We start from the raw sequence: 57,671 nt of genomic DNA on the forward strand, positions 1-57,671 counted from the left end.
ATAAAAAACCTCTTTTGCCCTGTTCTTTATGTTTTCGGATAGTTCACTTTTATCTACAATCTCCAAAAGATCCTCAAGATGCCTATGAGAATGATGATCTTCTATAATTATTTCCACATCTGTTCCCCATATATGATTTTTTTGTTTCTTAGATATCTCAATTTTATATCCCTCAACAGGAATCTTATTAAGTTCATTTTTCCATTCTTCCAAATTGACTCCAAGATCTAATAGAGCCCCAAGAATCATATCTCCACTTATACCTGAGAAACAATCAAAATATAATACTTTCATTTTCTATTTTCCTCCACCATTAAATTTATCATATTTGCTAAATAACCTGCGGAGAATCCGTTGTCTATATTGACCACTGCAATCCCAGGAACACAGCTATTTAACATACTCAGCAAAGCAGAAAGCCCATTAAAATTAGCTCCGTATCCTACACTTGTGGGAACAGCAATTATAGGTTTTGCTATAAGTCCTCCTACCACTGAAGGTAAAGCCCCTTCCATACCAGCAACTACTATTACCACATTAGAAGAATAAAATTTATCAAGTTGATCTATTAACCTGTGCAAACCTGCAACTCCCACATCATATATCCTTTCCACATTGCTTCCCATAATTTCTGCGGTTATAGCTGCCTCTTCAGCAACAGGCAGATCCGCAGTCCCTGCACAAGCAACCACAACTTTACCCTTTTTCTTTATGTCTTCCCTTAAAACAGCTATTATCCTGGCTTTATCAAAATAGATTGCATCAGGAATATATTCTTTTAGCTTTTCATAAAGCTCAAAACTTGCCCTTGTTGCTATAACCCTTTTATTAATCTTTAACAAATTTAGCATTATATTTATTACCTGGTCTGTAGTCTTTCCTTGAGAAAAAATTACTTCTGGGAAACCCTTTATTACTCCCCTCAAATGATCAACTTTGGCATATCCAAGGTCTTCATAAGGTAAAATTCTGAGTTCGTCGATTGCCTTCTCTATAGAGACTTCCCCCGTTTTTACTTTTTCAAGTATTTCTCTTAGTTTTTCTCTCATTCTTGATGCTCCTTTCAACTAAATTTAACTTAACTATTTATTATACAAAACAAAATTTTTCAAGAGTAAATTTAAAGTGGTAAAATATTATTGTCAAAGAGAAATGAAGCTAAAGGGGGTGTGTCCATTATGACGGAAGAAAGAAAATGTAAAAATTGCAAATTCTTTCAGCCCAACCCTAGTGACCCTTCTCGTGGTACTTGCTTCGGACTCCCTGTAAAAGCTGAGAATAGTTGTCCTCAGTTCGTTGCTAAATCTTAAAAACTACTTTCTCCATATATACTTCGGAGTTTTTTATCAATTCTTTTATGAAATTTGGTGAAAGTAAATATAAAATAATTGTATAAGGTCGATAATTTAAATATTTAAGAGATTTTTCAAACTGAAGGAGGCTCCTTAAAAGAACGGCAAAAAGAAATAGAAGCTTATATTCCAAAAGCTTTCTCTCCTCAAAAAGATAGCTGGGAGCCTCCTCCTTTTTAGATTTTATCTCATCTATTATCTTTCTGCGCCTTTCAACTAAATCTTTTAAAACCTTCAGAAAACTCTCGGGAAAGTATAAATTCTTAAACTCTCCATTGTATCCCTTATTTCTCAATTTATTAAGCAACTTATAATCCCTTTCTGAAAGCTCTATAAACCCTTTTTCCCAAAGAATTACCTTTGCAAGACGAAAATACTCTCCTGCTTCAAGCCCCTTTATGATCTCAATTATCTTCTCTATCTCTTCAACTTTTCTTCTCCAAACTTGAGAAAACTCTTCTGGGGTAATTTCTGTCTTCTCAAAATATAGCCTTAAAAATTTAGGTAATCTAAATACAAAATCCCCAAGAAGTTTTAAATTATCAAGCAAGTTTAAACTCACCCTTAAAAGATGACTCTCAGGCACCACTTTAATCTCCTTCTTTAGCTCTCCCAAGAAATAATCCACCATAGGAGCATATTTAGAACCTTCCTCGGGCACAGCAAGAACCCTTGGTACCCTCCTCATCTCAGCCATAAAAGGCCCTGCTTTTCCAATAAGAGCAAAACCATTGGGAAATTTTTTGGATAATATAAGAGAAGCCAAAAATTCTCTTGCACTTTGGATGTTTTTTGTATTTGTAATAGTCTCTGAAGAGCAATGAGGAGAAAATAGTTTAATAGAAGCTTCATGATCCATATTCCTAATTTCTATATTACATCTAGTCAAAATATTTCTTCCATGTTGATTTATGAAAACCTCCAAAAAATATGGGGGTTGAAAGACGTTGTTTTTTATATGAAATCTTTTTAGAGGTAATTTTGCTTTGTTTAATGCTGTATTATACGCCCTTGCAAAAGCTTCTGTATTTTTTAAGAGTAGATCAAAAAAGTAGTAAAAATCCTTATTCTCATAATCACAAAAATTCTTGATCTTGAGCATTTCTGAAGTCTTATTAAAGGATATATTAACGCCATCAAAAAGATCTTTTATAATGAAACTTGCCATTTTTATCTGAAAATCCGCTATGGTAACTTCTTCTTTTAATATTTTAATGGCATATGTTTTTATTTTCTTAGCCCTCTCAATTACTTCTTTTCTTTTCTCCCTATCTTTTATCTGTCTCAAAATTCCTCTAACTCCAGTTATGAATAATTTCTCCATATGTCTTTTCAATTCTTCATTTATATATATGCTGGAAAGACTTATCTCTTCAGAATACTTAGGCACAACCCCATACCACCCTAAGGATTTGGAAAAAAGATAATAAATCTCTGCTTTTGGATTTCTCAAAAAATACCTCTTCAAAGGCTCCTTATTGGCAACAAAGCCAGTTCCGCTTATCCTTGAATAATTATCGTAATCCCAGGAAAAACCTAAATCCTCTAATGCCTTAACAAAATCCTTATCTTTTTCCAAGCTTTCTTTATAATCTTTCCATGAATTCGCAATCCATGTAAGTTTAAAATTTAAATCCTTATACTCAGAAGGCTCTATGGGAACACCATAAAAAAGTCCATAAGTTATATCCTGATTTATATAAACTGCCCCTGTAAGCTTTCCTGCGTAATCTTCAGTTATTACATACCTATTGCCATCATCATAAAAGGAGGTAAGACGATGATCACTAGTGCCAAGTTTTTCATCATGTAAAAAAGGCTTAAAAGGAAATTCCTTTAATTTGAAATAAAGGACCAAATCCGTGAGAATTGCGTCCCAGAGTAGATTTTGGTCTCCTTTATATACCTCATCTATATTTTCCCTTTTTAATGTAGAAATTAAATCATCACATTTATACTTTAAGGTATAAAAATTCTCGTCTTCACGAATTACTTTACCACAAGATATCATAAGCTAAATATCTAAATTTCTCACAAATTTCGCTTTTTGCTCTATAAAACTTCTTCTTTCCTCTACATTATTTCCCATTAAAATAGAAAATAATCTCTCCGCCTCTAAGGCATCTTCTATAGTAACCTGAAGTAAAATTCTCTTTTGGGGATCCATAGTGGTTTCTCTAAGTTGCTCTGGATCCATTTCTCCAAGTCCTTTATATCGTTGTATATAAACATTATCTGGGTACCCCCACTCCCTAAGAATCTCCTCTTTTTCCTCCTCAGAATAAGCATATCTTTCTTCTTTACCCTTTTTTAGGAGATACAGCGGTGGTTGAGCTATATAAATATAGCCACCTTCAATAAGAGGTCTAAAATGTCTATAAAAGAAGGTCAAAAGTAGAGTTCTTATATGAGCTCCATCCACATCAGCATCGGTCATAATTATGATTTTATGATATCTTAACTTTGATAAATCAAAATCCTGACCTATTCCTGTTCCTAAGGATGCAATTATTGCCTTAATTTCCTCGCTTGAAAGTATTTTAGTGAGATGTTGAGCCTTCTCTACATTTAATATTTTACCCCTTAAAGGCAAAATAGCCTGGTATCTCCTGTCTCTTGCCTGCTTTGCAGAACCGCCTGCAGACTCTCCCTCAACAATAAAAAGCTCACATTTTTCTGGATCTCTTTCAGAACAATCCGCAAGCTTTCCTGGAAGCAAGCTTGATTCTAAGAGACTCTTTCTTCTTACAAGCTCTCTTGCCTTTCTTGCTGCTTGTCTTGCCCTATAAGCCTCAATAATCTTACTTATTATAAGTTTTCCTACCTCGGGATTCTCAGAAAAATACTCTGTTAGTTCTTCCTCCACAACCTTTTCTACAAATTTCCTTACTTCTGTATTTCCAAGTTTTGTTTTGGTTTGTCCTTCAAATTGAGGGTCGGGAACTTTTACGCTAACTATAGCGGTAAGCCCCTCACGTACATCATCCCCTGAAAGACTTTCGTTTTCTTTCCATAAACCCCAATTTCTTGCAAAGTTATTAACCACTCTTGTCAGGGCAGTTCTAAAACCTGTAACATGGGTTCCACCCTCAATAGTATGAATATTATTTGCATAGGATAAAATTAGCTCATCATATCCTGAGTTATATTGCATTACAATTTCTACAATTAAATTTTCTTCTTCCCTTCTCATATAAATAGGTTCATGAAGAATCTCTTTACCTTTGGAGAGATACTCAATAAATTCAAGAAGTCCCCCCTCATACTTGAAAACGTTAGATTTTCCAGTTCGTTCATCTCTCAGCTCAATGGTTACATTGGGATTTAAAAAAGCAAGCTCCCTTAATCTATTTGCCACAATATCATAATCAAATTTTGTAGTTTCAAAAATCTCCGAATCAGGATAAAACCTTATCTTTGTACCAGTTTCATCTGTTTCCCCTCTAACCGTAAGAGGCATTACTGGTTTTCCTTTCTCATAGCCCTGATAAAAAATTTTTCCATCCCTCATAACCTCAACTTCAAGTTTTGATGACAAGGCATTAACCACTGAAAGTCCAACTCCATGAAGTCCACCACTTATTTTATATATGGAGTTAGAAAATTTTCCTCCTGCATGAAGAGTAGTAAGAACAACCTCAAGAGCTGGTTTTTTGGCTTGAGGATGTATATCCACAGGAATTCCTCTCCCATTATCTGCGACTACTACTGACCCATCTTTCTTGAGTTCCACTAGTATATAATTACAATATCCTGCCATAACCTCGTCGATACTATTATCTACTAATTCAAAGATGAGGTGGTGTAATCCTCTTATCCCTGTATCTCCTATATACATGCCAGGTCTTCTTCTAACAGCTTCTGTTCCTTCCAATATCTGAATACTGTCTGCTGTGTATTTATCTTTCTTTGTTACCGCCATTCTTAATACCTCCCTTTCGAATTAAAGCTATACTTCTATAATAATTTCTCAATATTTCTCTTAATTCTTCATCTTTTATATCCTCAACTATTTTAGCAATTCTTTGCTCCTCCTGCAAAGAAAGCTTAATCTCCCTTTTTATTTCCTTCTTTTTGAACTTTTTAAAAGCCCTTCCTTTATCTATAAATACAATGTCTTTAATTACGTGAGGAATAATCATACTGCTGTTTAATTTTTCTATAAGCTTATCTTTGAAAAGAGAAAGCTCCTGTACCCATACACTGCTGTCCACATACACATACAAAACCCCCTCCCTAACATAAGCAGGTTTCGTATGTTGAGAAAGAGTCTCTCCTACTACCTCTTCCCACTTATCCATAGCAAGATACTCACAAAGTTTCTTCTCAAGGTTTAACTTTATAAAAACTTCCCAAAGCTTTGAATATAAAGAATCAGGCATTTAAAATAACCTCACCATTTTTTACTAAAAAATGAGGAAAATCTTTAAGAAACTCTATTCTAATAGGAGTAGTTAAGAATATCTGAAAATTCTTTATTCCCTCCCATACTTTTCTTTGCTTATCCTCATCCAAATCCCCAAAAAGGTCATCAATAAGAAGAATAGGCTTTTCTTTTCTATTTTCAGAAAGAATCTCAACTTGAGCCAATTTCCAAATTATATATCCTAACTTCTTTTCTCCAGCAGAACCAAATTTTCTCAAATCATATTTAACATTGTCTCTTATAACCCTTAAAATTACATCATCTCTGTGGGGACCTACTAAAGTATATTTTTTCCTTTTTTCTTCCCATTCTTTCTCTTTTAACATTGTCTCAAAATTTTTTAGCATCTCTTCTTCTGAATCTCCTAAAGGCACTGAAGAAAGATACTCTACTTCAAGGAAATCTCTACCAAGGAGATTATTAGAAACTTCTTTAACCTTACGCTTTATCTCTTCCATCACATTCCTTCTCTCAAAAAGAATATATCCCCCTAATCTAATTAGTGTGGAATTCCAAAGGCTAACATCTCTCTCATTTTTAAGAGTTAAGTTTCTTTGATATAAAGCCTTATAATATTCTGAAAGAGCTTTGTGATATTTATAAGATAAGGTAGAGATAAACCTATTTAGTAAATACCTTCTCTGAGACGGACCCTTTTTAAAATTTTCTATCTCTTCTTGAGAAAAAAGTATTATGGGAAAAAGGAAGACCATATCTCTATATCTTTTCAAATTTTTTTGATTAATCTTTATTCTTTTTTCCTCCCCTGAGAGGGCTGTCTCCAGTATAAGATTTTGGCTTTGCCAATCCACATTTCCTTTAAGATAAAAACTTTCTTCTCCCCACCTTATAATTTCCTTTTCATTTTTAGTTCTAAAGGATTTTCCAGAAAAAAGAAAATATATACCCTCAAGGATATTAGTTTTTCCTTGAGCATTTTCCCCATAAAATATATTCACGTCGAAAAAATTTAAACTTAAATTTTTCAAATTCCTAAAATTTATGACCTTTAAATCTATAAGACGCAATTACTCTCCCACCATCACAACATATTTTTCTCCATCAATCTCTACCACATCTCCATGTTTTAACTTTCTACTTCTATGAAGTTCTATTTCTCCATTAACTTTTACCTTTCCCGCTAAAATAAGATTTTTAGCTTGCCCTCCTGTTTCCACAATTCTACACCATTTCAAAAATTGTCCTAATGTAATATACTCTGTATAGATTTTTACTTCCTTCATAATCTTACAGGCATTAAGATATATGTATAATTCTCATCTTCAGGAGATGTGATCAAAGCAGGTCCAAGATCAGAAGTAAATCTCATGACTACTTCATCCCAGTCAGCATTGTCCAAAGGATCCATAAGGTATTCCACATTGAAACCTATCTCTAAATTACCATCTATTTCAACCTCAGCAGGCAATACTTCCTTAGCAAAACCTCTTTCCGATGGCAAAGTAGAAATTACAACCTCCTCTGAAGAAAGACTAATTTTTACCGTATTTGTTTGATCTATTTCGGCAAAGACCTCCATTCTTCCTAAAACATCCAGAAAGTCTTTCCTGTTAGCTTTAAAAGAGGCTGTAAAATCCGTTGGTATTATCTTATCATAAGCTGGAAACTGTCCCTGAAGAAGCCTTGATATAAAATAAATCTCTCCACAATTAAATACTACTTGGTTATCTAAAGCAGCCATATTTACCCTATCATCCATAGCTTTTGTAATTATTTTTTGCCACTCCTTTAAGCTCTTAGAAGGAACAATTATAGGAGCAAAATCTTTTTCTATTTCCAAGGTCTTAAGAGCAAGCCTATGCCCATCCACTGCTACCATATTTAATTTTCCTTCTTTTCCTTCAAAAAGAACCCCAGTAAGTACTTGTTTTATTTCATCTTCGGCTGCAGCAAAAATAGTCTGCTTTATAGCTTTTGCGAACAGAATTCTATCAAAACTTGCGTGATATTCACCTATATTACCAATTTCCACTTTTGGAAACTCTTCTGTACTTTCCCCTTGAATCTCTATATCCGAGTATCCAGCATGGATTACTGCTCTATTTCTCTCATTCACATGGATCTCTAAAGTTACTTCAGGAAGTTTTCCAATAACATCTATAAATAGACTTGCCGGAAGACAAACTTCTCCTGGCTCTTCAACAATAACAGGCATACTTAAAGCAAGTCCAATTTCTAAATTATTCCCTTGAAGATATAAAGTATCATTCTCAGCCTTCATATAGACATAAGTTAGAATAGGTATAGTGGTTTTTGTAGCAACAGCGCTCTTAACAAACTGCAATGACTTATATAAATCTTCTTGCTGAGTGATAAACTTCATTATTTCCTCCTCCTTCTTTGGAATTTAATTTACACTTCTCAATTATACCCTGACATGGAAAAAATAAAAAGTTTCACTATTGACAAACTCAAAATTCCGACTTAAAATGTAAATGTTGAGTAAAAAACTAAACTTTTAGGAGGCAGGATGTTTAGAGTATCCGCAAAATTAGAGTATGGCTTAAGAGCCATGATCTTCTTGGGGAAAAATTATCCCCATGAAAAGTTGACCCTTTCTCAGATATCACAGGAAGAAAACATATCAAGAGAATTTCTTGCTCAGCTTATGTCAGAACTAAGAAGAGCAAATCTTGTGGAAAGCTATAAAGGCATAACGGGAGGCTATACTTTAACTAAACCACCCCATGAAATAACTTTAAAAGAGATTTTCGAAGCCTTAGAGGGACCTATTCAGATTATTGATTGTATCCATATAGATAACAAATGTAATAAAGAAAGAAGCTGTTATTCAAAAAATATTTGGATATTTATCGAAAAGAAAATCATAGATCTTTTGGGGAGTTTAACCTTAGAAGACCTTATTAATGGAACAATTAGAAAGGAGGAAATTTTAACATTATGAAAGAAGTATTGAAGAAAGAGATGTTAAGATTGGAAAATTTAAAAGTCAAAGTCAAAGACGAGGTAATTCTTGAAAACATAAATCTCTCTCTAAATGAGGGAGTACATGTACTCCTTGGGCCCAATGGAACAGGAAAATCTACTCTCTTAGGAGCAATTATGGGACTTTCCAAATATAAAGTGTCAGGAAAAATATGGTTCTATAATGAGGATATTACTGAATTATCTCCAGATCAAAGGTTTAAAAAAGGAATATTTCTTGCATATCAATTACCACCAGCTGTAAGAGGTGTAAGATTAAAAGATATTTTAAAGAAAATCTTAAATATTGATCCTAAAAAAAGTTTACCCGATGAGGTATATACATATTTAAGAGAATTAGACCTTGATGAAAGTTTCCTTGAAAGAGAAATTAATTATGGGTTTTCAGGAGGAGAAAGAAAGAAAAGTGAAATTCTTCAACTCCTATTGGCAAAACCAAAGCTCGCTATGCTTGACGAGCCAGATTCGGGTGTAGATATAGATTCTCTAAAACTTATTGGCGAAAACTTAAGAAAGATCTCCAAAGAAAGTAATCTGTTAATTGTTACCCATAATCTGAAGATTCTTGATTATGTAAATACTGATTCTGTGGTTGTGCTTTTAGATGGAAAATATATTTATAAAGACGGTATTGAAATAATACATCAGATTGAAGAAAGAGGATATGAGTATGTAAGGAGGTTAGCATATGCTCAAAACTTATCTTAAAGAGTTAAGAGAAAGAGCTCTAAAAGCGAAAAATAAACCAGCATTATTGGGCCCAGATATAGATTTAGAACCTTACATGAGGACTATAAGGGATGTTCAGGTTGAGGATTTAGATGATCTTCCCGACGAAATAAAAGAGAATATTCTTTATTCTGGAATAACCCCATCTGAGGAAGAAAGAGCAGGAACTTATTTCCAAATAAACCATAGTGTGGTCTATGAAAAATTGAAAGAAACCTATAAAGGTAAATTAGAGATAATGTCTATCCAAGAAGCCCTTGAAAAATATGACTGGTTAGAAAACTATTACGGAAGACTCGTTTCACCAGATACTGATAAATATACAGCATGGGCTGAAATTCTTCCTACTGGAGGTTACTTTATAAGGGTATTCGCTAATCAGAAAGTTGAATATCCTGTACAATCCTGCTTATACATAAAAGAAGGAAATATAAGTCAAAATGTACACAATATAATAATAGTAGAAGAAAACGCTGAAGTTTTTGTAACTACAGGATGTCTAACTCACTTAAAAAATCAGCCTGGAATCCACATAGGGATATCAGAGTTCTTTGTTAAAAAGGGTGGTAAGCTCTATTTTACTATGATTCACAACTGGTCAGAAGAATTTCATGTAAGACCAAGAACCGTAGTGCTTGTGGAAGAAGGTGGATTGTTTATTAATAATTACATAAGCTTAAAACCGGTAAAATCCATTCAAAGCTATCCCATAATATATGTAAAGGAGAATGCTATAGCAAGACTCTACAGCATCATATATGGTAGAAAAGATTCTTATATTGATCTTGGTGGAAGAATAGTATTTGAAGGTGAAAATTCAAAAGGAGAAATAGTCTCAAGGATAATCGCCGATGATTCATCACAGGTATATAGTAGAAGTGAACTCATAGGAAAAGCAAAAGGCTCAAAAGGTTTCTTAGACTGCAGAGGTATAATCTTAAATAAAAATGCTAAAATAGTTGCAATACCCATTCTTGATGCCCAACATCCAGAAAGCGAACTCTCTCACGAAGCAGCTATAGGTCCAATAAATGAAGAAGAGATAGAATATTTAACCACTCGTGGTTTTGACAAAGATGAAGCAATGTCCACCATAACACGTGGTTTCTTAAATCTTGAAATACCTGGTCTTCCTAAGGTTGCAAAGGAACAAATCAGCAATACAGTAGCACAATTAGAGAAAGCTGGGCTATAATATGAATAAATGGAAGAAAGCTTTAAAGAGATTCTTAAAGAAAAAGTTAACGAGTTGAATCTAAAACTTGATCCCCTTCAAGAGGAGAAATTCTATTTATATTACAAAGCCTTAAAGGAATGGAATAGGAAAATAAATCTTACTTCTCTTGAAGGGGAAGAGGAAATTATTTTAAAACATTTTGTTGATTCCCTTGCTTGTATTATCCCTATAAAAGATGAAAATATAGAAAAAATAATAGATATTGGAACAGGAGCAGGATTTCCTGGTATACCACTAAAAATCTATAATGAGAAATACAAGCTAACCCTTTTAGAATCTCAAAAGAAAAAAGTCTTATTCTTAGAAGAGATAACAAAAATACTAAAACTCTCTAATGTAGAAATTATTTGGGATAGAGCTGAAAACCTAGGGAAAAATCCTAAATACAGAGAAAATTTTGATTTAGCCCTTGCAAGAGGAGTTGCCAAGCCCCATATAGTTTTAGAATATGCTATACCCTTTGTAAAGATTGGTGGGATATTCCTAGGACAAGCAACACCAAACAATATTACAGAATGGGAAAATACAAAAAGGACTATTGAAATATTAGGGGGAGAAATTGAAGAAAAACTTGAGGTAAATTTTGATAATATCACAAGAATTTTTCTCAAAATAAGGAAGAAAAACAATACCCCAGAAAAATACCCTCGAAGACCAGGCATTCCTGAAAAAAGACCCCTTATTATGTAGAATCTTTATTGATATTGATGAATTAATTAACTAAAATATTTAAGTTAAGAATTTCTTATCTGAAGGAGGAAAAGTATTTTATGACAAGAGAGATAAGAGAAGTAAAAACAGAAAAAGAAAAAAAAGACTTCATAATGCTTCCTTTTGAGCTTTATAAAAATGACCCCCACTGGGTTCCCCCTTTAATCTCAGAGATGAAAAGAATAATAAATGGATCTGGGAGTTTACTTTTTCAAAGCGGACCCTATGCCCTTTTCAATGCTTATGAAAATGGAAAAGTAGTAGGAAGAATAGCAGTAGGGATAGATGAAAAAATGAATAGACTAAGAAATAAAACTGAAGGCTATATTACCCTTTTTGAAAGTATAAACAGTAAAGAAGTAGCTTTCTCTCTTTTAGATACAGCTCAAAATTGGCTCAAAGAGAGAAACATGACAAAAATGGTAGGACCTGTTTCTCCTACCAATGGAGATGATTATAGAGGAATGTTAGTAGAAAATTTTGAAGATCCACCTGTTATATATACCACCTATAATCCTCCTTATTATGTTGACTTTTTTAAAGAATATGGATTTGAGCCGGAACATACCTTTGTTGCCTTTAAATACGACTTAAAAAGACTTCCTCTTGATGAATCCATAAGAGTAATTGAGTATGCAAAGAAAAGATATAATTTCTACACCAGAAAGGCAGATTACTCCAAAATCCCAGACGAGGCAAGAATATTGCAGAAAATATTAGAAAGATCCCTTATACCCCTTGAATATGATTATCTTATTCCCCCTACAGAAGAGGAAATGCTCACTTTAGCAAAAGACTTAGTTAAATTTATACCTGCTGAATTTGTACAACTGGCTTTTTCGGGAGAAAGTCCAGTTGGTTTCGCAGTGGCAATGCCAGACTATAATCAAGTACTTAAAAGATTAAATGGAAGATTGTTTCCCTTAGGATGGCTGAAGTTTTTATGGTATAAAAACAAAATAAACAAAGCAAGGGTATTTTTACTCTTTGTGATCCCTGAATTCCAATCTAAAGGTGTTCCTGCAGCATTATTTATTGAACTATTAAGATATGCCAGAGAAAAGGGATACGTGTTTGCAGAAGGGTCCACTATAAATATAAACAATACAAAGATGTGTCGTGAGGCTGAAGGAGTAGGTGGAGTACTTTATAAAAAATTTGTAATATTTAAAAAAGAAATAGTATAGAGGAAAGGGGGTGTTAAAACAAAATTTTTCTTGACTTTATTCCTTCTTCTCGTATACTTATATAGAACTTATATTAATTAAATAAAAAAACAAAAAGAAAGGGAGTAATAGGACCTATGAGTATGGAGAATAAAAAGAAACTCTCAATGGAAGAGTGTGAGGCCTTATCAGATATCTTTAAGTCACTCTCAAGTTATGTAAGAATCCACATTCTTTGTGCTCTTTCCGACGGTGAGAAAAGTGCAGGAGAAATAGCAAAAATAATTAATGCATCCTTTGCAAATACATCTCAAAACTTAAAAGATCTTTATAATTTAGGACTTCTCAAGAAAAGACGCGTAGGACAATTTGTCTACTATTCCTTAGCCGATGATTCCGTCTTAGAACTATTAGAGTTAGTAAGAAAAATTAGGTTCAAAGCTACAAAGAGTTAAAAAAATAAAGGGGGGATCAAAATCCCCCCTAAAAATTTTTACCTTAGAATCTTATAGAACCTGAAATCGATCCTGCAACAGGAGCCATAACTTGAGGATCTATTGCAATTGCTGCGTCAGCTTGAATAAGAAGAACATTTAATCCTAAACCAAGGGTGTAAAGTTGAGGTTGGAAATTAGTATCAAGTACTGCTCCGCCCCTTGCTGTTAATACAAAGAATAGAGGTTGTTCTATACCAAACCTATAGGAAAGAGGAGTAAAGGTCTTATCAAGATCGGCATCCACAGAAACCCTGGTGCCAAGCACTGGAACCTTTACAAATACACCTGCCTTTAAAGACATGTCTGGTAAAACTACATCTATAGGAGTAGGAGTTTCAGAATAAGGAGTAACTGTGGAGTATGTAGGATTACCAGTTCCCGAATCCAAATAATAATATCCTTTTTCATATCCAAAAGTTTCCTTGCCTTCTAATGGTATAGCATAAACATCCTTTACTACTATTCCTGCTGCCACAAAAGGTGAAAATCTTACGTAGGTTCCAAGATCAAAAGACACATATCTTTGTTCTATTAAATCAAATTTTCTTTCATAATAATCATTCTCATTTGGTCCTCCAGTTAAAGTAGCCTCCGTCACTCCAGTTTGGGTTACCTTTGTACTTATAGAAGTATCCACATAATACTCATTCACTGCCCTAACATTAGCACCAAAATTTACTTTTAATCCCAAAAGGTCAATAGCAGGAATTGCAACAGTAAGAGCACCGTTAGCTTTTACATTTGCATCAAGGGATACTTGCCCTTCTAATTGCAAATCCGCAGAAGAATCACTTGCAGTATACTTATAGTAGTAAGCATCTACATCTCCATCTCCAAACAAAGTTAAGCCAAGCTTACTTATACCAAGATGTAAGTATCCAGCTGAGGACAAATTAAAAGAAAGTTTTCCATCAGGAGGTTCACTATCATTCTGGAGAAGTTGTAAATACTCTACAAAAGTGTTAAGATTGTTAAAATTTTGCTCATCAAGGGGGGCAATTCCAAAACCAAATTTAAAAGCTAATCTTGAGTATTCCCCCATTAGTGCTGGATTGTAAATAGCAGAGGTTGGAGAATCTGCAAGAGCTGTCATAGCACCAGCCATACCCATTGCCCTTGGATCATACAAAAGATCTTTATAGCTAAAAGTAGTAGTTGCAGCATAGGATATGCTCATCAAGAAAATCGCCAAGATCAATAGGGGAAGAAATCTTTTTTTCATAAGCCTCTCACCTCACAATTTCAAATTTCTTTTTTCCACGCTTTCATTATACCTCTTACAGCTGAAATAAAAAAGTGATGTAGCTCACTTTTTATGATATAATGAACCTAAAAAGAATATAACATAATTGTTACACCTTGGAGGAAGAATATGGAGAGGAGAAGAATATACATGCAAGGAAATGATCCATTTGGAGGTCAAATATTTAGAATAGTAGATTGTTTTTATAGGGAAGGGTCGAGGTTTTCAATGCAATGGGGAGCATGGGTTCCCAGAGTAGATGTATATGAAACGGACGATAAAATTGTAGTACTTGTAGAAATTGCAGGGGTGAGAAAAGAAGATATAGATTTAACCTTCCATGAAGGAAAACTAATATTAAGAGGTACAAGACAAGAACACTATGTATCAGACCCTGCAATATACTACCAAATGGAGATAAACTTTGGTCCCTTTGAGAGGATAATACCACTACCCACAGATGTGGATGCTGAAAAGGCAGAGGCGGTGTATAAAGATGGTTTTCTGGAGATTATTCTCCCCAAAAAGTAAAGAAAGGAGGGAAAATATGCAAGAAAAAGAACTCAATCAGACTCAAGATATACCAGAAATTCTCCCTATACTCCCTCTAAGAGAGACGGTAGTTTATCCTCAAATGCTTATACCCCTTATTGTGGGAAGAGAAAAGAGCATAAAGCTCGTTGAAGATGCTCTTGCAGGAAATAAACTAATTGGAATGTGTATGCAAAAAACCCCAATAGAGGATCCTACTCCTGATGATATTCATAGAATAGGAACTGTAGGAATTATTGTTAGAAGTTTAAAGTTTCCAGATAATACATTAAGACTTTTTGTACAAGGACTACAAAGAATAAGGGTTGTGGAGTTTATAGAAACGGAACCTTATTTTAAGGCAAAAGTTGAAGTTATTGAAGAAAAGGTTGAAAAAACCGTTGAAATAGAAGGAATGATGAGGAACCTTCTTAATCTCTTCCAAAAAATGGCATCACTGATACCCCAATTCCCTGAAGAACTATTAATCAATGCTATGAATATACAAGAGCCAGGAAGACTTGCAGATTTTATAGCCTTTAATACCAACCTAAATATTAACGAAAAGCAAGAGATTCTTGAGACCATAGATATTAAAGAGAGATTACAGAAGGTAACCTACTATCTAACAAGAGAATTAGAAATTCTTGAAATAGCTAATAAAATTCAAAATGAAGTAAAGAATGAAATAGAAAAAAGCCAAAAAGAATACTTCCTAAGACAACAGATGAAAGCAATACAAAAAGAGCTTGGGGAAATAGATCCAAGAGAAATGGAAATAAACGAATTAAGACAAAAACTCCAGGAAGCAAAGCTTCCACCAGAAGCTATGAAAGAAGCAGAAAGAGAATTAGAAAGGCTTGCCTTAATGCCTCCTGGCTCTGCGGAGTATACAGTAACCAGAACCTACCTTGACTGGCTTATAAGCCTTCCTTGGGCAAAATCCACTGAAGATAATTTAGATATAAAAAGGGCAGAAGAGATATTAAACGAAGATCATTATGATTTAGAGAAAGTAAAAGAAAGGATCTTAGAATACTTAGCTGTAAGAAAACTTAAAAGTGACATGAAAGGACCAATACTATGCTTTGTAGGACCACCAGGCGTTGGAAAAACCTCTCTTGGAAAGTCTATCGCCAGGGCTCTTGGTAGAAAGTTTGTAAGAATCTCCCTTGGAGGAATAAGAGATGAAGCTGAAATAAGGGGACATAGAAGAACTTATGTTGGAGCTCTTCCTGGAAGAATTATACAGGGTATGAGAAAAGCGGAATCAAATAATCCTGTATTTATGCTTGACGAAATAGACAAATTGGGCTCTGATTTTAGAGGAGATCCTGCTGCAGCTTTATTAGAGGTATTAGATCCTGAGCAAAATAATGCCTTTGTAGATAACTACTTAGGGGTACCTTTTGACCTTTCAAAGGTCATGTTTATAGCAACAGCTAATGTGCTTTACACTATACCTCCTGCATTACTTGACAGAATGGAAGTTATAGAACTTCCTGGATACACAGAATATCAAAAAATGGGAATAGCCAAAGGATTCCTCATACCAAGACAACTTAAAGAACATGGTCTTGAAAATGAACAAATAGAGTTCACCGATGACGCTATAAGAAAAATCATAAGGGAATATACTCGAGAAGCAGGGGTAAGAAATTTAGAAAGAGAAATAGCCAGCATAATCAGAAAAATAGCAAAGGGAATAGCAGAAGGAAGTATAACTGAGAAAGTCTTAGTCAAGGCAGAAGATATCTCTAAGTATTTAGGTCCAGAAAGATACACTTTTGGTATGAAGGGAGAAAAAGATGAAATAGGTGTTGCCACAGGACTCGCATGGACAGAAGCAGGAGGAGATATCTTGTTTGTGGAAGCTCTTGTTGTGGAAGGGAAGGGAAATCTAATTCTTACAGGAAAATTAGGGGAAGTAATGCAAGAATCTGCAAAAACTGCTCTATCATATGTGAGATCAAGACTAAAGGATTTAAATGTAAGTTATGAATTGTTAGAAAAATCCGATATTCATGTACATGTTCCTTCAGGGGCAATTCCTAAAGATGGACCTTCTGCTGGAGTAACTATAGCCACAGCTATAGCCTCTGCCCTTACGAGAAAGCCTGTCAAAAAAGATATTGGTATGACTGGAGAAATAACCTTAAGGGGCAAAGTCCTTCCCGTAGGAGGAATAAGAGAAAAGGTACTTGCTGCCCACAGAGCAGGACTTACAGCAGTAATAATGCCTAAGGAGAACAAAAAAGATTTAGAGGAAATCCCGGAAGAAGTGAAAAAAGAAATGACTTTTTACTTCGTGGAACATGCTGACGAGGTTCTTAATCTTGCCCTTTTGGAGGTGAGAGAGAGTGCTGAGCAAAGAAATCCTGAAAGAATTAGGTAACTTTTCCCTTCAGCCCTATTTTATAACTACTCTTTATCTAAATGTCTCACCTTTATCAAATCCTAAGGGTGAGTACAAAATTATATGGAAGGATCTGAAAAAGAATTTCCTTGAGTCTCTAAATTTGGAAGGGGAAATAAAAAAGTCGGTTTTATCTGATTTAGAGTATATAGAAAACCTCATTGATCAAGTTTCTTTTGGATCTGCAAACACTATTGTACTTATGAGCTGTAGTGCAAAGGATTGGAGATATCAAATTCCTCTTTATCCCATATTAAAAAACAAGTTAGTCATAGATAAAGATCCCTATACTCGTCCTCTTTCCTATCTTATTACTGCCAACAAACCATATTATTTAGTTGTTCTTTCAAGAGGCGATGCAAGGGTTTTTAAATACTTCATTGGAGAGATAAGAGAAGAAGGAGAAATAAAGGAAGAAATTCCCAAAAAGCATAAACAAGGGGGATGGGAAGCTTCAGATTGGCAAAGATGGCATGAAACTCATGTAATATGGCACTTCAAAGAGGTGGCTGAGTTCTTAGATAAAAAAATACAGGGAGAGGAAAAAATAGTATTAGGTACTACTTCTCCAAAAAATACTTCTGAATTTCTTGATGTATTACCAAAAAGACTTCATGAAAAAATCATAGGTGAAATACCTATTGAACTTGATTCTCCTATAAATGAAATTCTTGAAAAAACTCATAATATGATAGAAGCTCATGAAGAAAATGAAATAAATGATCTAATAGATCAGTTAATCGTAACTAACGCAAAAGGAAAAGAGGCAGTAATAGGACTTGAAGACGTAGCCCATGCGGTTCATCAAAAAAGAGTAAGAATGATTTTGGTCTACGACCAATTTGAACAACCAGGCTTCCAATGTCCATCATGCTCTTTTATGAGTCCTTACTTAGAAAATTGTCCCTATTGCAATGTAAAGATGGAAAAACGAGCAGATATAGTGGATGAATTAATAGAAGAGGCAATCATCAATAATTCAGAACTAAAGTACATTAAAAATAAAGAACTTGCAGAAAAAATTAAAAATATCGGGGCTTTTCTAAGATTTTAAAAAATAAGAAGGGGAAGAAAAATCTTCCCCTTCTTACAAATTAACCTGGTATAAAATCTTACATTCTCTCTGCTACGTATGCTGTTAAATCAGCTAATCTACAAGCATAGCCCCATTCGTTATCATACCAGGCAAACACTTTCACTAAGTTATTCCCAATAACTATTGTAGATGGTAAATCTACCACTGTAGAATATGTGGTACCTTTAAAGTCCATAGATACAAGTTCTTCCTCGGTTACTCCAAGAATTCCCTTCATTCTGCCCTCAGCTGCTTTCTTGAATGCCTCGTTTACCTCGTCAACGGTAACATTCTTTTGCAATAAACAGACAAGATCGGTAACTGATACTGTCGGAGTTGGAACTCTTAAAGCTACACCATGCATTTTTCCATCAAGTTCTGGAATAACTCTTCCAATGGCTTTTGCTGCACCTGTAGATGTAGGAATAATGTTTAAAGCTGCAGCCCTCGCTCTTCTTAGATCCTTATGAGGAAGATCTAAGATTCTCTGATCATTAGTATAGGAATGAACAGTAGTCATTAATCCTTTTTCAATCCCAAAATTATCAAGAAGTACTTTTGCCACAGGAGCTAAACTATTTGTGGTACAGGATGCATTAGAAATTATATGATGCTTTTCAGGATCATATTTTTCTTCATTCACCCCTAAAACAATAGTAATATCCTCACCTTTTGCTGGAGCAGAGATTATAACCTTTTTGGCTCCTCCAGAAGTCATATGTACTTTAGCTTTGTCTGCATCAGTGAAAAGACCTGTAGATTCTATGACTATGTCCACACCTAAATCTTTCCATGGTAAATTAGCAGGATCTTTCTCAGCAAAAACTCTAATTTCTTTTCCATCAATAATTATAGACTTATCAGTATATTTAACCTCTCCTTTATAAACTCCATAGTTAGAATCATATTTGAATAAATGGGCAAGAGTTTTAGTATCAGTAATATCATTTACTGCAACTACCTCTACCTTATCTCCATGCCTCTCAAAAAGAGCCTTTAAAACTTGTCTTCCTATTCTACCAAACCCATTAATACCCACTTTAACTGCCATAAGAACACCTCCTGAAATCGTTAAATTTTTCTTGAATTCAATCTACATTATATCACTTATATTCTTCTAAATTTGTTAAAATCTTTTTAAACTCACTTCTATACGTATAAACTCAATATCTTTCCTGGAACATACACTATCTTTTTAATCTCCTTATTATCTAAATACCTCTTAACGTTATCTCTCTCAAGAGCAAGTTTCAAAATTTCTTCCTGGGTAGCATCAGCATTCACATCAATTCTATCCCTCACCCTACCATTTATCTGTATAACTACCGTCACAACTTCTTCTTTTATCATTTCAGGATCATAAGAGGGCCATTTCTGCATATGTACACTATACTCATTTCCAAGCTCAACCCAGAGTTCTTCGGTTATATGAGGCACAAAGGGAGAAAGAAGTAAAATAGAAGTTCTAATTGCTTCTTCAAAAGCAGGAGTCCTTCCAAAGGATCTCTTATGTTCAAAGAGAAGATTAGTAAGCTCCATGATCGCTGCTATAGCGGTATTAAATTTGAAATTTTCAATATCTTCTGTAACCTTCTTAATAGTCTTATGAAGTTTTCTCTTAATTAACTTCTCTTGTTCTTCATCTATTTTAGGCTCTACCTCAGCATCCTCTAATACCAATCTCCAAAATCTATTTAAGAATCTATTTGCTCCTTCTACTCCTTCATCACTCCACTCAATATCTACTTCAGGGGGTGCTACAAAGAGAATAAAAAGTCTTGCGGTATCTGCCCCGTAATTTTCTACCATATAGTCTACAGAGACAATATTTCCTAAGGATTTGGACATGATTTGACCATCTTTATAAACCATACCTTGTGTAAATAATCTTTTGAAAGGCTCTCTTACTGGACTATACCCTGCATCGTATAAAACCTTTGTTATAAAACGAGAATACAAAAGATGCAAAATAGCATGTTCAATTCCACCTGTATATTGGTCTACGGGCATCCAATATTCGGCTTTATTCCTTGAAAAAGGCTCCTTATCATTGTGAGGGTCAGTATATCGGAAATAGTACCAAGAAGAATCCACAAAAGTTGCAAGAGTATCGGTCTCCCTTCTTGCAGGAGATCCACATTTAGGACATTTTGTGTTCACAAACTCCGGAACCTTTGCTAGAGGGCTTTCTCCAGTTCCCGTAGGTTCAAAATCAGAAAGTTCAGGAAGTTCTACTGGGAGATCCTCATAAGGTACCGGCACAATACCACAATTAGGACAATATATTATAGGAATAGGAGCCCCCCAATATCTCTGTCTTGAAATAAGCCAATCTCTTAGTCTATACTGAACCTTTTTCTTTCCTATACCTAAATTTTCAAACTTTTCCACAATTAACTTCCAAAATTCAGAACTCTTCATCCCATTGTATTCGCCAGAATTTATCATTATTCCTTCCTCTTCATAGGGAAGTTCAGGAGCCTTATTGGGGTCAGGAGTAATGACTGGAATTATGGGAAGGTTGAATTTAACTGCAAAATCATAATCCCTTGAATCATGAGCAGGAACCGCCATTATAGCACCAGTACCATATGTAGCAAGAACATAATCTGCTACATATATAGGAATAGGTTTTTTAGTCAAAGGATGAATTGCATAACTTCCTGTAAAGACACCAGTTTTTTCCTTTTCTGATGTGAGCCTTTCAAGTTCGCTCTTATTCTTGGCTTGTCTTATGTACTCTCTTACCTTATCTAAATGTTCAGGAGTGGTTATTTTTTCTACCAATGGATGCTCAGGAGCAAGAACCACAAAAGTTACGCCATAAATGGTATCAGGTCTTGTAGTATATACATAAATTTTTTCATCCATACCTTGAACTTCAAAATAAAACTCAAGACCTTCTGATTTTCCTATCCAGTTTTTCTGCATTAACTTTACTTTTTCTGGCCAATGCTCTAAGGTATCCAGATCATTTAAAAGAGCTTCTGCGTATTCGGTGATTTTAAAAAACCATTGTTCAAACTCTCTCCTTTCCACAGGAGTTTTACATCTCCAACATCTTCCATCTATCACTTCCTCATTAGCAAGTACTGTCTTACAAGTAGGACACCAGTTAGCAGGAGCTTTTTTCCTATAAGCAAGCCCTCGCTCATAAAGCTTTAAAAATATCCATTGAGTCCACTTATAATAATCAGGAGCACAAGCAGTAACTTCTCTATCCCAGTCATAAACTACGCCCATTTTAAAAAGTTGTTCTTTCATCCTTGCAATATTCCTATAGGTCCATTCCTTAGGATGAACTTTATTTTTTATAGCAGCATTCTCAGCAGGCTGTCCAAAAGCATCCCATCCCATGGGATTTAGCACATTATATCCCTTCATGGTGTAATACCTTGCCACCACATCTCCAATGGTATAATTTCTCATATGTCCCATATGAAGATCTCCAGAAGGATAGGGAAACATAACAAGAGTATAATACTTTTGTTTATCTGATCTTTCAGTTACATGATATAGCTTATCCTCATTCCACTTCTTCTGCCATTTAGGCTCTATTTCCTGTGGATTATATCTCTTCATCCTTCTATCCCTCTCCTTTTCTTCAAAAATTTCTTTAACTCCAATTATATAAAAGTATTTATTTAAAGACAATAAAAACAAGCCCTTCCCCTTGAGAAGGATTATACCTTCAAAAAACTTCTATCCAAGGAGAAGGGGCAAAAATTTACAAGATATTTACAATCCAAAGGACAAATAGGAATAAAATCTTCCTACCTCATTGGGATTAGGTGTTCCTTGCCATATAGGAAAAGCATATCCCATATAAAGATTTAATGGCAAATCAAAGAAAGTAATAAATTTATAGACAAACTCAAATCCAAGTCCTAAATTTAGTCCAGCCTTATCAATAGAGTTTATGTTATCCCATACTCCTCCAAATTCTAAATAAACATTTGTCTCAAGTCTATGTAATATAAAGAAATTAAAGAATTTCAACTCTAAATCTTTAGCTATAGGAATATTCCAATTTATAAAAGAAGCAAGTTTTACATTTCCATAATAATCTGAGGTCAAGGATTTGAAATCAGAAAGATTGACCCTTTCTTCCTCATCAGGATTACCACCTACATATCCCACCTTAGCTGTTATGTTAAGTGTACTCTGAGGAAAGATTAAGAAGTCTTTGCTCAAAACTCCGTCAACCCTATACATGTCAAAACCTACCCTTGAATATCCAGTCCTCAGAGAAAATTGACTTAATAAAGCCTTCTTATAATAGTCTGCAACCCTTGTTATGACAAAGTCAAAATATAATTTATTATTCAAAAGTTCATTATAGGACAAAGAAAAATTCAAAATATATGCCTTATCCCAATAATTATTACTTATGCCAAGGTCAAATTTTTTCCATATATTTTTGGTAAAGGAAAGCTTTCCTGCCCAAATATCAGGCTCCATAAAAACAAACTGCATGGTAAAATTATCATCCTTGGGGAAATTGCGAGTAAATATGAAATTTGCACCTCTATATCCATCCTGATAAAAACTTTCCAAAAGCAAATGAAAATTAAAAAGATCATAGAATTCTAAATGATAGGACGCATAGTTTATCTCAAAAGTAGAAAAATCAATGCTAAAACTCGGAACTAAATCATAATAAAATACATAAGCATCTAAAGGAATCTCTCTTTTAGAAGTAAAAATTATTTTTCTTGGGTACCAATTATTAACCCTATTAGCGTCAGGGATTTTTGAATCGGGATCAATCACTACTTTATCTATAGGAACATTGGTTTCAACTTCTAAAATCTTGCTAATTCCATCATATATAACTTTCTTCTCTTGTTTATCTTGAGTAAAAACTTTTACTTCACAAGGAATATTAATTTCTCCATTGTTTTTGATTTCAATCCTGTTTATATATTTTCCATCTTTGTATAAAGTTTTTATCCCTACTATCTCATAATCTACTTTTCCCTTTGAATAAAACCACTTTTTAAAGAACTCCGAAAGATCTTTTCCACTGTATTTTTCTAAATTGCTTTTTATTTCTTCGGTGGTAATTACCTTATTCTCATACTTTTCGTGCAAATTTTTAATATAATTATCAAAATTATCCTCCCCAAATTCATAAGCTAAAGCCCTCAAAGCAAGATAAGACTTATTATAGACTTTATCACTATAACCATTGGCACAGCTATTCCAAAAATCTTTTACTATTTCCTCATCCCAACCATCTCTTAAATAATAAATATAGGGAATTTCCACCATATACTCTCTTAAATTTAAATCACCTAAAAGATAATCTTTAATATAAGACAAAAAATAATCATCTTCCAAGTCAGGGAAAAGATTCCCTCCCTTTGCCCCATATTTTCTTTCAAAATAGGTTATGGAAAGATATTGAGCAAAACCTTCTGAAATCCAATTCTCTCTATCAAAATCTGTGCTTATGTCCATAGCCCACCAAAGATGAGCAATTTCATGAGCCAAGAGACATTCATTTAATCTTTCCAAAATAAAAGGAGTTATTAAATCGGAAGAATTAAATGCACTCTTCCCAACTATAATCAAACCGTCGGAAGTCATACCATAAAGTCCATAAGTCTGTCCCTCAACTATATTTATTCTTTTATGTTTTGTTACTCCATAGAGTCTTGAATAATAGTCGTAAATCTCCCGAGCATAACTAGCAAAAATTCTTGCCTTATATTCTCTTCCTGGATAATGGTACACATAGATCTCAGGATATTTATCATCGTAAAGTTTATAAACCCTATATTCACTACTAATAGCCAATGGAAGAGATCTTCTTGGACTTGTATTTTTGCCTATAATTCTTTTCCAATCTCCAGCAACTTCTTCCTGAACTTCATCCATACCTACTGCTGCTTGATAACTCTTAGGAACTAAAAGCTCTAAATAAAAGTTAGCAGAAACTAATATTCCACCTTTATCCCAACCATTTTGAGTATGGGCAAGTTCATAGGGGAACCATCCAAATCGACATAAAAAGGCATTACTTGCGTATGCCATATCCCCAAAATAGGCTTCAGGAAATTTCGTTTCAAAATATATGACTAACCTAAACCTTTCTTTTGGAGCAAGACTCTTTGGAAGTTTCACCCTTAAATAATTATCTTTTAATGAATAATTCTGAGAAAGTATTTTACCTTCCTCAAGGGTATATTCTAAAGCTTTCCCGTTGTCATCTTCTACTCTATTTATTTTAGTATAGGCTGGATCAAACCCATTAACATATTGAGAATCCTGAATCACATTACTAATATATGGATTTTTCTCTTTGTAAAGATTCATGGGAAGATAAAAATATATTTCTTCTAAATCCTTTTGGGTATTATTCTCATAATCCACCTCTACCTTTCCACTTATCATCTTCTCTTTTGGAGAAAGTTGTGCATAAATCTTATAACTTGACTCTGCCCAGACTATATTTGAGACAAAAATTGCAATAAAAAAGGTTAATAAAATAAACTTCTTCATAGATTAAATCCCTCCAATCTTAGCTTTTTTTCCAAATCTCAATTTCATAGTAATCACTTGATCGGTAGAGAAAATTCTTGCAGCAATAAAAATCAGAATTATAAATACTATAAGCATGTAAAGAATCCCATAATAGACTATGTTATAATTTCCAAGGAGTATGTTTGAGGAAGCAATAAAAGGATGACTAAAAGGAATAGCATAAACCAACAGCTTTACAGGTAAAGAAAGGGAATTTATATCGGTGAAAAGGGAAAGAAAATAGGGAATCATTATAAGAATAATGATAGGAAAAGAAAAACCCTGAGCACTTCTCAAATCTTCCGATAAAACCCCCAAAATCGTAGATAAAGCTAAAGCGTTAAGAATAGCTAAAAATAAAGATAATCCAAGAAGGAGATAACCATAAGGAGTAAAGGAAATCCCAAGCTTGGTAATGATATCACTACTTAATTTATTTATATCAACTCCTCCTGTTATGCCAGAGAAAAAGGATCTATAACCCAACATGTATACACCTGCAGAGATCAGTCCCACAATTCCAGCTCCAGCCATCTTTGCCACCACAATATACCTTCTACTTACAGGTACTGTAAGTAGGGTCTCAAGGGTTTTATCTTGCTTTTCAAGAGCAATAGCCGAAAGGACCATTTGAGAAGCATAAGTTATGACAAGCATAAGCACAATGGGTATAAAAACCGATTGAGAGTAGACGAAATTCATAACTTCAGAAGAAGAAGCCTCAGCAATTCTATCCTTTATGATCACAAACTCTTTGCTTTTTATAGGATTTTTAATACTTTCAGGATTCAAGTTAGGAAATTTGGCTTTTAAGAAATTATTAGACACATAATTATTTATGGAATTTATTATATTATTAACAATAGAACTCCCCACAGTACTTCCCATAGAAAAGCTCTTTATAAAGGAGTAAAATTCAACCTCTGTAGATTGAAAACTGGAAACTTTATCTCCGAAGCCCCTTGGAATTATCAAAAGAAAATTTAAGTTTTTCATCCTTGCATAATCAATGGCAAGGTTTTTATCTTCTCTCTGAATTTCCTTATTTATAAGATTAACTCTAAAACCGCCAACAGATAAATTATTCAAAAGCTCCTTAGAAAAATCAGTTTTATCCAAATCCAATACATATACATCTCTTAATTGAACCGACTTTTTAATCTCACTTTTAGTCAAACTTCCCAGAAAATTAAAAAGGATAATTGTAAAAATAAGAGAAATTATCAATTGCAAAGTAACGAGTTCCCTAATTTCTTTCTTAAGAAGGTTTGTAAACTTCTTCATTGTACTACCCTCCTAAATACCTCTTCTAAATTTTTTGCAGAATACTTTTCTTTTAATTCTTCCGCTGTCCCCACCTCAAGTATCCTTCCTTTATCAATCAAGGCTACCCTATCTGATAGAAACTCAATCTCAAGCATATTGTGAGAAGAAAGAAGTACAGATGTTCCCTCCTTTACATATTCCCTAATAATCTCCCTAATCTCAAGAGCGTTCATAACATCAAGACCTGAAGTGGGTTCGTCAAGAATAGCAAGAGCAGGTTTTGTCATTAAAGCTCTTGCAAGAAGAAGTTTCCTTATCATTCCTTTACTATAAGTTCCAATCTTATCACTTAATCTATCCGAAAGTCCACTTATTTCCTTTGCTCTATTAATAAAAATTTCTACATCCCTTTCATTTTTTGCATAAAAAGTTGCCATAAATCTCAAATACTCAAGCCCTCTCATATTTTTATATGCACCTGCTTCTTCGGGAAGGTAAGAAATATTCTCCCTTACAAAATCTGCGTGCTCCTTAAGATTTTTCCCCATAAAAACTACATTACCTTCGGAAGGAGTAAGAAGAGTAGCAACAATTCTCAAAGTAGTAGTTTTTCCAGCACCATTAGGACCAATAAGAGCAAAAACCTCTCCTTTTTTAACCTCAAAGCTTAATCCCTTTAAAGCCTCAATCTTGCCATAGGATTTTTTAAGGTCCTCAACCTGCAATATGGTTTCCAAAATAAATCACCCCCATTAATCTAAATTTTTTAATTTTTTATATCACTGAAATTTTAAACCAATATTAACAAGTTTAATAATAATACTGTATTAGATACATAACACACTATAACAAAAAACAAAAATTATGTCAAGGAAATAAAAATTGCAAATTTTTTGCAAATATGGTATTTTAATTATGGAAATCAAAATGAAAAATTTTTGCAGGTAAAGAAATGAGTTTAAAAGAGAGCTTAAAAGAAAGAGGAATAAGATTAAGTAAACCAAGACTTATGGTTCTTGAGTTTTTCGAAAATAATCCCTCAGGACATTTTTCTATAAATGAAATCTATGAAAATCTTAAAAAACAGAGTAAAAACATCTCTTTTACATCGGTCTACAGGACTTGTAAACTCCTTGAAAGACTTGGATATATAAAGGCCATAACCTTTGAAGAGAGACATGTACATTATGAATCCAATTCAAAGCCTCATCTTCATATTCAATGCATTTACTGCGGAAAAAGGGAAGAAAGAGAATTTAAAAATTGGAACGAAATACTAAAAATATTACCTGTAGACGAAAAAGAGTATTTAATCACATCTTGTAATATAAACATTTTAGGAGTATGTAAAGAATGCAAAGAAAAAATCAACAAAAAGGAGGAATAATCATTGATTAAAAAACTTATAGAAATGAATAAAGGACAAAAAGGAAGAGTAGTTGCTATACGTGGAGGAAGAGGTAAAATTTTAAGGCTTGCAGAAATGGGCATAACCCCAGGAGAAGAGGTCATTCTACTTCAGAAATCTTTAGGACCTGTTATTATCAAAGTAAAAGATACAAATCTTGCCCTTGGCAAAGGTCTTGCTGAAAGCATCTTAGTGGAGGTTGGGGAGAATGGAAAAAATTAAAATAAGGGTTGCTCTCGCTGGGAATCCAAATGTGGGAAAAAGCACTGTTTTTAATCAATTAACAGGGTTAAATCAGCACACAGGAAATTGGCCTGGAAAAACCGTAGAAAAGAAAGTAGGATATGTGGAAAAAGATCATTACATATTGGAAATAACTGATCTCCCCGGTATATATAGTTTGACTGCAAATACCTTAGAAGAGTTAATATCTCGGGAATTCATTGTAAAAGAAAAACCTGACATAGTTATACTTATTGTGGATGCTTCAGCCCTTGAAAGAAATCTTTATCTCTTATTACAGTTAAGAGAACTTATTCCCAATATCATTATAGGTCTCAACATGTTAGATATCCTAAAAGCAAAAAGATATAAATTAGATGTAAAAAAATTAGAAGAAAGATTGAACATACCAATTATTCCAATGATTGCTTCAAGGGGAATAGGAATTGATGAACTTATCAATAAAGTTATTGAAGTATATGAAAAGGACAACTTAGATCCAACAAAAATTGATTATGGGGAGTTAGAAGAAGATATTAATAAGATTGAAAGTATTTTGCCAGAAAACTTAGAAGATTATCCAAAAAGATGGATAGCTCTAAAGCTTCTTGAAAGCGATCCTATAATAACTGATCTCTGCAAAAAGAAATTAAAAAGAGAAGATTGGGAAAAAATAAAAGAACTTATTGAGAAAAATGAGAGTAATCCTATAAGAGTTGCCACTGCAAGATACAATTTTATCAAAAAAATTTTAGAGGGAGTTTTAGAAAAACCAGAGAAACAAGCCATATCTTGGACTGAAAAATTAGATGAGTACTTTACTCATCCTGTATGGGGTAGTTTCTTAGCTATATTAATTGTGGCATTAATTTTTTATCTAACCTTTACTTTAAATAACTTCTTAGCAGAACCTGTCAAGAATGTATTAGACTTTATGGGAGACAAACTTTCTTCACTTTTAGTCTTCTTACCTAATTGGTGGAGAGATTTACTTATAGAAGGAGTATGGCAAGGAATTGCTACTATACTGTCTTTTACCCCTTTAATTACTTTTTTCTTTTTCTTTCTTGCTCTGCTTGAAGACTCAGGATATTTGGCTCGCTTAGCCTTTGTGTCCGACAGATTAATGCATATCTTAGGATTACATGGAAAGTCTCTAATTCCTTTAGTGATAAGTTTTGGTTGTAATGTCCCAGGGGTCATGGCTACGAGAACTTTAGAAGATGAAAAAGATAGAATACTATTAATAATCTTAGATTCCTTTATACCATGTGTCCCAAGAATACTTGTAGCTTCTTTTTTCCTAAGTATATTCTTTCCTAAGCAAGCATTTTTTCTTCTTATACTCTTATATCTCATAAGTTTTATATCTATCTTTATTAGTGGAAAAATCCTAAGGACAAAAGTATTAAAAACGTCCTTCAATCCTTTACTCATGGAGCTTCCTATATATAAAATTCCAAATCCAAAATTGGTACTTCTTTATATTTGGGATAAAATAAAACATTTTCTTGTAAGAGCAGGAACCGTTATGGCTTTCCTTTCGGCTATTATATGGATTTTATCCCATTATCCAACAGGAGATATTCAAAACTCAATTCTCGCAGAAATTAGTAGATTCTTTTCTCTGTTTATGAAACCCCTGGGTTTTAATTGGGAACTTACTACGGGACTTCTCTCTGGATTTGTCGCTAAAGAAGCAACCCTTTCCACCTTAAGTGCCATTTATGGGGTAAGTGGGAGTGAACTTGGAAAGATCCTTTTAGAAAATATTACCCCTATAGCGGCTTTTAGCTTTATAGTCTTCCAACTTCTATATATTCCATGTGCTTCCACAGTAGCTACCATATACCAAGAGACAAAATCTATTAAATGGACCCTTTTCTCTATGGGTTATTCTCTAATGTATGCCTATGTTTTTACTTTTATTCTTCACCAAATCTTGTCCATTATAGGGATATTGTGATTGAAAAAGTAATAAATTATTTAAAGGATTCAAACTATATAGTAGATGTTAAAAAACTGAAGAAGGACCTCTCCCTTTCTGATGAAGAATGGGATTTAATCCTTCTTCAGTTAAGAGATTTAGGCTATATAAAGGAAATTAATAAATTAGATCCAAGCAGTTGTAAAAATTGTCCTTATACTAAAGTCTGCTCTCAACAATGTCTTCAATCTGAGATCTTATATTTTGAATTACCTCATAAGGATCAGGACTCTGAGTAATAGGACGTCCTATTACAAGATAGTCAGAACCCCTTTCTAAAGCTTCTCTTGGAGTCATAATTCTTTGCTGATCGTCGGTTTTTTCCTTAGTAAGTCTAATACCAGGAGTAACAATCAACATTGGTCTTTTTAAGTTATTTCTTAAAAGCTCAATCTCCCAAGGAGAAGCAATAACTCCATCAAGGCCTGTTTCCTGAGCAAGTTGAGCAAGAAAAAGGACTTGTTCGGGCAAAGATCTTGAAATTCCCCAGCTTCTTCTTAAGGTTTCTTCATTGAAACTAGTTAAAACAGTAACCCCAAGAAGATAAGGATATTCAGTCTTATTGGATTCTTTATATTGAGAAACCAACTTTACAGATTCTCTAAGCATCTCCTCTCCACCAAGAATATGTAGAGTAACCATAAAAGGTTCAAGAGCTAAAAGTCTATCAAGGGTTCTTACCACTGTATTAGGTATATCAAAGAGTTTCAGATCTATAAATACATTTGTTCCCATTTCTTTCAAAGCTTTTACTATATGAGGACCTGCTACTGAAAAAAGTTCAAGCCCTACTTTAAAATTCTTGATATAGGGAACTAACTTCTCTGCAATTTCTAATGCCCTTTTCTCCTCAGGAAAATCAAGAGCAACTATAATAGGATAATATTTCCTCATCACTTATCAACCTCCTCATGATTTTTATGAGCAATCCCAATTAAGTCAACAACTTTTTCCTCTTTAAAATAGTTTTGAACTTCCTTTACAATCTTCTCTCCAATCCAAGGGTCTCTAAAATTTGCAGATCCAATTTGAACAAGAGAGGCACCTGCAAAAATATACTCAAGAACATCTGTAAAATTCACTATTCCTCCACAGCCCACAATTGGAAGAATATTTTCTTCATATAGTTCCCAAACATATCTTAATACAATTGGTTTTATCGCCGGACCAGAATATCCTGCAAAAATTCTTTTAAAAACTGGTTCTCTTTTCTTCCAATCAATCGCGAGTCCTAAAAAGGTATTGAACACTACTACTGCTTCTCCTCCAGCACTCCTTACCGCTTTTGCAACTCCAATTATATCTTTTGCCTGAGGAGTTAATTTCACCCATACTGGTTTGTCTACTATATTTACCACATTTTTAGTGATCTCCTTTACCATCTCACTATCAATTCCAAAGAGCATCCCACCACCTTCCACATTGGGGCAAGACAGATTAATTTCAATTCCAGAAATTTTACACTCTCTTAAGACTCTCGCAATCTCGTAGTACTCTTCTTTTTTTTCTCCAGCAATACTCACTATTACATTAGTATTTAATTTTTCAAGAAAAGGAATTTCCTCTTCAAGAAACTTATCCAATCCAGCATTTTCAAGACCTATAGAGTTCAAAATACCAGCATAACTTTCCCAAATTCGTGGATTAGGATTTCCTTCCCTTGGATTTATAGTGATACTTTTTGTTACAAATCCCCCCAATATGTTGATATTATAAAACTTGTTAATTTCTTTACCATTACCACAGGTTCCTGAAGCGAGAAGAATTGGATTCTTAAAAGTCAAACTTCCAACCTTTACCTGTACTTTACTCATTAAAAACTACCTCCGTTCCACAAAAAACAGGTCCATCCTTACAAACATGCAAAAGTCTATTCTTTCCTCTAACAGCACAAGAAAGGCATATTCCAAAACCACACCCCATTCTTTCTTCTAAGGAAAGATAAACTTTTTCTTTATCTTTTACTTTTTTCATTAAAATCTCTAACATCTTAGAAGGTCCACAAGAGATTATTTTTTCAAAATTATCCAGATTCTCAGGAATAAAATCAAGGATTTTTCCTTTATATCCTAAGGAGGAGTCTTCCGATGAGATGACAAATTCTCTACTGTAATTTTTAAAGTCTACATAAACCTCTTCAAGAACAAAGGATGAAAAACCTATAAACGTATAGAAATTAACTTGGTCTTTGTAAAAATTCACAAGAAAATTTAAAGGAGCTATCCCAACTCCTCCCCCTACAATAAGAACATTTTCCCTTTCCTTCAATTTAGGAAAAGAGTTCCCAAGGGGCAGCAAAATACTTATTTCTTCACCTTCTCTCTTTCTACTTAAAATCTCTGTTCCTCTTCCTACAACTTGATACAAGAAATAGTACTTATTACCATTTTTTTTAAAAAGGCTCATAGGTCTTCTTAGAAAGGGATCATATCCATTTTCAATTCTTAGCATAGCAAACTGCCCTGGGTAAATTTCTCCTACATCTTCTGCCTCTAAACTCAGAATATAAATATTGTTTCCAACCTTTTTATTAAAAACTATTTCTCCTACTATATCCTTTACCATAAAATCTTCCCTTCTCTGTAAACTAAACGTCCTTCTACGAAAGTCATGACAGGCCAGCCTTTTAATCTCCATCCATGGAACGGAGTATTCTTACCTTTTGAAAAGAATTTTTCCTTTTCTACTTCTTTCTCGGAAAGATCTATAATAGTAAGATTGGCAGGGACACTTTCCTCTAAAGGAATATAAGGCAAATTCAAAATTTTACAAGGATTGTAACTCATCTTTTTAAAAAGTTTTGAGAGAGGAATCTTTCTTTCATAATATCCGTAAGTAATAACTAAGGGTATAGCTGTTTCTAAACCTGATATCCCATACTCTGCAAGTCCATATTCTACCATCTTATCGTCCAAATGGTGGGGTGCATGATCTGTAGCTATTACATCAATAAGATCATTCTTTATACCTTCCCATAAGGCTTCCTGATCTTCCTTAGTTCTTAAAGGAGGATTCATTTTAGTATTTGTATCATAGTTCATTTCCTTTACAGCATCTTCAGTAAGAACTAAATGATGAGGTGTTACTTCACAAGTAATATTTGCTCCATGCTCCTTTCCCCACTTTATCATGTCCAAACTTTGCCAACAAGAAATATGAGCAATATGTAATCTTCCTCCCGTTAAGGCGGAAAGAAAAACATCCCTTGCCACTATGCTTGCCTCAGCAACCCAAGGCATACCTTTAAAACCAAGAAGAGTTGATATCTTTCCAAAGTTTACATTACCCTCTAATGTAAGATTCGTGTCTTCTGCATGCTCAATTATTGGTGCATTGAATATTTTTGAATACTCAAGAGCACATCTTAAAACCTCGCTGTTCATCACACAACTCCCATCATCCGAAAAGCCTTTTGCACCTGCCATAAACATATCTCCCATCTCGGATATTTCTTTTCCTTCTCTTCCTTTTGTAATAGTTCCTATAGGATATACTCGTGAAAGTCCAACAATATCTGCTTTTTCATAGATAAATCTCACCATTTCTTTGTTATCAATAGGCGGATTAGTATTAGGCATACAACAAATAGCAGTAAATCCTCCAGCAACAGCAGCTTTACTTCCCGATTCTATAGTCTCCTTCCACTCATAGCCAGGTTCTCTAAGATGTACATGAATATCCACAAGAGTCGGTACTACAATTTTATCTTTTCCATCTATAACCTCCACATTTCCGTTGATATCTAAGCCTTTACCAATTCTTTTTATTATTCTATCTTCTATATAGAGATCTCCAATTTCTTCTTTGTCTTTTTCAGGATAAACAAGAGTTATATTTTTAAACAGGATTTTCATCACTTTTCCCTCCTAACATAAGGTAAAGAAGAGCCATTCTAACTGCAACTCCATTTGTAACTTGTTCATTTATAACCGAAATAAGGCTATCTGCAACTTCGGAAGATATCTCAACCCCTCTATTCATAGGACCAGGATGCATCACAAGGACATCTTTTTTTGCCTTTTTTATCCTTTCTTGATTAATTCCATAAAACATATGGTATTCACGTAAAGTAGGAAATAGTCCCCTTTTTTGTCTCTCTAACTGGAGTCTTAAGACATAAATTATATCAGCATCTTCTATTGCCTCATTTAGATCATAGGTAACCTTAACATTAAGGTTTTCTATATATGGAGGTATTAAGGTAGGAGGACCACAAAGGATCACATTGCTTCCCAACTTATTCCAAGCATAGATGTTAGATCTTGCAACCCTACTATGAAATATGTCCCCCACTATGGCTATCTTTAAACCCTCAAGCTTTCCCTTCTTTTCGTATACTGTAAAAACGTCTAAAAGAGCTTGGGTAGGATGCTCATGCATGCCATCACCTGCATTGATAACTCCAGCCTTTATATTCTTCGCAATAAAAGAAGGCACACCCGAAGCGCTGTGCCTAATGATAAATAAATCAATTCCCATAGCTTCTAAGGTTTTGACAGTGTCAAGAAGACTTTCTCCCTTCTGCACACTACTTGTGGCTGTAGCAATACTCACAGTATCTGCACTTAAATATTTGGCAGCAAGTTCAAAAGATGATCTTGTCCTCGTACTTGGCTCATAAAAAAGGGTACATATAGTTCTTCCCCTTAATGTGGGAACTTTTTTAATAGGTCTTTTCAAAATATCCTTCATACTTAAAGCAGTCTCAATTACTACTTCAATCTCCTCCCTTGAAAGCTCCTCTATACCTATAAGATCTTTTCTCTTCCACATACTTAGTCCTCCTTCCATTCCCCAATAACTACCTCATCTACCCCGTCTATCTCTTCAAGTCTTACCTCAATTTGTTCTTTTCGAGAAGTAGGAACATTCTTTCCCACATAGTCAGCCCTTATGGGAAGCTCTCTGTGTCCTCTATCCACCAAAACAGCAAGCTGAACTGTTTTGGGCCTCCCTATATCCATAAGAGCATCAAGAGCAGATCTTACTGTCCTTCCTGTGTAAAGTACATCATCCACTAAAATCACATCTTTATTTTCAATGGGAAAATCTATTTCGGTCTTTCCAACCTTAGGCTGTTCCAAGCGGAGATTAAGATCATCTCTATAAAGGGTAATATCAAGACTTCCCACAGGAACCTCTATATCTTCAATCTCTTTCAAAAACTGTTGAAGTCTTTGTGCAAGAGGAACCCCTCTCCTTCTTATTCCAATAAGAACTACATTACTAATTCCCTTATTTCTTTCCACTATTTCATGAGCAATTCTCCTTAAGGCTCTTTTTATGGCTTCTTTATCCATTATCTTTGCCTTCTCTTGAAAATACATACTTTTTCCTCCCTTCATAGGCATAAAAAAGGCGGGTATACCCACTTTCATGGATATACCCGCCTTATTTACCTTAACTATATATCTTTTAATCAATTTTCCTCCTTCTTAGCCTCACTGGGCTAAATTAAAGGAACCATAGTATTATAAATGGATAAAAATTTTATGTCAAATTAAAAAAGCAGAGGTTATAAAAATTATCATACCTCTTTAATTCTTGTAGTGTTCTGAAGTAATTCCAATCCGGTAAATTTTTCTTTTAAAATAGATGCAAAAATTGCTAAGGTTTTATGTATCCCAAAAGTTGGATCAGGATCGTCAGAATCGTGAATAGAGATTTTTAAAACCTCTTTTTTTAAACTAATATCTAAAAAAAATCTCTGTCTAAAAGATCCCTCTACACATACTATATCTGCTATTATACTCTCTTCATTATAATAAAAATCTAAAACTTTAATTAAGGCGTTTTTATCTCTGTATATTAAACCTTTCGGCAAAATAGATAATATATCTTTAATAAATTCACTACTTTTTTCTTTTTTAATTTTAAATTCCACAAGAGGCATATATAAATCCTCCTTAGATAAATTCAAAAGAGGATAATATTCCTTCACATACTCTGGAATCTCTATGTTTCCAGTCTTTTTGAAACCAATATAATAAATTGGAAGTCCTAAAGCAAGCCATTTTCTCGCATACTTCGTTTTATAATACTCAGGAAAATCCCTTCTTAAACCATGATCCCATAACGGAGAAAAATTATCAAACTTTTTTAAAAGACCCCATACACTCTTAGTATATTCCTCATTATCAGAGACAAAAATAAAAATACCTTCATTCTTTAATCTATCCGAAACCAAATAAATGAAGGGTTCATTTACCAATCTTCTCTCCTTATGAGATTTTTTATGCCATGGATCAGGAAAATTAATATAGACTCCAGAAAGAGTTTCAGATTTTACAAATTTACAAAGAAATTCACTTCCCTCAATCCTCATAAGTCTAATATTCTTCAAACCAGATCTCTTTACTCTACTTACAGCTTTTCTAAAAATCTCCTTAGAAACATCAATTCCTATAAAATTAGCATTTAGATTTTCCTTGGCCATATGGACAATAAATTCCCCATTTCCCATTCCTATCTCAAGAAAAATGGGATTCTCATTCTCAAAAACCTCTTTCCAGTCTAAGAAATAATTTGATTTTTGATTTAAGATCACAAATTCATCCACCAAAAACTATTTTATAATATCTTTATAAAGATTTAAAATGGAGGTGCCAATATGGAAACAAGAGAACCAGTAGTATTGGAAAATCAAGGACAAAAAATCTTTGGAGTTATACACATCCCTGAAAAGACACCTGCACCCTTTGTCCTTTTCTGCCATGGATTTACAGGAACAAAAGTAGAACCCCATAGAATATTTGTAAAAACAGCAGAAGCATTGACAAGAGAAGGCATAGGAGCTTTACGTATTGATTTTAGAGGTTCAGGAGATAGTGAAGGATCCTTTAAAGACATGACTGTAGAAGGTGAAGTATCTGATGCCATGATTGCTATTGATTATTTGGCAAGAAGCAATTTAGTTGATAAAGAGAAAATAGGAATTCTTGGCCTTTCCATGGGAGGTGCAGTAGCAAGTATAACCTCGGGAAGAAATTCTCTAATTAAATCCTGTGTACTTTGGTCTGCAGTATGCCATTTTGACATCTTCTTTAACAGATCCCCTGAGGAAGTTTCAAGAATTAAAGATTATGGAGATTTTATTGATCTTGGAGGAAACCCAGTAGGAAAGGAGTTTTTAAGCGAAATAGTAAACATAAAGCCTCTTGAGGAGATAAAGAAAAGAAGTATACCTGTTCTTATAATTCATGGAGGTGGAGATATAGTAGTGCCAATACAACATGCATACGATTACTTTAACGGGTTAAAGGATACTCATAAAGTAAAACTTGAGATTATAGAAAATGCAGATCACACCTTTAATTCCATTGAATGGGAGGAAAAAGTTATTGAAAAAACTATAAAATGGTTTAAAGAGACGTTATAAAAGAAAGGGTGGAAATTTTTCCACCCTTCTAAAATTTATTTACTTTTTTACATATTTTTCTGGATCTTTATCAAATTCTATCTTACAAGCCTTATTACAAAAATAATACTTTTTCCCTTTATACTCAGAAACTGCAGGTGGGTTCCTCTCATCTACCTCCATTCCACAAACAGGATCCTTTGCCATTTTTGTCATCTCCTTTACCAATCTAATAATCTTCTTTCTCCTTCAATCTTTTTAATCTCTGTTATATCTTGAGTAACTTCAAGAGTACCAAGGTAATTTCCATCTTCATCTCTTACCGCAAAATACCTTATATAAATTAACCTCCCATTCACATTTATCCAAAAGTCTGCATGATCTTTTGTACCCTTTTTAAACTCATCAAGTATCTTTTCTACTATATGCACGCTTTTCTGTGGATGACATTGTTGGACTTTTCTCCCAATAACTGCCCTTGTCCTTACAAAAATTCTATCCTTAGTTTCGTTAAAATACTTGACTTCATCATTTTTGTCTACAAAAGTTATATCTACTGGCAAAGTGTTTAAAACTGCTTTAAGCTCAGCTAAGGTAAAACTTCCTGAAGGAAGTCTCATTTTGTCTTCAACTTGAACAGAAACTTCTTTTTTTCTTTCCACAGGAGTTAAAACTTCTGGGGGAGTAAAACAACAATATCCTATCTCATCAAATTGAATTCTTATATCTCTCCATTCCTCTTCTGTTATTACATGAAGCCCCATAGGAAAAAGGATGTTATTCTCTTTATAAAAATGAGAAGACATAGTATCTCCAAGTTCAACTGCTTTATATAGCAAAGTATTTACAAAATTCTCAAAAGAAAAACCTTGAAAGCTCTCAACCATGTTAAAGATTCCCTTTTTAATACTTCTAATTTTATCATGATCCATCCACATTATTGCAGGAGGTTCTGTTATACCATGCTTTTCCAAATAGGGAAACAAAACATTTTCCTCTCTCAGATAGTGTTTTTCAGCCTCTTTAAAATGGTCCACTATATCTATTATCTCCCGTAGCTTATCTTCACCCTCTTCAAAATCCCCAGCCAATTTCAGCTCTTCAACAGCTTTCTTTAATCTTTCTGAGAACTCTATAAGCTTCTTGTGCTCCGACATCAATATAGTTACAGGATGCCCTGCTTGCGAATCCACTTTATCCTTTTCCAAGGCCTCCTCAAAAACCTTGAGATGTATTTCACATAGCCTCATTACTTCCTCTCTTGGCATTCCTTCTTGTATTAATTCCTGTTCTATTTCCGCTATTTCTGTAGTAGTTACACTACCAAAGATATCTTTAAACCGGGTCTTTAACTTTTCAGGATCTTCTCCTTTGTGTATCTTTCTTATCAACTCTTTTAACATTTCTTTTCTTTCTTTCCTTAGTCCAAAAACCTCACTCATAAAACTCCTCCTTTCAATCAAAATTAAGACAATAGACCTCTTAATTTTTCGTATTCCTCTTTATAAGGTAGAAAAATATTCCAAATACAAAAACCCAAAATATTAAACCCACAAACATCATAAAGGGACCTCCCAAAAACCATGGGGTACCCCAAAAGGGAAATCCAAAATACCAACACATCACTTACACCTCCTTTATATAGATACCTTAAATTTTTTTAACCTTAGAGAATTTGTCACTACAAACACAGAACTAAAAGCCATTGCTATCCCTGCAAACATAGGATTTAATAAAACCCCAAAGAAGGGGTAAAGAGCTCCACTTGCTATAGGAATTCCAATAATGTTATATATGAAAGCCCAAAACAAATTCCACTTAATGGTTTTAAAGGTTTTTTCTGTAAGTTCTAATGCTCTTAAACCCCCCCTCAAATCACCATTCACAAGGACTATATCTCCCGACTCAATAGCAATATCAGTGCCACTTCCCATCGCAATACCAAGATCTGCCCTTGCAAGAGCAGGAGCATCATTAATTCCATCTCCTACCATAACTACTTTTCTACACTTCTTTATTATCCTAGAAAGTAAAGTTTCTTGTCCTATTCTATTGGCTTTTATCTTTATTACAGCATTAATATTTATGGTTCCTTCGTAGACCTCATCGCCAACTTTCTTCTCCTTTGTTGTACTTTCTCCCGTCAACATGGATTCGTCGATATAAGAAGTACCATCTATTATTTCCCCATCTACAGGTATTCTCATGGAAGGTTTTATCAAAATTATATCTCCTTTTAATATCTCCTCTACAGGAATAGCAACAAAATCTTCACCTCTTTTAACAAAAGCAACCTCAGGTTTTAAAGATAAGAGTCTATTAATAACCTGAGAGGTTTTACTTTTAGCTCTCTTCTCTAAAAACTTGCCTAAAAGAACAAAAAGTAATAATTATTGCAGAACTATCATAATAAACTTCAGGCTTTATATTAGTTTCACTAAAAATTGAAGGAAAGAAAGTACTTAATACGCTATAAACATATGCGGAAGTGGTGCCTAAAGAAACCAAGGTATTCATGTCAAAGAACTTATGTCTAATTGCTAAATAGGCATTTTTATAAAAAGGATAACCACCATAAAACTGAATAGGTGTAGTTAAAAGGAACAAAAAGACAGACTTCAATTTAAAAACCATACTTCCTAAGAATACTGGTATAGCCAATATTACGCTTATAAGGAATCTTCTTTTAATATCTTCTAACTCTTTTTCTTTCGCTTCTTCAATTGTTGTTTCCTTTCCATGACCATCAACCATCAGAATATAACCAAGATCTTCAATAATTTTCTTAATATCCTTAATGCTAATCAAAGTAGGAACATATCCCACAAATACTTTCTCTTTTGCAAAGTCTACATTGACATCTATTATCCCTAAGGCTTCAATCAACTCACGCTCTATTTTCTTTGCACAATTCACACAACTCATCCCCAAAACAGGAAATTACACTTTTGAAGTAATAAGTCCATAACCTATGTCCTCAATCCTTTCTTTTATAATTTTTAAGTTAATCTCATCACTAAAAGTTATTTCAGCCCTCTCTAAGGAGAAATTCACTTTTACATCTGCTATCTCTCCAACTTCCTTCAAGGCATTCTCGATTCTCAAAGCACAACTCATTCCAGATATGGGCAGTTCAACTTTCTTCAATTTTCGCTACCTCCTTTCTTTTTTATTTTATACCAATTTAGTATAAATTAACAACCAAAAAAATTATTTTTTTAATATTAAAATTTCCTGTTTTACTTCCTCAAAAACCAAATCTCTATTGTCTTGAGTTAAATAATAAACTTTTCCGTATTTTTTAAACTCTTTTACAAAATCTCTATGAAGAGATGCGACAATATTTAGCTTATCATTCTCCATAATTTTATGAATTTTCTCCTTAAACCTCTCAGAGAAAAATTCCATTTTTCCAATTTCATCAATTATATATACCTCAGCCTCTATACAAAAAATCCTATCCATAACATTTTCTAAAGCCGCTATATCAAGGAAATATTTACCAAATTTATAAGGTGTTTCCTTATAGATAGAGGCAAAGTTTAATCTCTGATTATCTCCTAAGGTTATAAGATCAAATCCTATTCTAAATCTATTTTCTCTTACTTCCTCAGTGATAAAGCCACAAACAACTATACTCTTCTCCCTACAAAAGTTGTATATCTTCTTCAGTAAAGTCGTCTTTCCAACTCCCGGTTGTCCTGTAATAAATATTTTCATCATCTTATGATTCCCCATTGAATCTTTAAGTTTTTGTATTATATCATAAAAGAGCTATGTATATTACTATTGATCTTGGAACAACAAATATAAAGATTATAATTTGGAGTGAAGAGGGGAAAATTTTAAAAAAAGAATCTATAAATACACCTATAGAAAGAGATAAAACCATTAATCCTCTTAGATTGATAAATACAATAGAGGAAATTACTGAAAAATTTAAGAGAAAATATAAAAATAGAATAACGGGTATTTCCACAGGAGGAATGGCAGAATCAGGTTTACTTATTGATAAAAAAGGAAGGCCTCTAACTCCTGTTTATACTTGGCTCGACCATCGAGGAGGAGAAGAACTTAAAATCCTTAAAAAACTAAGTAGGGAAAGAATCTTTGAGATTACAGGTTTAAAAATTAATCCTAAGTATTCCTTAGCAAAAATTCTGTGGCTTAAAAAACACTATAAAGATCTATGGAGAAATTCTTATAAATGGTTAAACGTCATAGACTTTATAAATTATCACTTTACAGGAAAACCTATTACAGACTACTCTCTTGCAAGCAGAATGCTTCTTTTTGATATAAGGAACAAAAAATGGTCAGAGGAAATATTAAATCTGTGTGAAATTCCTATGGAAAAACTTCCAGAAGTAAAGCCAGCAGGAAGCATTATAGAAGAGAAAGAACAAATATACGTTTTAGGAGGACATGATCATCCTATAGGTAGCCTAACTTTGGATCTCTCTAAAACTCTTTATGATTCTTGGGGTACAGCAGAAGCCATTTTAGCGCACACTAAGGAGCCTATGCTTATAGAATCTATAAAAGAATTAGGCTATTCTGTGGGTTGCATTTGGAATAATCTTTATTATGTAATAGCAGGAATACCATATTCGGGAGGAATAACGAAATGGACAAAAGAAAAGTTAAAGCTTAGTTTTAAAGTCAAAACAGAAAAATCATCAAAGATCTTATTCTTCCCCTACTTAATGGGAAAGGAAAATAGAAACTCAAAGATTATAAAAGCATTTTTTTATGGGATTGATTTAAATACCTCTTTAAAAGATATAGGGCAGGCCATTTGGGAAGGAGTATTTTTTGAAACTAAAACCATTATTGAAAGTTTAAAAAAGAATTTTGAGATTAAAAAAATCATAGTCTCTGGTGGAATGACAAGATATAAATCTCTCCTACAACTCAAAGCCAACATAATAAATATGCCTCTTCATATCTCAAAAGAAAAAGAATTAACATCTAAAGGCTTAGCTTTACTAATCTCAAAAGCTTTAAACAAAGAATTAGAAAACTTTAAAGAGAAAAGTTTCTTAACTATATACTCCCAAAATAAAGAGGAATTTGAAAAGGTATATTTCGAATATAAAAAAATAAGAGACCTGCTGGGACTGTAATCCCAGCAGGTCTATCTTTTTAATTATTTTAATCCCTCTAAAACAGCATTTATTGCAGCTTCAAACTTAGGTTTCAAAGCCTTTATAGATTTTGCTGGATTTGCTGTGTCAATTTGGTCCATTAATTCGCTAAATCCTGGAATCCCAGCAGCAGGATTTATAACTGTCCTTGTTGCTGCATCCATTAAAATATCATACACCTCTTTTCCTCCGACCCTCTCAATCTGATTCTTGACAATCAATTCTTTCTCTTTGTCCGTTGGCATCAACATCCACAAAAGATATAAAGCAGCAAGCTCAGGATCCTTTGAAGAAGAAGCTATTGCCCAAGCAGAATCATCACCCTCATCAGCACTCTTCTTATTAGTATCAGGACCCTTTGGGAATGGAACCATGCCTAACTTTTTACCGAGAGCATTTCTCATATTAGAAATATCCCATGGACCCCAATAATCCATACAGGTGATGCCCTTTTGGAATCTCCCCTGAGGATCAGTCCACCAATCCGCAGGTCTCATCTTGTATTTTGCATCCATTTCATAAACAGCTTGAAATGCTTTATAGGCTTTTGGATTGTCAAGATTAAATACTGGTCTTCCACCCACATATTTTATAGGCATAACATCGTTAGTCCAAAGAAATGGAGCATACGTTCTCCAACTTGCATAAGCATATTGGTCTATTTTTCCATCACCATTAGTATCTTGAGTAAGCTGTTTACCTAAATTGAAAAAGGTCTCCCATGTCCATTTACCTTGTTTATAAAGTTCGAGAGGATCGGGTAGTCCTGCCATTTCAAATTTCTCTTTATTATAGTAAAGTATGTATGGGAATACATTATCGTTGTAGATATTAGTTACCGCATAAATCTGACCTCTCCAAGTAAAGTAATCAAGAATAGGTTTTCTAAAGCCTACAGCATTGTAAAGATCTTTATTATTGAAGTCAATATACCTATTTAAAGGAAGGAGCATCTTTTTCATCATCCAAGTAGGTTTTTGCCTACTATCAATATAAACAATATCACAACCAGAACCTGAAAGTATTGCAGCTGTCTGTTTCTCAACCTTAGTCTCCCAAGTTACATAAACTATTTTTACTTTTGCTCCTGTTATTTTTTCAAATTCTTCTCTTGCTTCTTTTGGTGATCTTACATCAGGAATACTACTCTTTTCTTCTTCAGGCCAATGTTGCCATACATAAATGGTCTTCCCTCTATATTTCTGAGTATCAATATTGAGCACATAATTTCCCACCTTATACTGATAAACCCTCTGTCCAAATCCTGGAACAAAAGTTAAAAAAGCAAAAAACACCAAGAAAAAAATTACAAAAATTTTACTTTTAGCCATTTTAAAACCTCCTCCCTCAAGGTTAATTTAAGAGAGATTAAATTTTTCAAGACTAAATTTAACTCTATCAATCCCCCTTTATTGTAAATATTTTCATTTGATTATACTAAATTTTATAATTTTTTATATGTATTCTCTAACACAATATTGCTACAAAATAGCATTATATTGTCTTAAATTACCTTAACAACTGTTTCAAGAGAAATTCCTGGGAAAAATTCAAAAATTATTTTAATATTCTTTATATTCTGATACTTTGATAGGTTCTCAAAAACGTGCTTCTTTACAACCACCTGAGAATCAACCACAGAAAAATCATCCCATCCTCTTAAATACGGTGTCCATGAATCTCTTATGGGTCTTCCTGTTTCTGCATCAAAAATTTTTATAGCACAAAGCTTTGTACCATTAAAAGCTATAATAAATCTTAAATCTATAGGAACCCCCCTTATAATATTAAAAGGTTTGTCAAGAAGCATGGGATCTTTATACTGTATTATACTTAAAGGATAGTCTGCACTTTCCGTAAACCTAAAGTTAAGGGTAGCCAATATACCATAATTTTGTGGTTTAACAATATTTTCTAAAAATTCCCTTTTAAGAATTACCTTGTCTGGAGACTCTTGAATATAATCTTTACCTTGCTGTAAAGTTTTTCCATTTAAATATATTCCAATCAAAGAATTTCCATTTAGTTCTATTTCTATATTCTCGTCCTTTATTTTATTTTCTCTAACATATAAGACCCCTGGATTTAAAAAAGCATTTCTTTTGCCATAAGAAGCATTTATAATAACTTTTATTGCTTGTTCATCTCTCCAAATCCTATTCCTACGATCATAATTCTCCCCATTATCCCAGTAAAAAGTTGCCATCTTGTACTTCTTAGCAACTCTAATAAGATTATCAAAATAGTACCATTCAGCAGGTTTATTACCATTAAAAAGCCCATATTCCCCAATGATAAAAGCGTAAGTAGGAAACTTTTCCTTTACAATTTTTATATCTTTATCCATCTGTTCCTTATCTCTCTCTGTGCCCCAGCTTTTTCTTCCCCACCAGTTAGCGGTAAAATCCCAGGGAGAGTAATAATGTATACCTATTATAATATTAGGATCCTTTGGAGGCACAAAATATTTTTCTGCTTTATATGTGTCAGTCCACAATGGAGGGACTACTACCAGTCTTTTATCATTATATCCTCCAGAATTTCTTATCACCTTTAAAATCCTTTCATTTACTTCATTTTGCAGAGCACCTGCCTCTTCCTCAGAAAATCCTTCATACGTTGGTTCATTAATAATCTCAAAAATTAGCTTTTCTGAATAATCCTTAAATCTGTCTGCTATTTGAAGCCACAATTTCTCAAGTTTATCAATCGTGGCTTCTTTGTCCGATTTCATCTCCTTACTCAGCCACCGCCAAGAGTCATGATGTACATTAATTATTACGTATAGATCCTTCCTTAGAGCCATATTTACTACTTCCTCTACTCTATTCATCCAATCTTCATCAACCCTATAATTTGGAGCAGGTCCCATATGATCAATCCATGTAACAGGAATTCTCACACTTTTGAAACCAGTTTTCTTTATATCCTCAAAAACATATTCCTCAGTCCTGGGATTTCCCCATGAAGTTTCATCAGGTATGGCATCTAAAGCATTACCCAGATTCCAACCAGGATCCATTTCTTCAATTGCCTTATGGGGATCTATATAATGGAAACTACCCTTATAGGTGATAGCATACAGTTTGCCTGACCCAAGACAGATAAGAATTAACAAAACTATAATTAATACTTCCTTCATTTAATTCACCTCAGTCTTTGACAAATTTAATATTATCTACATAGAGCACCGCTTTCCCTTCAGGAATGCCTGTTACTTCAATGCTCATTCCCCAAATTCTTTTCTTATCTACTGTTACAAAGGACTTTAAAGGAATAGAAACTTTTGTCCATTGAGTTGGAACCCCTCCCATTACGGTATACTTCTCAGAATAAAATTCCTTTCCATCTTTTTGTGCAGGAGCTTCCACAATGGTCACCAAAAGATTATAGTTGTCCAATTTTTCAGCCCTTATATAAAACTCAAGAGCTTTGTAATTGGAAAGATCTAAAATCTTATCCTTATCCTCAAAATTCCACTTAGCAAAGTTAATCCCCATTCCAGCCCACCAACTATTCCATACAAAATCTATTTTTAAACATTTCTTACCAGAATATGCTATACCTTCCATTTCCTCTACCTTGCAACCTTCTGGTGCAATCCAATATCCCAAAGCTGATAGATTAGTATTTTCAGTTTCTCCATCATAAATTACAATCTCTTTCACCGACTGAGAGAAAGATACCGTTAAGAGAAGTAAAGAGATTAAGCTTATTAAAACTACCTTCTTCATGGAAACACCTCCCAAAAAATTTTTTTATCCAACAATCCCTGTTCTCTCCACACTTTCCACAAAGAATCTCTGGGTAAATATATAAAAGATCAACATGGGCAAAATAACCAAAATAGCTCCAGCATACTGAGGAGGAAGTATTAATAAGGGATCAAAAATCTGTGTTCCTCCAGTAATTATTGCTCTAATATTGGCTAAATTAAGAGATAGAGTATATTTATCAAAATCTCCAATAAATACTGAGGGTTCAAAAACATCATTCCAATGCCAAACCAAAGAGAACAAAAAAACTGTCACAATAGCAGGAATAGAGTTGGGTACAAAAATTCTTAGATAAGTTTGAAATGGAGAAGCTCCATCCACATACGCAGCCTCTTCCAATTCCTTTGACATACCCCTAAAGAACTGTCTAAAAATATAAATAAAAAGTCCGCTTCTTAAACCACCTCCTAATATGGTAGGAAGAACTATTGGATAATAAGTATTTAAGAGATTTAAGGTTTCACCTTTAATTAACTTGATTAACCCAAGAATATCAAATCTTTGATAAAAGACATAAAGAGGAATTAGCAATACTTGAGGAGGAACCACTAAAGTGAATAGAATTAATGCAAAAATCAATTCCCTTTCCTTAAACTTGAATCTTGCAAGGCCATAACCAATCATAGAACAAGAAATAACATTAAAGATTGCAGGTAGAATAGAAATTATTAAGCTATTCTTAAAAGCATTTAAATAATTAAGAGACTCAAAAGCTTTCTTGAAATTTTCAAGAGTTGGATGCTTAGGTATCCATACTACTGTGGGATCAATTAAGTCTTCCCTACTTTTAAGAGCAGTACTCAACATAAACAGCACAGGGCGTAGCAATACGTAAGAAAGTCCAATAAAAAGCATAATTTTAAGAAGAGTTATAAACCACTTATATACTTTATTTTTAAATATCAATATAAGTTCTTCTTTTCCATATTTTCTGTATATACTCATGAATTTATATGCCTCCCTTTACTCGTTCATATAAAACACTCTCTTTGAAAGTGCCCACATAATAATTAAGAGAACTATACCAATGATGACAAAATAAAGCCAAGCTATCGCTGCACTATAACCATGATTCAATTGTCTGAAGGCGACTTCAAGGATATATCTTAAAACATCGTTACTATAATCTGTGAAAGAATCAATCACAGTATAAATTACATTTACCAAAATAATTGGAGATATCATAGGTAAAGTAACCTTCCAGAAAGTCTCCCAAGCGGTTGCTCCTTCTACATGAGCAACTTCGTAAAGGGATGTAGGTATAGACTGTAAACCAGCAAGAAATATTAGTATTTGAACCCCTGATTTCCATATAATCTCATATATTCGGTCAATGGCATTAATCACAGGCATTAAGAAAGGTATATTACCAGTTATTCTTATTAAGAAAAGTCTAAAGTCTATACCTCTCAAAAACGGAGAATTAGATAGAGCCATTCCAGCCTGAGCCCCCATAGTAAATTGTTCCATGGAATTGCTTTCAAGTACATAAAGTAAAGCTCCTGACATTACTACTACAGGTAAAAAGAAAATAGCTCTTACAAAAGTTCTTCCCCTGAATTTTTGGTTCAAAAGAATTGCTATGAAGAGAGAAAACATTATTATCAAAGGAATATTAACAAGCATATTCCCTATTTCGTTAGTTAAATACCTAACAAAGTTTGGATCTTCTCTAAGAGCTTTTATAAAATTTCTAAAACCTACAAAGATTAAATTATACCCTTCAGGAGAAACATCTAACTGACTAAAAGCAAAAATAATGGATTGAATAAAGGGCCAAGCAAAAAATATTAAAAAACCCAAAAGCCAAGGATATACAAAGAGCCTCCCAATCCTCGCCTGTCTTTGAGATAAGGTCCTTAACTTTTTTTCCTTCTTCATAACTTTTAATTCCTCCCTAATTCTTTCCTAAAAAGAAAACAAAATCTTCCCCTCTCACTATCTTTCCTTTATAACTGAATGGCTTATTGGTATAATTAACAATCACTTCTGTTCCATTTTCGTATTCGACCCTGTATACTCCTTCATATAACTTTTCATGATTTCTCATAGGCACGTCATATATATTCCTATATAAATCTTTAAGAGAGTTATATTCTTTTACTGCTTGGTCAATCCAATCTTCATAGTTGGAGCTAACCATCTCATTAAAAATACTCTTTTTGAAATAAGAAGAATCTTTAAAGATTAATGCATAATAAGGTAAAGCTCCGTACTCTATCATTCTAAGAAATTCTTTTTTCTGGCTCTCTCTTAAATTACCTGGCTTTCCACTATAAGGAACATATCCGTGTATGAGAAGTTGTAAAAGAGGCACACTTTCAGACTCGATAGCAAAATTACTGGAATCAAGAGGAATATCAAGAATCAAAGAGCCGTAAGGCAGGACATAAAAATTACCAGATGTAAAAACAAAGTTAAACTTATTCATATAGGTACTTAGATTTTCCTTCCACAAAGATGCAACCTCTTCCCTTGAAAGAAATTTAGGTCTTTTATTCTGAGAAGATATATAATCTCCCATTTTTTCCACTAAGACATTACTGAGATTATATTTTTCCAAATCTTTCAAAAAATTGTTAAGGTATATAGGAACCCTCTCAGGCAATACAGTAAACCAAGGATCATAGTCTCTATTTTTCTTCTTAACCACAGGATCCCACTTATACATAAAAGCAAGTCCATTATTCAAATATCTGTTAGCATCACGGGATGGAGAAAAGCCATTTCCTGGACTATGTACTTCTATAACTTCAGCAGTCAGAATTAAAGAAATATTGTTATTTTTACAGTATACTATTAACTTTTTAAACCCATTATTCCCTCCAAGCTTTGATTCTAACCTTATCCCATTTGTTATTTTGTTCATATATCCGCCAGATTGATAACCTTTGAGAACAAGATTTATATTTTTTATTCCTCTATTTCTGAATTCTTCAAGAATCTTAATAGTTTCATCAAAGGTAGTAAGAGGAAACAAATCTATCACAGGAACTCCTGCTTTCGTTGTTTTTATGTTGATACTGTTAATAATTACAAGATTAAAAGGAACCTCCGAGACATTATTTATCCTTTTGTTGAGATATCCATTTTTAAGAAGATAATTTCTGTAGGTCCTAATCATAAAAGAATAGTCAATATCTTTACCAGTAAACAAGAAATAGTTCACTACTATATCTTTCTTAATAGTGTAGGGAGAAAACTTATTAACAAGAACATCTACAACCTCTCCAGCCTGTCCAGTAGACGCTTCTCTCTCATAAAGCAAGAATTTATGAATCCTTCTATAGTCAAAGATTGGAAAAACTCTAAAATAGGAGGTAGCATTACCAGCCATATAACAAGCTATATTTGAATCAAAATCACCAGATTCTATTACCCCTAAGATTCCAAGATCATTCCTTTTAGCTCCAAATATAGGGAGTCTAATTCCTTCGGTCTTTGGAGGCATATCATAAAGAGGTAAGCCAAAATCGTAACCATACACGGGAAGTTCAAAACCTCTCTCATTTCCAACTTTATGGTCAAACCTAACAAGAGCACCAGATCCGTCAGGAACAATTAAATATCCATTATCCTTTTTACTCCCATAAGTAAAATATGGGAGAACCCATATTCTATTTATTTTAAGATCTCCTTCCTCTTTTATTGAATCTATAGGGATTCTTACTTTAAAACCTGCCTCAGTTAAAATAAACTCAATAGCAATAGTGACTCCTTGAGTAGAAAATTCATAATCTATCCTTATACCATCCTTAATATTCTTATATTTAAAATTTCCTCTCATAACTCCAAGGGCATAAGTGTTATAAATAGAAATTTTTGCCTCCTCGTCTGCCATCTCAAGAACCAAATGAGAGGGAATACTGAATTTAGTTACCCCCATAGAAAAATCTCCTTCCCAATCCTTAGGAAACTGGTTAAAGATCTTTCCCGTCACCTTATCCTTTATGGCTACTTCAGCAGTTTTTTCATTAAACAACATAATGTATCTACTATTCTCAGAAACAGTTTTATATTCGCCATTTTGCCCATAAAGAGGAATAATTAGAAGTATGATAGACAATAAAATCAATAACTTTACTCGCATCTTTCCACCTCTCAACCAACCATGTACTTAATTTCTAGATAAACTATGTAAATAAATCTTATAAACTGCTGAAAGGTTGCAAAAAATACCATACCTATAAACATGGCAAAGACTATACCTACAAGAGTAATAAGAGAAGTTCCTAAAGCCTTACTTAAAGAGTATTCCTGAAGCTCCATCATACCCGCAAAAATTACCCACAAAGTCCAAAGACTTCCAATAGTATCAAAGAGGTAATAAAAAGCAGACTCTTCCAATGTAAATACATGGCTTAGCAAGGTCTGAGGTAAATAAATTAAAGCTAACGGAAATAAACTATAAACCGTCATTATAAAAATCTCTCTTATTTTTGCCTTACCATCCATAATAGTAGTAACTGCCCAATTTATAATTACCCACGCAAGAATAGGAATCAAGACCCTTCCTACTTCAAGAAATATGTTCAATTCTTCTGGTCTATAAGGGTTAAAATGAAAAGCAGTCATAAGTCTTTTAACAATAAATGCAATAATAACAAAAATAAGAAGTATCACTGAAGCATTAAAAGATTCTCTTCTCCTTTTTAATTCATAAAATCCCTCAAAGGGATGAAAAATCACATAAAAAGCAAACATTACAGCATCAAATAATGGATGTTTTTTAGCATAATTTCTATAATAATCAGCTATTTTTCTTCCTAAAAACCTTATTATCAAATAAAGAGCAAGTATAAAAAGTAAGAAAGAGTTCATTATCTTTGAGAAGTTTCTTCTCATATATTCTACTCTAAAACCTCTAAGAGCCTTAGAATAACCCTCAGGATAAAAACCGAGCCTAAAGTTTATCATGGCTTCCCTATATTTTTCTTCATGCAAGAAATTTTTTCCAATACCAATGTACGCAAGATCATAATTTGCATCCATTTTTACAACTTCACTCCATACCTCAGCTGCCTTTCCATAATAACCGTCTACATAGAAAGAATTTGCTTTCAAAACAAGGCTTCCAAATAAGGTAGGTCTAAATACTGTTATAGTTCCTTTATTCTCATCTAGAATAAATACCTTCCCACCATAAAGGTCTATAGCTGTTGGAAATTGAAAAGTTCCCATTTGATTTCCTATATCCCCCGAAACAAAAAGAAAATCTCCAAGATTGTTATACACAAAAAATCTTCCTACTCTACCATCAAGAACATAAATGTTTCCTGAATCATCTACAGCAATATCTGCAATTTCTCCTCTTACTGTGAAACCAAAATAGAGATCTCCATACATATTACCAGTACGACCTTCATGCTTTATTATGTTATCTCCAAGAGCATTTAATCTTTTTATTTGATCATACCAGGCTCTAACGCAACCATAAATAAACCCATCTTTATCAGCAGTTACATTTCTATATTCGATAGGTATAAAAAGCATTAGCTGTGCTCTCTGTCTCCTTGTAAGAACTCTTCGCCAAAAAAGTTCTACAGGATTTACTTCAACTCTATTACTTCCAAAGAATCTCTCAAAATTTCCTTTTGGACTAAATTGAATCAAACCCTCTACTACATTTTCGGCCACCACATATACTCTTCCCAAATTATCCACCGCTACCTTTTTGGGGATATACACAAAATCCCTTTTTATCACTTCTCCCACAGGCTTTCCTATAACCATATAAAGATTTCTATCTCTATTTAGAATCACAATTCGGGAATTTTGAGAGTCAGCAATATAGAGTTTTCCATCACGGGTAATAAAAAGCCCCGTTGGAGCTTTGAAAAAGTCCTTTTTACCATTGTTTACAAAATCTTTTATAATCTCTTTTAACCTATAGTTCTTATCTATTACAACTATTCTATTATTTCCTGTATCTGCTATATAAATGTCCCCATTAGTTTTATCTATAAAAAGGTCTTCTGGAGCTGAAAAAGAAAGATCCGGCTTTACACTTTCTCCTGAGATTATTCTTTCAGGTTCAAATCCAGGAAGAGAAGGTACAGGTCTTCGTCTCTCATTGTATATATATGTATAGTAAGGGATTCCTGCAAAAGCAATATTCATTAAGAATAGTAGCAAAAATAATTTTATAATTCTTCTTCTCATACACATTACTCCTTAATTCCAGCAGACTTCATAGTCTCCACCACATTACTCTGGGTTAATATGAAGATTATCAATGAAGGAAGCATCATAAGAACTGCGGCAGCTGCAGCAGCCCCAGCTCTAACAAATCCTCCTTGTTGTATGTAAGTCAATGCCAAAGAAAAAGGCTTCATAGCCTCATTGTGTAGATATAAGGCAGGAGTATAAGTATCATTCCAAGTGTCCCTAAAGGCAAATAATATTAGAGTGAGCCAAGCAGGTTTTACATTTGGCATAACCACATGCCACCATATTCTGAATTCATTAGCTCCGTCTATTCTTGCAGATTCTATATAAGAGTCGGGTATTTGTTCCATGAACTGTTTCATTAAAAATAGCCCTAAAGTGGCACCTATATATGGAAGAATTAAGGCGAAATAAGTATCTAAAAGTCCTAATTTTGCCATAATTATGAATCTCGGTATATTAGTCACATATCCTGAAAACATTAAGGAAAAGATAACTAAATTAAACAAAAATTTACTTCCAGGAAATCTGTGCTTTGCCAGAGGATAGGCTGCCATAGATGCTATTATTACATGTCCTAAAGTACTAAGAAAACTGATAAATACGCTATTAAAAAGATATCTTGAGAAAGGAACAAAAGAATTACTCATCAAATAAAATAGATCAGAGAAATTTTTCAGAGTGGGCCTTCTCACAAAGAGTCTTGGGGGGAATAAAAAAAGTTCATCAAGAGGCTTAAAAGCATTCATTATTGAATAAACTAATGGTAAAGCCATAAATATTGCTACCACCGTGAGTACAATTATTACAATCATATTTCCCCAAAGGGATCTATTTATCCTCCTATTCATTTTAAACCCAAAACCTCCTTACCACATTAATCAGGCCTTATTATCTTTCTAACACCCTGGTTAATAGCAACAGTAATTAAGAATAAAATTACAGCAATAGCAGAAGCATACCCCATCTCATATCTTATGCTCCCATAATCCCACATGTGAAGTACAATAGTATGAGCAGAATAGAGAGGACTTGGAAAACCTATAAGTTGGGCTGAGATATCCGCGACTGCAAAAGAAGAAGTAACTTGCATTATGGCTCCAAAAATAAGTTGAGGCTTCATAGAAGGAAGAGTTATATACCAAAGTTCTTGCCATCTATTCCTTATACCATCCACAGCAGCAGCCTCATACAAAGACTTGTCAATAGTTTGAAATCCAGCTATAAAGGCAAGAAAACTGGTACCAAGACTCATCCATAGTTGTATAACCATCAAAACATATAAATTAATTCTAGAATCCTGAAGCCAATAGATAGGCTCTTTTATTATTCCAAGATTCATTAAAAACCCATTTAAAAGACCATACACATCCCCAGAAAAAATGTAAGTCCAGATAAAAAATATTGCTGAGGATAAGGCAGGAGCATAATACAAAAGAGTTAAAACAGCTCTAATCCTTGGTGGGAGCTCATTTATCAACCATGCAAAGAAAAGACAAGCAAAATAACTTAAAGGACCTGTTATAAGAGCAAATTTAAAAGTGTTTTGAAGAGCAATAAGAAATACATCGTCCTCTAAAAATAGACGTTTATAATTGTTCCAACCAATAAACTTAGGCACTTGAATTATGTTATAATTAGTAAAACTCAACACAGCCCCCACTATTACAGGAATAACCACAAAAGTAAAAAACAGAGTAAAATATGGCAAAAGCAAAAAGTAGGATTCTTTATTTTTCTTCACTTCTTTCCATAAATCCCTAAATTTTTCCCTCATTTTTTATCCCCCAAATCAATCTTTTGCAAGCTCTAAACCAAATTCTTCTCTCTTCCTATCAATCTCTTTGTTAATCTCTCTTGTGTATTTTTCTATTGCCTCTCTTGGAATTTCACCAAGCATAACCACCTCTCTAAAGGCATTGTCTAAATGTCTTGAAACATAATAACTTCCAGGAACATTAGGAATTTCTTTTAAATATTTCCATTGAGTAGAGAGGATTTTGTAATCTGAAGAAGGCCATGGCAAATAACTCATGGCCTCTATATTGGCAGTATTGTACCTGGCTCCCGCTCCAAGAACTGCTTCAAGTTCTCTACCAAATCTTGCCTGAACATCAGTAGAGACCCACCACTTAACAAATTCCCATGCCTCTTTAAGCTTCTTAGTCTGAGCAAAAATCAATATGGCATTTCCACCTCCAGCTACACTTCTGTCAATTGAACCATCATTTTTTCTTCTTCCGGGAACAGGAGCAATTCCCCAAAGACCACTTATTTCAGGAGCAGCAACTTTAAATTGGTTATACATAGTATATGGACCAATTCCCAATGGCATTTCTCCTGTTCTAAAACGGTTGAAGAAATCATAATAAAGAGGAATACCATAAAGTACATACAAATTGGTCCATTCTTTAAATGCTGTCACACCCTCTTCATTATTAAGAACACATCTTTTGCCATCTTCAGTGTAATATCTTCCACCTCTCTGAAGAAGAAGCATGTTAAAAATATCAAAACTTGTACCACCTGTTCCCGCTGCAAACTGTAAGTTATAACTCTGCAGTTTAGCAATGGTTTCATAAAGTTCTTCCCAAGTATTGGGAATTTCAATATTTAAACGTCCCAATATATCAGCTCTATAAAACATTATGGGAAAATCTTGAGTCATAGGAAGTCCGTAAACTTTTCCACCAAAGCTATAAGGAACAAGAGCGTAAGGAGCAAACTGCTTCTTTACCTCCTCAAAACCAGATAATTTTGAAATGTCCACAAGAGCTCCTCTTATCCCATAATCTACAGCAAGCCCTCTTGGGACATTTAAAGCCACATCAGGAGGATTCTCCTTAGAAGCAACCGAGAAAAGTAAAGCTGCTTCTGTGGTTATAATGTTTAGGTTAACTCCTATTCCTGTCTTAGGAGTAAAATCTGTATCTATAAGCATTTTTAGGGTCTCTGCTTGATCTCTTCCCATTTGAACCCATACATTTATTGCTTTTTCTTTGTCATACACAGTTCCAATCATGTTATAATCTTCCAAAAAGGAATAGAAAAACTTCTTTATTCCATCTAAAAATGCCTCAAGGATGTTTGGATTTACTCTTGGAGATTTCATATCTGGAGAAGCAATAATTATGTAATCAATATCTAAAGGTTGCTCTCTAATAGCAAGTACCCACGCAGAAAGTGCCGATAGATTATCTCTATATCTTTGTAATCTTTGAGCAATAGTCTCCGGTTCCTTAGCCATTCCTTCAAGCTGAATAGCCACTCTTTCAAGGGTTGCTGCTTCACTAACTTTTTCCCCTCCAAGAATTTTTAATTTTTCAGCATTTTCTTTTAATATCTTTGCATTCCTTTCCAAAGTAGGAATAAGGTCTGGAATACTCTGTTCTAAGAGATAATCTCTGTATGGGTCAGGATTTGGAGAGGTAATCATTACAATTTTGGTATAAAGTTGAGATAAATCTATGGAGCATTGTAATACATTTCTCATAATTTCTGCTATACTTTCATAACTCACTTTTAGCCTAAGGGTGTGTTCTCCCTTTTTTAAATAAAAAAGATAATCTTCTTTTCCATCTCCCAAATACTTGAATTGCCATTTAGTATCATATTTGAATTTTATATTTCTTACCTCTCTAAAAGGAACAACCCCATCTATATAAAGAGTTCTCTCTGATGGTATACCGGGATTTGCATTTTGTCTAAATTTAAACCCAATCTTATAAAAGCCACTCTCTGGTACTGTAAACTTCCACTCAATCCATTGTCCGGCAGATCTCCAGTTATACCCTCCTATTATATTTAAGAGTTTGTTTTTAGAACTATAAGGCTCATTAAGAGGATTGCTCATATCGTACACAGGATAAAGAGTTGGCTCTGATTTTAAGTGAGCTTTTTCTCCTTGAATTTTTACAATAATATTCTTAAAGTTGCTTTTAGAGATATGCTCTTCTTTCATTACCTCTCTATAATAGGGAATATCTTTAAGATTAAAAATTTTGATATAATCTATTGCTACAGGTTCTTTTACTGAAACAAATCTCAGAGTATGTCTTCCCTTTGAAAAATAGAAAAGAAATGGCTCAGAATATAAACCATCAGAATCATCAATAACCTTCTCCACCCACATAGGAAACTCCACTTGCAATGGCCGCAATTCATTACCCCTATTATCTCTCAAGGGATCTCCAGCATCTTTCCATATCCTTTCAAATCTAACAATTCTTGCTTCGTTAAAGGGTCTCTTACCATCAATTAGTATTTCTCTCTCTATAGCAGAATTTTTTCCAGGTACAGGATAATATTTCACAGCAATGTTATACAAACCCTCTTCCTCAATATTAAAAGTCCACTCTACAAAACCATTCTCACCCATATAAAGAACAGGATGTTTATCTTGGGTTAAATTTGTGAGCTTCTTTAACTCCATATCTTTAGAGTAAGCAGAATAATTTACTGCAGGTATGACCAAGACTACTTCAGGTCTATTTTTATTAGAAAATTTTGATAAATAAGTTTCATACGAACTTTCTTTACTTATAAGTTCAAAGATAACATTTAGATTTTTAGCTGAGGAGCCTTGAGCAAAAATTATCTTTGTAATTAATCCCAATAAAAAGAGCAATATAAGCACAAATCTTAAAAACGGTTTCATAGCTTCTTTAAACCTCAACACTAAAACAACCTCCATTTTTTAAAGCAATTTTAAAACAAAAATGGGGGAAAGACAACTCCCTTTCCCCCATTTTTAAACCCTACTTTAAACCCTCTAAGATCGCCTCAATAGCAGCCTGGAACTTAGGTTTCAACGCTTTTATAGACTTTGCAGGATTTGCTACATCAATCTGATTAATTAAGTCCCAGAAACCAGGAATTCCAGAAATAGGATCTATCTGAGCTCGAGTAGCAGCGTCTAACAAAAGATCATAAATTTCTTTTCCACCAACCCTCTCTATTTGAGATTTAACAATTATCTCTTTTTCCTTATCAGTAGGAGTTAGCATCCACAAAAGATATAAAGCAGAAAGCTCTGGATCACTGGAAGAAGAAGCTATTGCCCAAGCACCATCATCAGCCATATCTGCGCTCTTCTTCTTACTATCTGGACCCTTAGGAAAAGGAACTATTCCTAATTTTTTACCAAGAGCATTTCTCATACCTGAAAGCTCCCATGGACCCCAATAATCCATACAAGTAATACCTTTTTGGAACCTCCCCTGAGGATCATTCCACCAATCCGCAGGTCTCATCTTGTATTTTGCATCCATTTCATAAATGGCTTGGAATGCTCTATAAGCCTTAGGATCATCCATAGCAAATATAGGTCTCCCCCCCACATACTTAACTACCTGCACATCATTGGTATATAAGAAAGGCTGTACCACTGCCCAAGTAGCGTAAGCATATTGATCAATTTTCCCGTCTCCATTTATGTCTTGAGTAAGCTGTTTACCTAAATT

The 57,671-nt window shown here is 33.8% G+C and carries 51 protein-coding genes and 1 pseudogene (2 of these 52 running past the window's edge); 14 read left to right on the forward strand and 38 right to left on the reverse strand.

From position 1 onward, the window contains the following. From larC to dnaN, 8 genes are all read right to left on the reverse strand, one after another. Positions 1 to 294, reverse strand: partial view of a nickel pincer cofactor biosynthesis protein LarC gene (gene larC, locus DTUR_RS07985; RefSeq protein WP_012583893.1) — the 5' portion only. Its footprint begins 876 nt before the window's first position; the window shows 294 of its 1,170 coding nt (coding positions 1–294); it begins with the start codon at positions 292 to 294; its stop codon lies off the left edge, out of view. Next, the gene (gene larB / locus DTUR_RS07990) at positions 291 to 1,049 is read right to left on the reverse strand and encodes a nickel pincer cofactor biosynthesis protein LarB (RefSeq protein ID WP_012583894.1); all 759 of its coding nucleotides are present in this window, start codon (positions 1,047 to 1,049) and stop codon (positions 291 to 293) included. Before larB ends, larC begins: the two co-directional genes overlap by 4 nt. Before the next feature lie 250 nt (positions 1,050 to 1,299). After that, positions 1,300 to 3,363 (reverse strand): hypothetical protein, encoded by a 2,064-nt coding sequence (locus DTUR_RS07995; protein WP_012583895.1) that lies wholly within the window; start codon positions 3,361 to 3,363, stop codon positions 1,300 to 1,302. A gap of 3 nt (positions 3,364 to 3,366) precedes the next feature. Then, entirely contained in the window at positions 3,367 to 5,274 is a 1,908-nt protein-coding gene (gyrB, locus tag DTUR_RS08000) for a DNA topoisomerase (ATP-hydrolyzing) subunit B (RefSeq protein ID WP_012583896.1), read from the reverse strand. Continuing rightward, a complete protein-coding gene (locus DTUR_RS08005) occupies positions 5,252 to 5,734 on the reverse strand; it encodes a DciA family protein (protein WP_012583897.1) in 483 nt (160 codons plus the stop codon). The genes gyrB and DTUR_RS08005 overlap by 23 nt, the downstream gene beginning before the upstream one ends. After that, positions 5,727 to 6,806, reverse strand: coding sequence for a DNA replication/repair protein RecF (gene recF, locus DTUR_RS08010; RefSeq protein ID WP_012583898.1), 1,080 nt, complete (start codon positions 6,804 to 6,806; stop codon positions 5,727 to 5,729). Before recF ends, DTUR_RS08005 begins: the two co-directional genes overlap by 8 nt. Continuing rightward, the gene (gene yaaA, locus DTUR_RS08015) at positions 6,807 to 7,022 is read right to left on the reverse strand and encodes a S4 domain-containing protein YaaA (RefSeq protein ID WP_012583899.1); all 216 of its coding nucleotides are present in this window, start codon (positions 7,020 to 7,022) and stop codon (positions 6,807 to 6,809) included. Further along, entirely contained in the window at positions 7,019 to 8,122 is a 1,104-nt protein-coding gene (gene dnaN / locus DTUR_RS08020) for a DNA polymerase III subunit beta (RefSeq protein ID WP_012583900.1), read from the reverse strand. Before dnaN ends, yaaA begins: the two co-directional genes overlap by 4 nt. A gap of 147 nt (positions 8,123 to 8,269) precedes the next feature. On the opposite strand from dnaN, the gene DTUR_RS08025 reads away from it, so the two are divergent. The 6 genes from DTUR_RS08025 to DTUR_RS08050 all read left to right on the forward strand — a co-directional run bounded on the left by DTUR_RS08025 (position 8,270) and on the right by DTUR_RS08050 (position 13,043). Further along, entirely contained in the window at positions 8,270 to 8,704 is a 435-nt protein-coding gene (locus tag DTUR_RS08025) for an RrF2 family transcriptional regulator (RefSeq protein ID WP_012583901.1), read from the forward strand. Then, positions 8,701 to 9,453, forward strand: a complete 753-nt coding sequence (gene sufC, locus DTUR_RS08030) for a Fe-S cluster assembly ATPase SufC (protein WP_012583902.1) — start codon at positions 8,701 to 8,703, stop codon at positions 9,451 to 9,453. Before DTUR_RS08025 ends, sufC begins: the two co-directional genes overlap by 4 nt. Continuing rightward, positions 9,434 to 10,669: a SufB/SufD family protein gene (locus DTUR_RS08035; protein ID WP_012583903.1), complete on the forward strand. Its 1,236-nt coding sequence runs from the start codon at positions 9,434 to 9,436 to the stop codon at positions 10,667 to 10,669. The genes sufC and DTUR_RS08035 overlap by 20 nt, the downstream gene beginning before the upstream one ends. Before the next feature lie 9 nt (positions 10,670 to 10,678). After that, a complete protein-coding gene (gene rsmG, locus DTUR_RS08040) occupies positions 10,679 to 11,401 on the forward strand; it encodes a 16S rRNA (guanine(527)-N(7))-methyltransferase RsmG (RefSeq protein ID WP_012583904.1) in 723 nt (240 codons plus the stop codon). Between the two features lie 80 nt (positions 11,402 to 11,481). Beyond that, complete coding sequence (locus DTUR_RS08045) at positions 11,482 to 12,609, forward strand: GNAT family N-acetyltransferase (protein ID WP_012583905.1); 1,128 nt, start codon at positions 11,482 to 11,484, stop codon at positions 12,607 to 12,609. 116 nt (positions 12,610 to 12,725) lie between these two features. Continuing rightward, positions 12,726 to 13,043 carry an ArsR/SmtB family transcription factor gene (locus tag DTUR_RS08050; protein WP_012583906.1) on the forward strand — a complete coding sequence of 106 codons (318 nt, stop codon included), beginning with the start codon at positions 12,726 to 12,728 and terminating at the stop codon, positions 13,041 to 13,043. Between the two features lie 43 nt (positions 13,044 to 13,086). Here DTUR_RS08050 and DTUR_RS08055 read toward each other — a convergent pair whose 3' ends face one another. Then, positions 13,087 to 14,307 carry a hypothetical protein gene (locus DTUR_RS08055; RefSeq protein ID WP_012583907.1) on the reverse strand — a complete coding sequence of 407 codons (1,221 nt, stop codon included), beginning with the start codon at positions 14,305 to 14,307 and terminating at the stop codon, positions 13,087 to 13,089. A 150-nt stretch (positions 14,308 to 14,457) separates the two neighbouring features. Between DTUR_RS08055 and DTUR_RS08060 the strand changes: the two genes are divergently transcribed. From DTUR_RS08060 to DTUR_RS08070, 3 genes are read left to right on the forward strand one after another with little or no spacing between them, the layout of a single operon-like run. Then, positions 14,458 to 14,859 carry an Hsp20/alpha crystallin family protein gene (locus DTUR_RS08060; RefSeq protein WP_012583908.1) on the forward strand — a complete coding sequence of 134 codons (402 nt, stop codon included), beginning with the start codon at positions 14,458 to 14,460 and terminating at the stop codon, positions 14,857 to 14,859. A 16-nt stretch (positions 14,860 to 14,875) separates the two neighbouring features. After that, positions 14,876 to 17,254 (forward strand): endopeptidase La, encoded by a 2,379-nt coding sequence (lon, locus tag DTUR_RS08065; RefSeq protein WP_012583909.1) that lies wholly within the window; start codon positions 14,876 to 14,878, stop codon positions 17,252 to 17,254. Continuing rightward, positions 17,220 to 18,329, forward strand: coding sequence for a baeRF10 domain-containing protein (locus DTUR_RS08070; RefSeq protein ID WP_012583910.1), 1,110 nt, complete (start codon positions 17,220 to 17,222; stop codon positions 18,327 to 18,329). Before lon ends, DTUR_RS08070 begins: the two co-directional genes overlap by 35 nt. A 58-nt stretch (positions 18,330 to 18,387) precedes the next feature. Here DTUR_RS08070 and gap read toward each other — a convergent pair whose 3' ends face one another. The 5 genes from gap to DTUR_RS08095 form a co-directional block, all read right to left on the reverse strand. Then, positions 18,388 to 19,401: a type I glyceraldehyde-3-phosphate dehydrogenase gene (gene gap / locus DTUR_RS08075; protein ID WP_012583911.1), complete on the reverse strand. Its 1,014-nt coding sequence runs from the start codon at positions 19,399 to 19,401 to the stop codon at positions 18,388 to 18,390. Between the two features lie 98 nt (positions 19,402 to 19,499). Further along, positions 19,500 to 21,932 (reverse strand): leucine--tRNA ligase, encoded by a 2,433-nt coding sequence (gene leuS, locus DTUR_RS08080; RefSeq protein WP_012583912.1) that lies wholly within the window; start codon positions 21,930 to 21,932, stop codon positions 19,500 to 19,502. A gap of 156 nt (positions 21,933 to 22,088) precedes the next feature. Continuing rightward, positions 22,089 to 24,857 carry a M1 family aminopeptidase gene (locus tag DTUR_RS08085; RefSeq protein WP_012583913.1) on the reverse strand — a complete coding sequence of 923 codons (2,769 nt, stop codon included), beginning with the start codon at positions 24,855 to 24,857 and terminating at the stop codon, positions 22,089 to 22,091. 3 nt (positions 24,858 to 24,860) lie between these two features. Then, positions 24,861 to 26,162: an ABC transporter permease gene (locus DTUR_RS08090; RefSeq protein ID WP_012583914.1), complete on the reverse strand. Its 1,302-nt coding sequence runs from the start codon at positions 26,160 to 26,162 to the stop codon at positions 24,861 to 24,863. Continuing rightward, positions 26,159 to 26,881 (reverse strand): ABC transporter ATP-binding protein, encoded by a 723-nt coding sequence (locus DTUR_RS08095; protein WP_012583915.1) that lies wholly within the window; start codon positions 26,879 to 26,881, stop codon positions 26,159 to 26,161. The genes DTUR_RS08090 and DTUR_RS08095 overlap by 4 nt, the downstream gene beginning before the upstream one ends. 215 nt (positions 26,882 to 27,096) lie before the next feature. On the opposite strand from DTUR_RS08095, the gene DTUR_RS08100 reads away from it, so the two are divergent. From DTUR_RS08100 to feoB, 3 genes are read left to right on the forward strand one after another with little or no spacing between them, the layout of a single operon-like run. Continuing rightward, positions 27,097 to 27,531 carry a Fur family transcriptional regulator gene (locus DTUR_RS08100; RefSeq protein ID WP_012583916.1) on the forward strand — a complete coding sequence of 145 codons (435 nt, stop codon included), beginning with the start codon at positions 27,097 to 27,099 and terminating at the stop codon, positions 27,529 to 27,531. Positions 27,532 to 27,534: 3 nt separating this feature from the next. Further along, complete coding sequence (locus DTUR_RS08105; protein ID WP_012583917.1) at positions 27,535 to 27,774, forward strand: FeoA family protein; 240 nt, start codon at positions 27,535 to 27,537, stop codon at positions 27,772 to 27,774. Then, positions 27,761 to 29,740, forward strand: coding sequence for a ferrous iron transport protein B (gene feoB / locus DTUR_RS08110; RefSeq protein ID WP_012583918.1), 1,980 nt, complete (start codon positions 27,761 to 27,763; stop codon positions 29,738 to 29,740). The genes DTUR_RS08105 and feoB overlap by 14 nt, the downstream gene beginning before the upstream one ends. 180 nt (positions 29,741 to 29,920) lie before the next feature. On the opposite strand, the gene pyrF is transcribed toward feoB, so the two are convergent. The 7 genes from pyrF to trmB form a co-directional block, all read right to left on the reverse strand. After that, positions 29,921 to 30,655: an orotidine-5'-phosphate decarboxylase gene (gene pyrF, locus DTUR_RS08115; protein ID WP_012583920.1), complete on the reverse strand. Its 735-nt coding sequence runs from the start codon at positions 30,653 to 30,655 to the stop codon at positions 29,921 to 29,923. Next, complete coding sequence (locus DTUR_RS08120; protein ID WP_012583921.1) at positions 30,655 to 31,575, reverse strand: dihydroorotate dehydrogenase; 921 nt, start codon at positions 31,573 to 31,575, stop codon at positions 30,655 to 30,657. Before DTUR_RS08120 ends, pyrF begins: the two co-directional genes overlap by 1 nt. After that, complete coding sequence (locus DTUR_RS08125; protein ID WP_012583922.1) at positions 31,568 to 32,326, reverse strand: dihydroorotate dehydrogenase electron transfer subunit; 759 nt, start codon at positions 32,324 to 32,326, stop codon at positions 31,568 to 31,570. The genes DTUR_RS08120 and DTUR_RS08125 overlap by 8 nt, the downstream gene beginning before the upstream one ends. Then, positions 32,320 to 33,615: a dihydroorotase gene (locus tag DTUR_RS08130; RefSeq protein ID WP_012583923.1), complete on the reverse strand. Its 1,296-nt coding sequence runs from the start codon at positions 33,613 to 33,615 to the stop codon at positions 32,320 to 32,322. The genes DTUR_RS08125 and DTUR_RS08130 overlap by 7 nt, the downstream gene beginning before the upstream one ends. Next, complete coding sequence (locus DTUR_RS08135; protein ID WP_012583924.1) at positions 33,599 to 34,534, reverse strand: aspartate carbamoyltransferase catalytic subunit; 936 nt, start codon at positions 34,532 to 34,534, stop codon at positions 33,599 to 33,601. Before DTUR_RS08135 ends, DTUR_RS08130 begins: the two co-directional genes overlap by 17 nt. Positions 34,535 to 34,536: 2 nt before the next feature. Next, complete coding sequence (gene pyrR, locus DTUR_RS08140; protein WP_012583925.1) at positions 34,537 to 35,088, reverse strand: bifunctional pyr operon transcriptional regulator/uracil phosphoribosyltransferase PyrR; 552 nt, start codon at positions 35,086 to 35,088, stop codon at positions 34,537 to 34,539. Between the two features lie 200 nt (positions 35,089 to 35,288). Then, positions 35,289 to 36,308, reverse strand: coding sequence for a tRNA (guanosine(46)-N7)-methyltransferase TrmB (gene trmB, locus DTUR_RS08145; RefSeq protein WP_012583926.1), 1,020 nt, complete (start codon positions 36,306 to 36,308; stop codon positions 35,289 to 35,291). 63 nt (positions 36,309 to 36,371) lie between these two features. Here trmB and DTUR_RS08150 point away from each other — a divergent pair, with 63 nt between their 5' ends. Next, the gene (locus tag DTUR_RS08150; protein ID WP_012583927.1) at positions 36,372 to 37,139 is read left to right on the forward strand and encodes an alpha/beta hydrolase family protein; all 768 of its coding nucleotides are present in this window, start codon (positions 36,372 to 36,374) and stop codon (positions 37,137 to 37,139) included. Positions 37,140 to 37,178: 39 nt separating this feature from the next. On the opposite strand, the gene DTUR_RS08155 is transcribed toward DTUR_RS08150, so the two are convergent. The 6 genes and pseudogenes from DTUR_RS08155 to DTUR_RS08180 form a co-directional block, all read right to left on the reverse strand. Beyond that, positions 37,179 to 37,325 carry a YHS domain-containing protein gene (locus DTUR_RS08155; RefSeq protein ID WP_012583928.1) on the reverse strand — a complete coding sequence of 49 codons (147 nt, stop codon included), beginning with the start codon at positions 37,323 to 37,325 and terminating at the stop codon, positions 37,179 to 37,181. Positions 37,326 to 37,339: 14 nt separating this feature from the next. Beyond that, a complete protein-coding gene (locus DTUR_RS08160) occupies positions 37,340 to 38,560 on the reverse strand; it encodes a DUF438 domain-containing protein (protein ID WP_012583929.1) in 1,221 nt (406 codons plus the stop codon). Positions 38,561 to 38,755: 195 nt separating this feature from the next. Further along, positions 38,756 to 39,445 (reverse strand): annotated as a pseudogene (locus tag DTUR_RS08165) (HAD-IC family P-type ATPase); the annotation flags it as partial. Positions 39,446 to 39,461: 16 nt separating this feature from the next. Then, positions 39,462 to 40,043 (reverse strand): cation transporter, encoded by a 582-nt coding sequence (locus DTUR_RS08170; protein ID WP_287019929.1) that lies wholly within the window; start codon positions 40,041 to 40,043, stop codon positions 39,462 to 39,464. Between the two features lie 15 nt (positions 40,044 to 40,058). Next, positions 40,059 to 40,265, reverse strand: a complete 207-nt coding sequence (locus DTUR_RS08175; protein WP_164931027.1) for a heavy-metal-associated domain-containing protein — start codon at positions 40,263 to 40,265, stop codon at positions 40,059 to 40,061. Between the two features lie 63 nt (positions 40,266 to 40,328). Then, positions 40,329 to 40,880: an NTPase gene (locus DTUR_RS08180; RefSeq protein ID WP_341271214.1), complete on the reverse strand. Its 552-nt coding sequence runs from the start codon at positions 40,878 to 40,880 to the stop codon at positions 40,329 to 40,331. A 14-nt stretch (positions 40,881 to 40,894) separates the two neighbouring features. Between DTUR_RS08180 and DTUR_RS08185 the strand changes: the two genes are divergently transcribed. After that, complete coding sequence (locus DTUR_RS08185; protein WP_012583932.1) at positions 40,895 to 42,244, forward strand: FGGY-family carbohydrate kinase; 1,350 nt, start codon at positions 40,895 to 40,897, stop codon at positions 42,242 to 42,244. Positions 42,245 to 42,267: 23 nt separating this feature from the next. On the opposite strand, the gene DTUR_RS08190 is transcribed toward DTUR_RS08185, so the two are convergent. From DTUR_RS08190 to DTUR_RS08240, 11 genes are all read right to left on the reverse strand, one after another. Continuing rightward, positions 42,268 to 43,596: an extracellular solute-binding protein gene (locus DTUR_RS08190; RefSeq protein ID WP_012583933.1), complete on the reverse strand. Its 1,329-nt coding sequence runs from the start codon at positions 43,594 to 43,596 to the stop codon at positions 42,268 to 42,270. 173 nt (positions 43,597 to 43,769) lie between these two features. After that, positions 43,770 to 45,407: a cellulase family glycosylhydrolase gene (locus DTUR_RS08195; RefSeq protein ID WP_012583934.1), complete on the reverse strand. Its 1,638-nt coding sequence runs from the start codon at positions 45,405 to 45,407 to the stop codon at positions 43,770 to 43,772. 10 nt (positions 45,408 to 45,417) lie between these two features. Then, entirely contained in the window at positions 45,418 to 45,999 is a 582-nt protein-coding gene (locus DTUR_RS08200; RefSeq protein ID WP_012583935.1) for a hypothetical protein, read from the reverse strand. 24 nt (positions 46,000 to 46,023) lie between these two features. Further along, on the reverse strand, positions 46,024 to 46,986 hold the full coding sequence (locus DTUR_RS08205; RefSeq protein WP_012583936.1) for a carbohydrate ABC transporter permease: 963 nt from the start codon (positions 46,984 to 46,986) through the stop codon (positions 46,024 to 46,026). An 18-nt stretch (positions 46,987 to 47,004) separates the two neighbouring features. Then, positions 47,005 to 47,922, reverse strand: a complete 918-nt coding sequence (locus DTUR_RS08210) for a carbohydrate ABC transporter permease (RefSeq protein ID WP_012583937.1) — start codon at positions 47,920 to 47,922, stop codon at positions 47,005 to 47,007. 16 nt (positions 47,923 to 47,938) lie between these two features. Further along, positions 47,939 to 50,131: a DUF5696 domain-containing protein gene (locus tag DTUR_RS08215; protein ID WP_012583938.1), complete on the reverse strand. Its 2,193-nt coding sequence runs from the start codon at positions 50,129 to 50,131 to the stop codon at positions 47,939 to 47,941. A gap of 11 nt (positions 50,132 to 50,142) precedes the next feature. Then, positions 50,143 to 52,203, reverse strand: a complete 2,061-nt coding sequence (locus tag DTUR_RS08220; RefSeq protein ID WP_012583939.1) for a YIP1 family protein — start codon at positions 52,201 to 52,203, stop codon at positions 50,143 to 50,145. A 5-nt stretch (positions 52,204 to 52,208) separates the two neighbouring features. Further along, positions 52,209 to 53,060, reverse strand: coding sequence for a carbohydrate ABC transporter permease (locus DTUR_RS08225; protein WP_012583940.1), 852 nt, complete (start codon positions 53,058 to 53,060; stop codon positions 52,209 to 52,211). Positions 53,061 to 53,086: 26 nt separating this feature from the next. Then, positions 53,087 to 53,986, reverse strand: a complete 900-nt coding sequence (locus DTUR_RS08230) for a carbohydrate ABC transporter permease (RefSeq protein WP_012583941.1) — start codon at positions 53,984 to 53,986, stop codon at positions 53,087 to 53,089. Positions 53,987 to 54,001: 15 nt separating this feature from the next. Further along, positions 54,002 to 56,887 carry an extracellular solute-binding protein gene (locus DTUR_RS08235; RefSeq protein WP_012583942.1) on the reverse strand — a complete coding sequence of 962 codons (2,886 nt, stop codon included), beginning with the start codon at positions 56,885 to 56,887 and terminating at the stop codon, positions 54,002 to 54,004. A 79-nt stretch (positions 56,888 to 56,966) separates the two neighbouring features. Continuing rightward, positions 56,967 to 57,671 carry the 3' portion of an ABC transporter substrate-binding protein gene (locus DTUR_RS08240; RefSeq protein WP_012583943.1) on the reverse strand. The gene runs 618 nt beyond the window's last position, so 705 of the gene's 1,323 nt are visible here — the last part of the coding sequence; its start codon lies off the right edge, out of view; it ends in the stop codon at positions 56,967 to 56,969.

This window comes from Dictyoglomus turgidum DSM 6724 (assembly GCF_000021645.1).
In the GTDB taxonomy this organism is placed as follows: domain Bacteria; phylum Dictyoglomota; class Dictyoglomia; order Dictyoglomales; family Dictyoglomaceae; genus Dictyoglomus; species Dictyoglomus turgidum.

Bases quoted from the DNA above. Each gene is read 5' to 3' on its own strand.
- DTUR_RS08005 (WP_012583897.1), bottom strand. From the start codon at position 5,734: ATGCCTGATTCTTTATATTCAAAGCTTTGGGAAGTTTTTATAAAGTTA.
- DTUR_RS08045 (WP_012583905.1), top strand. From the start codon at position 11,482: ATGACAAGAGAGATAAGAGAAGTAAAAACAGAAAAAGAAAAAAAAGAC.
- pyrF (WP_012583920.1), bottom strand. From the start codon at position 30,655: ATGAGGAAATATTATCCTATTATAGTTGCTCTTGATTTTCCTGAGGAG.
- larB (WP_012583894.1), bottom strand. From the start codon at position 1,049: ATGAGAGAAAAACTAAGAGAAATACTTGAAAAAGTAAAAACGGGGGAA.
- DTUR_RS08085 (WP_012583913.1), bottom strand. From the start codon at position 24,857: ATGAAGAAGTTTATTTTATTAACCTTTTTTATTGCAATTTTTGTCTCA.
- rsmG (WP_012583904.1), top strand. From the start codon at position 10,679: ATGGAAGAAAGCTTTAAAGAGATTCTTAAAGAAAAAGTTAACGAGTTG.
- DTUR_RS08055 (WP_012583907.1), bottom strand. From the start codon at position 14,307: ATGAAAAAAAGATTTCTTCCCCTATTGATCTTGGCGATTTTCTTGATG.
- dnaN (WP_012583900.1), bottom strand. From the start codon at position 8,122: ATGAAGTTTATCACTCAGCAAGAAGATTTATATAAGTCATTGCAGTTT.
- DTUR_RS08225 (WP_012583940.1), bottom strand. From the start codon at position 53,060: ATGAATAGGAGGATAAATAGATCCCTTTGGGGAAATATGATTGTAATA.
- DTUR_RS08205 (WP_012583936.1), bottom strand. From the start codon at position 46,986: ATGAGTATATACAGAAAATATGGAAAAGAAGAACTTATATTGATATTT.
- DTUR_RS08035 (WP_012583903.1), top strand. From the start codon at position 9,434: ATGCTCAAAACTTATCTTAAAGAGTTAAGAGAAAGAGCTCTAAAAGCG.
- sufC (WP_012583902.1), top strand. From the start codon at position 8,701: ATGAAAGAAGTATTGAAGAAAGAGATGTTAAGATTGGAAAATTTAAAA.
- DTUR_RS08195 (WP_012583934.1), bottom strand. From the start codon at position 45,407: ATGAAGGAAGTATTAATTATAGTTTTGTTAATTCTTATCTGTCTTGGG.
- DTUR_RS07995 (WP_012583895.1), bottom strand. From the start codon at position 3,363: ATGATATCTTGTGGTAAAGTAATTCGTGAAGACGAGAATTTTTATACC.
- gyrB (WP_012583896.1), bottom strand. From the start codon at position 5,274: ATGGCGGTAACAAAGAAAGATAAATACACAGCAGACAGTATTCAGATA.
- DTUR_RS08170 (WP_287019929.1), bottom strand. From the start codon at position 40,043: ATGAGTTGTGTGAATTGTGCAAAGAAAATAGAGCGTGAGTTGATTGAA.
- DTUR_RS08160 (WP_012583929.1), bottom strand. From the start codon at position 38,560: ATGAGTGAGGTTTTTGGACTAAGGAAAGAAAGAAAAGAAATGTTAAAA.
- DTUR_RS08100 (WP_012583916.1), top strand. From the start codon at position 27,097: ATGAGTTTAAAAGAGAGCTTAAAAGAAAGAGGAATAAGATTAAGTAAA.
- yaaA (WP_012583899.1), bottom strand. From the start codon at position 7,022: ATGAAGGAAGTAAAAATCTATACAGAGTATATTACATTAGGACAATTT.
- DTUR_RS08215 (WP_012583938.1), bottom strand. From the start codon at position 50,131: ATGCGAGTAAAGTTATTGATTTTATTGTCTATCATACTTCTAATTATT.
- lon (WP_012583909.1), top strand. From the start codon at position 14,876: ATGCAAGAAAAAGAACTCAATCAGACTCAAGATATACCAGAAATTCTC.
- DTUR_RS08130 (WP_012583923.1), bottom strand. From the start codon at position 33,615: ATGAAAATCCTGTTTAAAAATATAACTCTTGTTTATCCTGAAAAAGAC.
- DTUR_RS08060 (WP_012583908.1), top strand. From the start codon at position 14,458: ATGGAGAGGAGAAGAATATACATGCAAGGAAATGATCCATTTGGAGGT.
- DTUR_RS08185 (WP_012583932.1), top strand. From the start codon at position 40,895: ATGTATATTACTATTGATCTTGGAACAACAAATATAAAGATTATAATT.
- leuS (WP_012583912.1), bottom strand. From the start codon at position 21,932: ATGAAGAGATATAATCCACAGGAAATAGAGCCTAAATGGCAGAAGAAG.
- DTUR_RS08155 (WP_012583928.1), bottom strand. From the start codon at position 37,325: ATGGCAAAGGATCCTGTTTGTGGAATGGAGGTAGATGAGAGGAACCCA.
- DTUR_RS08090 (WP_012583914.1), bottom strand. From the start codon at position 26,162: ATGAAGAAGTTTACAAACCTTCTTAAGAAAGAAATTAGGGAACTCGTT.
- DTUR_RS08125 (WP_012583922.1), bottom strand. From the start codon at position 32,326: ATGGTAAAGGATATAGTAGGAGAAATAGTTTTTAATAAAAAGGTTGGA.
- DTUR_RS08190 (WP_012583933.1), bottom strand. From the start codon at position 43,596: ATGGCTAAAAGTAAAATTTTTGTAATTTTTTTCTTGGTGTTTTTTGCT.
- pyrR (WP_012583925.1), bottom strand. From the start codon at position 35,088: ATGTATTTTCAAGAGAAGGCAAAGATAATGGATAAAGAAGCCATAAAA.
- DTUR_RS08230 (WP_012583941.1), bottom strand. From the start codon at position 53,986: ATGAGGGAAAAATTTAGGGATTTATGGAAAGAAGTGAAGAAAAATAAA.
- DTUR_RS08120 (WP_012583921.1), bottom strand. From the start codon at position 31,575: ATGAGTAAAGTACAGGTAAAGGTTGGAAGTTTGACTTTTAAGAATCCA.
- DTUR_RS08150 (WP_012583927.1), top strand. From the start codon at position 36,372: ATGGAAACAAGAGAACCAGTAGTATTGGAAAATCAAGGACAAAAAATC.
- DTUR_RS08210 (WP_012583937.1), bottom strand. From the start codon at position 47,922: ATGAAGAAGGAAAAAAAGTTAAGGACCTTATCTCAAAGACAGGCGAGG.
- DTUR_RS08135 (WP_012583924.1), bottom strand. From the start codon at position 34,534: ATGTGGAAGAGAAAAGATCTTATAGGTATAGAGGAGCTTTCAAGGGAG.
- feoB (WP_012583918.1), top strand. From the start codon at position 27,761: ATGGAAAAAATTAAAATAAGGGTTGCTCTCGCTGGGAATCCAAATGTG.
- gap (WP_012583911.1), bottom strand. From the start codon at position 19,401: ATGGCAGTTAAAGTGGGTATTAATGGGTTTGGTAGAATAGGAAGACAA.
- DTUR_RS08025 (WP_012583901.1), top strand. From the start codon at position 8,270: ATGTTTAGAGTATCCGCAAAATTAGAGTATGGCTTAAGAGCCATGATC.
- DTUR_RS08200 (WP_012583935.1), bottom strand. From the start codon at position 45,999: ATGAAGAAGGTAGTTTTAATAAGCTTAATCTCTTTACTTCTCTTAACG.
- DTUR_RS08050 (WP_012583906.1), top strand. From the start codon at position 12,726: ATGAGTATGGAGAATAAAAAGAAACTCTCAATGGAAGAGTGTGAGGCC.
- DTUR_RS08220 (WP_012583939.1), bottom strand. From the start codon at position 52,203: ATGAGAAGAAGAATTATAAAATTATTTTTGCTACTATTCTTAATGAAT.